General features: G+C 62.9%; 57 protein-coding genes and 1 tRNA gene (2 of these 58 only partly in view). 26 read left to right on the forward strand and 32 right to left on the reverse strand.

Annotated features, from left to right (window positions below; translation table 11 throughout):
- Together glmU and V6D40_RS04740 are read right to left on the reverse strand one after the other, a co-directional pair.
- Positions 1-162, reverse strand: the 5' end (the start) of a protein-coding gene (gene glmU, locus V6D40_RS04735; protein WP_334289217.1) for a bifunctional UDP-N-acetylglucosamine diphosphorylase/glucosamine-1-phosphate N-acetyltransferase GlmU. Its footprint begins 1278 nt before the window's first position; only the first 162 of its 1440 coding nucleotides appear in the window; its start codon is at positions 160-162; its stop codon lies beyond the left edge, outside the window.
- Positions 163-209: 47 nt separating this feature from the next.
- The gene (locus V6D40_RS04740) at positions 210-1421 is read right to left on the reverse strand and encodes an MFS transporter (RefSeq protein WP_334289218.1); all 1212 of its coding nucleotides are present in this window, start codon (positions 1419-1421) and stop codon (positions 210-212) included.
- A 58-nt stretch (positions 1422-1479) separates the two neighbouring features.
- Between V6D40_RS04740 and V6D40_RS04745 the strand changes: the two genes are divergently transcribed.
- Positions 1480-2952 (forward strand): multicopper oxidase family protein, encoded by a 1473-nt coding sequence (locus tag V6D40_RS04745; protein WP_334289219.1) that lies wholly within the window; start codon positions 1480-1482, stop codon positions 2950-2952.
- A 28-nt stretch (positions 2953-2980) separates the two neighbouring features.
- On the opposite strand, the gene rhuM is transcribed toward V6D40_RS04745, so the two are convergent.
- Entirely contained in the window at positions 2981-4054 is a 1074-nt protein-coding gene (rhuM, locus tag V6D40_RS04750) for a RhuM family protein (protein WP_334289220.1), read from the reverse strand.
- A 254-nt stretch (positions 4055-4308) separates the two neighbouring features.
- On the opposite strand from rhuM, the gene V6D40_RS04755 reads away from it, so the two are divergent.
- From V6D40_RS04755 to V6D40_RS04765, 3 genes are all read left to right on the forward strand, one after another.
- A complete protein-coding gene (locus V6D40_RS04755) occupies positions 4309-4932 on the forward strand; it encodes a TetR/AcrR family transcriptional regulator (protein WP_334289221.1) in 624 nt (207 codons plus the stop codon).
- Positions 4932-8531 (forward strand): transcription-repair coupling factor, encoded by a 3600-nt coding sequence (gene mfd / locus V6D40_RS04760; protein WP_334289222.1) that lies wholly within the window; start codon positions 4932-4934, stop codon positions 8529-8531. Before V6D40_RS04755 ends, mfd begins: the two co-directional genes overlap by 1 nt.
- 59 nt (positions 8532-8590) lie before the next feature.
- Positions 8591-8664 (forward strand) — tRNA-Leu (locus tag V6D40_RS04765).
- On the opposite strand, the gene crtI is transcribed toward V6D40_RS04765, so the two are convergent.
- From crtI to V6D40_RS04790, 5 genes are all read right to left on the reverse strand, one after another.
- Complete coding sequence (gene crtI / locus V6D40_RS04770; RefSeq protein WP_334289223.1) at positions 8665-10206, reverse strand: phytoene desaturase family protein; 1542 nt, start codon at positions 10204-10206, stop codon at positions 8665-8667.
- Complete coding sequence (locus V6D40_RS04775) at positions 10203-11027, reverse strand: phytoene/squalene synthase family protein (RefSeq protein ID WP_334289301.1); 825 nt, start codon at positions 11025-11027, stop codon at positions 10203-10205. Before V6D40_RS04775 ends, crtI begins: the two co-directional genes overlap by 4 nt.
- A 49-nt stretch (positions 11028-11076) precedes the next feature.
- The gene (locus V6D40_RS04780) at positions 11077-11931 is read right to left on the reverse strand and encodes a GDSL-type esterase/lipase family protein (protein ID WP_334289224.1); all 855 of its coding nucleotides are present in this window, start codon (positions 11929-11931) and stop codon (positions 11077-11079) included.
- Between the two features lie 10 nt (positions 11932-11941).
- Positions 11942-12970 (reverse strand): cryptochrome/photolyase family protein, encoded by a 1029-nt coding sequence (locus tag V6D40_RS04785; RefSeq protein ID WP_334289225.1) that lies wholly within the window; start codon positions 12968-12970, stop codon positions 11942-11944.
- 92 nt (positions 12971-13062) lie between these two features.
- A complete protein-coding gene (locus V6D40_RS04790) occupies positions 13063-14004 on the reverse strand; it encodes a suppressor of fused domain protein (RefSeq protein ID WP_334289226.1) in 942 nt (313 codons plus the stop codon).
- 76 nt (positions 14005-14080) lie between these two features.
- Between V6D40_RS04790 and V6D40_RS04795 the strand changes: the two genes are divergently transcribed.
- Positions 14081-14881: a Bax inhibitor-1/YccA family protein gene (locus V6D40_RS04795; protein ID WP_334289227.1), complete on the forward strand. Its 801-nt coding sequence runs from the start codon at positions 14081-14083 to the stop codon at positions 14879-14881.
- An 87-nt stretch (positions 14882-14968) separates the two neighbouring features.
- Here the strand turns inward: V6D40_RS04795 and V6D40_RS04800 are convergent, their stop codons facing one another.
- The 3 genes from V6D40_RS04800 to V6D40_RS04810 form a co-directional block, all read right to left on the reverse strand.
- Positions 14969-15508 carry a hypothetical protein gene (locus V6D40_RS04800; protein WP_334289228.1) on the reverse strand — a complete coding sequence of 180 codons (540 nt, stop codon included), beginning with the start codon at positions 15506-15508 and terminating at the stop codon, positions 14969-14971.
- Between the two features lie 44 nt (positions 15509-15552).
- Positions 15553-16074 (reverse strand): transcription elongation factor GreA, encoded by a 522-nt coding sequence (gene greA, locus V6D40_RS04805; RefSeq protein WP_334289229.1) that lies wholly within the window; start codon positions 16072-16074, stop codon positions 15553-15555.
- A 95-nt stretch (positions 16075-16169) separates the two neighbouring features.
- A complete protein-coding gene (locus tag V6D40_RS04810; RefSeq protein ID WP_334289230.1) occupies positions 16170-16631 on the reverse strand; it encodes a DUF4307 domain-containing protein in 462 nt (153 codons plus the stop codon).
- A gap of 112 nt (positions 16632-16743) precedes the next feature.
- Here V6D40_RS04810 and mca point away from each other — a divergent pair, with 112 nt between their 5' ends.
- Genes mca through V6D40_RS04825 form a run of 3 tightly spaced genes read left to right on the forward strand, consistent with a single transcriptional unit; the run spans position 16744 to position 18671 of the window.
- Complete coding sequence (mca, locus tag V6D40_RS04815; RefSeq protein ID WP_334289231.1) at positions 16744-17607, forward strand: mycothiol conjugate amidase Mca; 864 nt, start codon at positions 16744-16746, stop codon at positions 17605-17607.
- Positions 17608-17886, forward strand: a complete 279-nt coding sequence (locus tag V6D40_RS04820) for a hypothetical protein (protein ID WP_334289232.1) — start codon at positions 17608-17610, stop codon at positions 17884-17886.
- Between the two features lie 14 nt (positions 17887-17900).
- Positions 17901-18671: an isoprenyl transferase gene (locus tag V6D40_RS04825; protein WP_334289233.1), complete on the forward strand. Its 771-nt coding sequence runs from the start codon at positions 17901-17903 to the stop codon at positions 18669-18671.
- Between the two features lie 6 nt (positions 18672-18677).
- Here V6D40_RS04825 and coaA read toward each other — a convergent pair whose 3' ends face one another.
- Positions 18678-19613, reverse strand: a complete 936-nt coding sequence (gene coaA / locus V6D40_RS04830; protein WP_334289234.1) for a type I pantothenate kinase — start codon at positions 19611-19613, stop codon at positions 18678-18680.
- Positions 19614-19708: 95 nt separating this feature from the next.
- Here coaA and glyA point away from each other — a divergent pair, with 95 nt between their 5' ends.
- Entirely contained in the window at positions 19709-21001 is a 1293-nt protein-coding gene (gene glyA, locus V6D40_RS04835) for a serine hydroxymethyltransferase (protein ID WP_334289235.1), read from the forward strand.
- On the opposite strand, the gene V6D40_RS04840 is transcribed toward glyA, so the two are convergent.
- On the reverse strand, positions 20998-21336 hold the full coding sequence (locus V6D40_RS04840) for a DUF5997 family protein (protein WP_334289236.1): 339 nt from the start codon (positions 21334-21336) through the stop codon (positions 20998-21000). The genes glyA and V6D40_RS04840 overlap by 4 nt on opposite strands.
- Before the next feature lie 25 nt (positions 21337-21361).
- Here V6D40_RS04840 and V6D40_RS04845 point away from each other — a divergent pair, with 25 nt between their 5' ends.
- The 3 genes from V6D40_RS04845 (at position 21362) to V6D40_RS04855 (ending at position 23315) form a co-directional block, all read left to right on the forward strand.
- Positions 21362-21943 (forward strand): LysR family transcriptional regulator substrate-binding protein, encoded by a 582-nt coding sequence (locus V6D40_RS04845; RefSeq protein WP_334289237.1) that lies wholly within the window; start codon positions 21362-21364, stop codon positions 21941-21943.
- A 70-nt stretch (positions 21944-22013) separates the two neighbouring features.
- Complete coding sequence (locus V6D40_RS04850; protein WP_334289238.1) at positions 22014-22679, forward strand: LGFP repeat-containing protein; 666 nt, start codon at positions 22014-22016, stop codon at positions 22677-22679.
- 96 nt (positions 22680-22775) lie between these two features.
- Positions 22776-23315: a GNAT family N-acetyltransferase gene (locus V6D40_RS04855; protein WP_442891889.1), complete on the forward strand. Its 540-nt coding sequence runs from the start codon at positions 22776-22778 to the stop codon at positions 23313-23315.
- On the opposite strand, the gene V6D40_RS04860 is transcribed toward V6D40_RS04855, so the two are convergent.
- The 4 genes from V6D40_RS04860 to V6D40_RS04875 all read right to left on the reverse strand — a co-directional run bounded on the left by V6D40_RS04860 (position 23312) and on the right by V6D40_RS04875 (position 27344).
- Positions 23312-24847: an MDR family MFS transporter gene (locus V6D40_RS04860; protein WP_334289240.1), complete on the reverse strand. Its 1536-nt coding sequence runs from the start codon at positions 24845-24847 to the stop codon at positions 23312-23314. The two genes, V6D40_RS04855 and V6D40_RS04860, sit on opposite strands and share 4 nt — an antisense overlap.
- Positions 24841-25449, reverse strand: coding sequence for a TetR/AcrR family transcriptional regulator (locus V6D40_RS04865; RefSeq protein ID WP_334289241.1), 609 nt, complete (start codon positions 25447-25449; stop codon positions 24841-24843). The genes V6D40_RS04860 and V6D40_RS04865 overlap by 7 nt, the downstream gene beginning before the upstream one ends.
- A 174-nt stretch (positions 25450-25623) precedes the next feature.
- Positions 25624-25893, reverse strand: coding sequence for a hypothetical protein (locus tag V6D40_RS04870; RefSeq protein ID WP_334289242.1), 270 nt, complete (start codon positions 25891-25893; stop codon positions 25624-25626).
- A 50-nt stretch (positions 25894-25943) separates the two neighbouring features.
- The gene (locus V6D40_RS04875) at positions 25944-27344 is read right to left on the reverse strand and encodes a class II fumarate hydratase (RefSeq protein WP_334289243.1); all 1401 of its coding nucleotides are present in this window, start codon (positions 27342-27344) and stop codon (positions 25944-25946) included.
- 104 nt (positions 27345-27448) lie between these two features.
- Between V6D40_RS04875 and V6D40_RS04880 the strand changes: the two genes are divergently transcribed.
- Positions 27449-28123: a CPBP family intramembrane glutamic endopeptidase gene (locus V6D40_RS04880; protein WP_334289244.1), complete on the forward strand. Its 675-nt coding sequence runs from the start codon at positions 27449-27451 to the stop codon at positions 28121-28123.
- Here the strand turns inward: V6D40_RS04880 and glpX are convergent.
- The gene (gene glpX, locus V6D40_RS04885) at positions 28120-29133 is read right to left on the reverse strand and encodes a class II fructose-bisphosphatase (protein ID WP_334289245.1); all 1014 of its coding nucleotides are present in this window, start codon (positions 29131-29133) and stop codon (positions 28120-28122) included. The two genes, V6D40_RS04880 and glpX, sit on opposite strands and share 4 nt — an antisense overlap.
- A gap of 122 nt (positions 29134-29255) precedes the next feature.
- On the opposite strand from glpX, the gene V6D40_RS04890 reads away from it, so the two are divergent.
- Positions 29256-29837, forward strand: a complete 582-nt coding sequence (locus V6D40_RS04890) for a DUF4245 domain-containing protein (RefSeq protein WP_334289246.1) — start codon at positions 29256-29258, stop codon at positions 29835-29837.
- Here the strand turns inward: V6D40_RS04890 and V6D40_RS04895 are convergent.
- Together V6D40_RS04895 and xseA are read right to left on the reverse strand one after the other, a co-directional pair.
- The gene (locus V6D40_RS04895; protein ID WP_334289247.1) at positions 29834-30091 is read right to left on the reverse strand and encodes an exodeoxyribonuclease VII small subunit; all 258 of its coding nucleotides are present in this window, start codon (positions 30089-30091) and stop codon (positions 29834-29836) included. The two genes, V6D40_RS04890 and V6D40_RS04895, sit on opposite strands and share 4 nt — an antisense overlap.
- Before the next feature lie 40 nt (positions 30092-30131).
- The gene (gene xseA, locus V6D40_RS04900) at positions 30132-31373 is read right to left on the reverse strand and encodes an exodeoxyribonuclease VII large subunit (RefSeq protein ID WP_334289248.1); all 1242 of its coding nucleotides are present in this window, start codon (positions 31371-31373) and stop codon (positions 30132-30134) included.
- An 86-nt stretch (positions 31374-31459) separates the two neighbouring features.
- Between xseA and V6D40_RS04905 the strand changes: the two genes are divergently transcribed.
- A complete protein-coding gene (locus tag V6D40_RS04905; protein ID WP_334289249.1) occupies positions 31460-32419 on the forward strand; it encodes a 4-hydroxy-3-methylbut-2-enyl diphosphate reductase in 960 nt (319 codons plus the stop codon).
- A gap of 12 nt (positions 32420-32431) precedes the next feature.
- Here V6D40_RS04905 and V6D40_RS04910 read toward each other — a convergent pair whose 3' ends face one another.
- Positions 32432-32971, reverse strand: coding sequence for a DUF6542 domain-containing protein (locus tag V6D40_RS04910; RefSeq protein WP_334289250.1), 540 nt, complete (start codon positions 32969-32971; stop codon positions 32432-32434).
- 6 nt (positions 32972-32977) lie between these two features.
- Positions 32978-34393: an AI-2E family transporter gene (locus V6D40_RS04915; RefSeq protein WP_334289251.1), complete on the reverse strand. Its 1416-nt coding sequence runs from the start codon at positions 34391-34393 to the stop codon at positions 32978-32980.
- Positions 34394-34449: 56 nt separating this feature from the next.
- On the opposite strand from V6D40_RS04915, the gene ychF reads away from it, so the two are divergent.
- The 9 genes from ychF (at position 34450) to V6D40_RS04960 (ending at position 42183) form a co-directional block, all read left to right on the forward strand.
- Entirely contained in the window at positions 34450-35538 is a 1089-nt protein-coding gene (gene ychF, locus V6D40_RS04920; RefSeq protein ID WP_334289252.1) for a redox-regulated ATPase YchF, read from the forward strand.
- 18 nt (positions 35539-35556) lie between these two features.
- Positions 35557-36108: a recombinase family protein gene (locus V6D40_RS04925; RefSeq protein ID WP_334289253.1), complete on the forward strand. Its 552-nt coding sequence runs from the start codon at positions 35557-35559 to the stop codon at positions 36106-36108.
- Positions 36105-36530 carry a lactococcin 972 family bacteriocin gene (locus V6D40_RS04930; protein WP_334289254.1) on the forward strand — a complete coding sequence of 142 codons (426 nt, stop codon included), beginning with the start codon at positions 36105-36107 and terminating at the stop codon, positions 36528-36530. The genes V6D40_RS04925 and V6D40_RS04930 overlap by 4 nt, the downstream gene beginning before the upstream one ends.
- Positions 36531-36757: 227 nt before the next feature.
- Positions 36758-38542, forward strand: a complete 1785-nt coding sequence (locus V6D40_RS04935; RefSeq protein ID WP_334289255.1) for a hypothetical protein — start codon at positions 36758-36760, stop codon at positions 38540-38542.
- Positions 38543-38636: 94 nt separating this feature from the next.
- Complete coding sequence (locus V6D40_RS04940; RefSeq protein ID WP_005530794.1) at positions 38637-39263, forward strand: ATP-binding cassette domain-containing protein; 627 nt, start codon at positions 38637-38639, stop codon at positions 39261-39263.
- 281 nt (positions 39264-39544) lie between these two features.
- Entirely contained in the window at positions 39545-40150 is a 606-nt protein-coding gene (locus tag V6D40_RS04945) for an HNH endonuclease (RefSeq protein WP_334289256.1), read from the forward strand.
- Between the two features lie 192 nt (positions 40151-40342).
- Positions 40343-41365, forward strand: a complete 1023-nt coding sequence (locus V6D40_RS04950) for a DUF4192 domain-containing protein (RefSeq protein ID WP_016456432.1) — start codon at positions 40343-40345, stop codon at positions 41363-41365.
- A gap of 159 nt (positions 41366-41524) precedes the next feature.
- Positions 41525-41668 carry a hypothetical protein gene (locus tag V6D40_RS04955; protein WP_016456431.1) on the forward strand — a complete coding sequence of 48 codons (144 nt, stop codon included), beginning with the start codon at positions 41525-41527 and terminating at the stop codon, positions 41666-41668.
- A gap of 89 nt (positions 41669-41757) precedes the next feature.
- Complete coding sequence (locus V6D40_RS04960; RefSeq protein WP_334289257.1) at positions 41758-42183, forward strand: single-stranded DNA-binding protein; 426 nt, start codon at positions 41758-41760, stop codon at positions 42181-42183.
- Positions 42184-42752: 569 nt separating this feature from the next.
- Here V6D40_RS04960 and V6D40_RS04965 read toward each other — a convergent pair.
- The 4 genes from V6D40_RS04965 to V6D40_RS04980 form a co-directional block, all read right to left on the reverse strand.
- A complete protein-coding gene (locus tag V6D40_RS04965) occupies positions 42753-42938 on the reverse strand; it encodes a hypothetical protein (RefSeq protein WP_334289258.1) in 186 nt (61 codons plus the stop codon).
- Positions 42939-42961: 23 nt separating this feature from the next.
- Positions 42962-44083, reverse strand: coding sequence for a hypothetical protein (locus V6D40_RS04970; protein ID WP_334289259.1), 1122 nt, complete (start codon positions 44081-44083; stop codon positions 42962-42964).
- Positions 44084-45628: 1545 nt separating this feature from the next.
- Positions 45629-45928 (reverse strand): hypothetical protein, encoded by a 300-nt coding sequence (locus V6D40_RS04975; protein ID WP_024058949.1) that lies wholly within the window; start codon positions 45926-45928, stop codon positions 45629-45631.
- A 171-nt stretch (positions 45929-46099) separates the two neighbouring features.
- On the reverse strand, positions 46100-46408 hold the full coding sequence (locus V6D40_RS04980) for a helix-turn-helix domain-containing protein (protein WP_024058948.1): 309 nt from the start codon (positions 46406-46408) through the stop codon (positions 46100-46102).
- A 1838-nt stretch (positions 46409-48246) separates the two neighbouring features.
- Between V6D40_RS04980 and erm the strand changes: the two genes are divergently transcribed.
- Positions 48247-49101, forward strand: a complete 855-nt coding sequence (gene erm / locus V6D40_RS04985; protein ID WP_016456425.1) for a 23S ribosomal RNA methyltransferase Erm — start codon at positions 48247-48249, stop codon at positions 49099-49101.
- Positions 49102-49171: 70 nt separating this feature from the next.
- On the opposite strand, the gene V6D40_RS04990 is transcribed toward erm, so the two are convergent.
- The 6 genes from V6D40_RS04990 to V6D40_RS05015 all read right to left on the reverse strand — a co-directional run bounded on the left by V6D40_RS04990 (position 49172) and on the right by V6D40_RS05015 (position 55786).
- Entirely contained in the window at positions 49172-49642 is a 471-nt protein-coding gene (locus V6D40_RS04990) for a type IIL restriction-modification enzyme MmeI (RefSeq protein ID WP_425304311.1), read from the reverse strand.
- A gap of 520 nt (positions 49643-50162) precedes the next feature.
- Positions 50163-52055, reverse strand: coding sequence for a heavy metal translocating P-type ATPase (locus V6D40_RS04995; RefSeq protein ID WP_334289260.1), 1893 nt, complete (start codon positions 52053-52055; stop codon positions 50163-50165).
- The gene (gene cmtR, locus V6D40_RS05000) at positions 52052-52411 is read right to left on the reverse strand and encodes a Cd(II)/Pb(II)-sensing metalloregulatory transcriptional regulator CmtR (protein WP_005291009.1); all 360 of its coding nucleotides are present in this window, start codon (positions 52409-52411) and stop codon (positions 52052-52054) included. Before cmtR ends, V6D40_RS04995 begins: the two co-directional genes overlap by 4 nt.
- A 298-nt stretch (positions 52412-52709) precedes the next feature.
- On the reverse strand, positions 52710-53462 hold the full coding sequence (locus tag V6D40_RS05005) for an ABC transporter ATP-binding protein (protein ID WP_442891890.1): 753 nt from the start codon (positions 53460-53462) through the stop codon (positions 52710-52712).
- A 2-nt stretch (positions 53463-53464) separates the two neighbouring features.
- Positions 53465-54547 carry a FecCD family ABC transporter permease gene (locus V6D40_RS05010; RefSeq protein ID WP_334289261.1) on the reverse strand — a complete coding sequence of 361 codons (1083 nt, stop codon included), beginning with the start codon at positions 54545-54547 and terminating at the stop codon, positions 53465-53467.
- Positions 54548-54550: 3 nt separating this feature from the next.
- Entirely contained in the window at positions 54551-55786 is a 1236-nt protein-coding gene (locus V6D40_RS05015; protein WP_334289262.1) for an ABC transporter substrate-binding protein, read from the reverse strand.
- A gap of 350 nt (positions 55787-56136) precedes the next feature.
- Between V6D40_RS05015 and V6D40_RS05020 the strand changes: the two genes are divergently transcribed.
- Positions 56137-56401: the 5' portion of a chromate transporter gene (locus tag V6D40_RS05020; protein WP_334289263.1), read on the forward strand. It continues 104 nt past the right edge of the window; the window shows 265 of its 369 coding nt (coding positions 1-265); it begins with the start codon at positions 56137-56139; its stop codon lies beyond the right edge, outside the window.

The following is a 56401-nucleotide window of genomic DNA, read 5'->3' on the forward strand; positions in this document are numbered from 1 at the left end:
AACCGCCACAAGGTGGCTCGGGTGGACGCCAGCGGCGGCGTGCAGGGAGTGGGACAACAGGCTTCGCCCGCCGATTTCGTGAAGGGTCTTCTGGCGGTCCGACTTCATGCGGGTTCCGGCGCCGGCGGCCAGAACGACGACGGCGCGTTGCTGATCAGGCACGTGCGGTCTCCTTGTGGGGGTTGAGGGTTTGTTTTTAGGGTTCCAGCTTAACGCTTCGACACGTCTTTCAAGCGCGTCGCACCGAGCACGCCGGCGTATCCCACGACCGCGAGGAAGACCAGGGCGGCCTGCGGCCCGAGTACCGAAACTGCCGACGACACCGCGCCGACAACCAGCAACACAACGCCCATCACGGTGTTGGACGCGCCGGTGATCATGGTGCGCTTGTCGCCGTCCGCCATGTCCACCAGATACGTCTTGCGGCTCACCCTCACCGCCGTGTGGGCGAGGTTGACCAGGAAGAACCCGAGCGGCATCACCCAGGCGTTCACTCCGCCGGGTGCGAGGCGGGCGCTCGCAACCAGCGCAACGATGACGGTTGACGCGATGCCTGCGGCCCAAGCCATGGTGCTTTTCGACGACCTGTCGGAGAACTTCCCCGAAATCCTCCCTCCAATCAGCGACGCGCCGCCCGATGCGATCACAAACGCCCCGAGCCCGGTCAGGTCTGCGCCCTGCTCGCCCGCCATGACCACGATGAACGGTGTGGACAGCGCGGTGACCAGCATCAGCGAGCGCACGACGAGGAAACGCTGCAGGTCTTTGTCGCTGCGGACCAAGGCCCACATTTGCCTCAAGCTCTGGCCGTCCTTGTCAGCGGGCTCGGCCTCCGGCTCATCAATGCCGCGGAAGACCAGGGACGCGAACGCCCAGGTAGTTGCGCCGATGCCGAGCAGCGCGGCGAGCGCCCACTGAGGCAGATCGTTCGGCAGCAATGCGAGGACAACGCCGATCACCAGGGTAAAAGCGCCGGCGAGCGCGGTCGCGCGGCCGGTGATCTCGCCGCGGCGGCCCTTCGAAATGGTGCGTCCTTGGACGTCTTTGCCAGCCAACGAGCACAGCGAACGGAAGATCGCGTGGGTGGCCAGCAGGATGAGGATGGTGGCGCCGAGTAGGGGGCCGTCGATAAGCAATGCGCTCACAGCAATCAGTGCGGCGGCGAGCGCCTGCCCCCACGAGCCGATCAGCCACACGCGCTTGCGCGAGCGTTGCGAGGTCACCCACGGGCTCAAGATCGCCTGGGGGAGCATCGATCCCGACTCGCGGATGGGCACCAGGAAAGAGGTGAGCACCGCCGGCACGCCCGCGGAGCTGAACAACCACGGCAGGACGGTTTTCGGTGCGACGATCTGGTCGCCGATGTTTTGCAGGCCGTTCGACCAGACAAAGCGGCGGGCGTTCGCTTCCTCGTTACGCATAGTTGCAGATAGTAGTATCATTTTGCCCAAACCTGCGAGCTTGGAGGAGAGCATGAGGATGACACGACGGACGTTTTTCAAAGGCGCTGTGTTGGCGACCGCTGCGGCGGCCGCAGGGGCGGCCGCATCCTGCTCCACGCAGCCGAAACCGCGCGGCGCCGAGTTCGACGCCCGCCCGCTGCGCATCCCACCGCTCTACGAAGGCGAGCTCGACGGCAACGTCCGCCGCTTCGAGCTCACCGCGCAGGAGGGCGAGTTCGAGATCATCCCCGGCACGATGACGAAAACCTGGGGGTTCAACGGCCCGTACCAAGGCCCGACGCTCTACATGCGCCACGGAGAGAAGATCGAGATGACGGTGCGCAACGAGCTGCCGGAGGCCACGGTGGTGCACTGGCACGGCATGCACCTGCCGGCGTCGGCAGACGGGGGGCCGGCGCTGATGTTCGATCCGGGGGAGACGTGGTCGCCGTCGTGGACGGTCGACCAGCCGGCGGCGACCTGCTGGTACCACCCGCACCCGCACGAAAAATCCGCGACCCACGCCTACCGCGGCCTCGCCGGCGGCCTTGTGGTGGACGACGACGAGTCGATCTTCCCGGGCCTTCCCAACAACTACGGCGTGGACGACATCCCGGTGATTATCTCGGACGCGAACTTCACCGAAGGCGGCCAACTGGATGAGGACAGCGGCTGGGTCGGCGACACGGTGATGGTCAACGGCATGACGCGGCCGCTCTTCGAGCCGACCACGAGGCGCCTGCGCCTGCGTGTGCTCAACGGCTGCGTGCTGCGCTTCCACCACCTAACCCTGGGCGTGCCGTTCACGGTTGTCGCCACCGACCAGGGGTTCATCGAGTCCCCGGTCGAAGTCGACGGCGTGCTGCTGAGCCCCGGTGAACGCGTGGAGATTGTCGTGGACCTTGAGCCAGGAAAGGAGCTGACGCTTACAAGCGACGGCATCCCCAACCTCGGCGGCCTGTCCGACAAGGACACCGCGAAGACGTTCGGCTTCCCGGATCAGTTCGATCTACTCGAAATCGCCGCGCCGCCGGCGGACGCGCCCGCGTCCCCGTCGCTGCCGGAGAAGCTCGTAGCGTTCGACGTGCCCGGTTCGGCCGTCGTGGAGCGCGAGTTCCGCCTCAACGGCATCCAGATCAACGAGCAGACCATGGACATGGATCGGGTCGACTTCGTGGTCGACCACGACGGGCCGGAGATCTGGCACGTGACCAACGAGAACGACGACATGCCGCACAACTTCCACATCCACGACGCGCGCTTCGCGGTGATTGGGGTGGAGAACGGGGAGCTTGCGTTCTCAACAGGCTGGCACGACACGATCAGCGTGCCGCCGCTTTCCACAGTGAGCTTGCTGGTTGAGATTGGCTACTACCCGGATCCGAGCTTGGCATACATGTACCACTGCCACATGCTCAACCACGAGGACCAGGGCATGATGGGCCAGTTCGTCGTGACGAAGCCGGGGGAGACGCCGAAATTGGAGCGCCCCGGCAGTCACTGGCAGTAGGAGCGGAGTCACCATGCAGTCAGAGACGCTAACTGTCCCGATTACGCGGCTGGAGGCGTTGTCGATCTTGGAGAAGCCGTCTATCCAACTCGGCTAGAGCGGCGAGAAGTTCGTCCTCTAACTCGGCATTGTCCTCTTGCTGTCGGCGAGCGCTGAACAGCTCATAACGCTCCCCAGCAAGCCTGTCTGCCGCAGATCGTGTAATTCTTCCTCGGTCTTTGAGAGGCTCCCGCTCATTGAACTCGATGAAGCGATCAGTCTTTTCTAGCCAGTCACTCATATGGATGACCTTGCGGCTCTCTGCTTGGAACTGGGCATAGTCCAGAAACTGACTCACCAGCAGGTTGAGGTGTCGTAGCTCATCGGCGGTCAGATAGTTCTTGGCCACCGTGACATCGCGTTTGCTGACCCGCTTCCCCTTCCAGCTAGTCAGGCCAAGGTTATCAGCGGCGGCATCACTGCGGGTGGCAATGATTTCGCTAGCGGTGAGGCAAGTAATCGCGTAATGAAGCTTGTCTTGAATAGTTGCGTAGATTTGGTGGGTTCGCGGTGCGTCCTTGTCATAGTCGTCCGCCAGGGAAACAATGTTTCGAAGCTCTAGATACAAGCGTGCCTCGTTTGAACGAATGTCCCGGATGCGTTCGAGCAACTCGTCGAAGTAATCCACCCCGCGGGGATCCTTCAACTTCTCATCGTTTAGAACGAAACCCTTAATCAAGTAGTCCTGCAATATCGAGCTCGCCCACGACCGGAATTGATTGCCTCGTGGTCCTCGCACGCGAAAGCCGACGGCCATGATCGCGTCGAGATTGTAGTGGTCGAGCGAACGGTTTTGAATACCCTGACCTTGCACCTTTCGGAACTTCCGAACAACCCTTTCGCGCCTCAACTCCCCTGAATTGAAGATGGACTTAAGGTGCTCGCTTACGCTCGATCGCGCGACGTCAAAAAGCTCGGCCATTTCAGCTTGGGTCATCCACACGGTGCCGTCAATAAGGCGAAGCTGGACTTGAGTTCGGCCGTCATCTGTGTTGTAGATGACGAATTCTCCCAGTTCGTCCCGCTGGATTTCGGGTTCACTCGCAGCCAACTTTCGCTTCACCCTTTCGCAGTCAAAACTAGTGTGACTTGCCCCCGCCACCCCAGATAGAAGCGATGCTAAGCACTGCTGGGCAGTGCGAAACCAGTGCAACTCAAAAGTTGCGAAGCTTCCCCACCAGGACTCGAACCTAGAATGACGGTACCAAAAACCGTAGTGTTGCCAATTACACTATGGGGAAATGCAATTGGAGAGTCTAGCTCATGGCCACCCGATCCCAAATCCCGGGCTGCTCCAAGGCCAGTAAGCTGGTCGGCATGGCTCGACAGCGAATGACCGGCGCGCAACGCCGGGATCAACTCATCTCCGTTGGTCGCGCCGCCTTCGCCGAACGCGGCTACGAGGGCACCTCGGTGGAGGAGATCGCGAGTCGGGCGGACGTGTCCAAACCGGTCATCTACGAGCACTTCGGCGGTAAAGAAGGCCTCTACCGCGCCGTGGTCGAGCAGGAGATGGAGAAGCTGAAAGGCTCCATCACGAACGCGATTCAGGAGGGGCGCTGGCGCGAGCGCATTGAGCGCGGCGTGTTGGCGCTTCTCACGTACGTCGAGGAGGACACCGACGGGTTCATCATTTTGGCCCACGGCCAGCTCCCGGGTGGAACACGAACCTACTCCACGGTGTTGAACGAAGTCACGGCCCAGGTGTCGTACCTGTTGGCAATCGCGTTTCAGCACCGCGGCCTCGACGAGGACGCGGCCACGCTCTACGGGCAAGCGCTCGTCGGCACGGTGTCCAACACCGCGCTGTGGTGGCTGGATGAGCGCAGCCCGGATAAGCACTCCACCGCGCGCCACCTGGTCAACCTGGTGTGGAACGGCTTAAGCGGCTTGGAAGCGCTGCCGCATGTAACTCATATAGCTGAGGAAGAGAAGGATTGATGACGGATCAGACCCTGCCCGCGCTCGCGGGAGTGCTCACCGCCGCCCAAGCGGACCCGAAGCTGAAAGGCCTTTCAAGCCGCATCGGCGACGAGTCGCTGCACATCACCGCCCCCGATCAGGCCCGCTCCTGGGTCGCCGGAACGCTGGCGCGCGAGGTGCCGCTGCTTGTGGTCACGGCCACCGGGCACGAGGCGGAAGACCTTGCGGCGGAGCTGAAAGCACTGCTTGGCGACGCCGCCGTGGCCGAATTCCCCGCCTTCGAAACACTGCCGCACGAGCGCCTTTCGCCGGCCCCGGACGTGGTGGGCCGCCGCGCCAAGGTGCTCCACGAGATGCCGAAGGTGGTGGTCGCCGCCGCCCGCGCCGTGTGCCAGCCCAGCCTGCCCGCAGTTGCCCCGATCACCCTCGAGTTGGACGCCGAGCGCGACTTCACCGAGCTCGTCCGCGAAATCGAGCGCTTCGGTTACCGCCACGTGGACATGGTCGCCGCCCGCGGCGAATACGCTACGCGCGGCGGCATCGTCGACGTGTTCCCCACGACGAGTGCGAACCCCGTGCGCGTGGAGTTCTGGGGCGACGAGGTCACCGACATCCGCACCTTCGCAGTCGCCGACCAGCGCACCATCGACGAGGTCGCGCGCGTCTCGCTTTACCCTGCGAGGCAGTTGCTTATCGACGACGCCGTGAAGTCCAAAGCCGACACCCTCGCCCGCGCCTACCCGTCGAACCCGACGTTGGTCTCCCTTCTGACGCGCGCGTCCGAAGGCGTGCACGCCGACGGCGAGGAGTCGCTCCTGCCCGCGCTCACCGACGCGCCGTGGTCGGTCCTCCCAGAACTGTTCGAGCAGGGCATCGTCCTTGTGACCAACCCGGAGAAGGTGCGCGCCCGCATCGCCGATCTGGAGGCGACGGACGTGGAGTTCCTCGAAGCGGGCTGGGAGGCCGCCGCGATGGGCGCGGAGGGACCAGTCGCCGTGGAGGGGCTCGATGTCTCCGCGTCGTCCTACCGCTCGTACGAGTCGCTGGCTGTCTCCGCGCGCAAGGCCGGCAACGCTTGGTGGACGTATGCTCCGCCCGGCATGTTCACCGCCGACGAGGCCGAGACGCTGCCGCTCGAGTTCGACACCGCCCCCGCGCCGAAGGGCGACCAGAAGGCGATTGAGCAGCTCTACGCAACGCTCAAGCTGCACGTGCAGGACAACCACGGCAAGGCAGCGTTCGTGGCGCCGGCGAAGGGCACGGTGGAGCGCACCGCGGAGCGCCTGCGCGAGCACGGCATTTCCGCCCGCATCGCCACCCCTGGCCTTGAACCGGTCGACGGCGCGGTGACCCTCTACCAGGCCCTGTCCCACGGCGGCGTCGTCTTCGGCGGGCCGAACCTTGTCGTGGTCACGGAAACGGATGTCACCGGCAACCGTGTCGGGGACATCGGCGGAGCGAAGCGCCGCGCGCCGAAGCGGCGCAACCGCGTCGACCCGCTGGCGCTGAAACCAGGCGATTACGTCGTGCACGAGACCCACGGCATCGGCCGCTTTCTGAAAATGGCGGAGCGGACCGTTTCCGATTCCAGGCGCGAGTACATCGTGCTGGAGTACCAGCCTGCTAAGCGTGGCCAACCGGCGGATCAGTTGTGGGTGCCGATGGAATCGCTGGATCTTCTCTCGCGCTACTCGGGCGGGGAGCAGCCGCACCTGTCCAAGATGGGCGGATCCGATTGGAAGAGCACGAAGCGCAAAGCGCGGGCCGCGGTCCGCGAGATCGCAGGCGAGTTGGTGGAGCTCTACGCCAAGCGCCAGGCCGCACCCGGTCACGCTTTCGCCCCGGACACCCCGTGGCAGCACGAGATGGAAGACGCCTTCCCGTTCGTGGAAACGGAGGACCAGCTCAACGCAATCGAAGCCGTTAAGCACGATATGGAGCAGCCGGTGCCGATGGACCGCGTCATCGTGGGCGACGTCGGCTTCGGCAAGACCGAAGTCGCCGTGCGCGCGGCGTTCAAGGCGGTGCAGGACGGCAAGCAGGTCGCGGTGCTGGTGCCGACCACGCTTTTGGCCCAGCAGCACTACTCGACCTTCTCGTCGCGTATGGACGGCTTCGGCGTCACCGTGCGCGAGCTGTCGCGCTTCACCTCGGCCGCGGACGCGAAAAAGATTATGGCGGGGCTCGCGGACGGGTCGGTCGATGTCGTGATCGGCACGCACCGGCTTTTGGCGACAGGCGTGCAGTGGAAGAACTTGGGCCTCATCGTTGTCGATGAGGAGCAGCGCTTTGGCGTGGAGCACAAGGAGCACATCAAGGCGCTGAAGTCTCACGTGGATGTGCTGACCATGACCGCGACCCCGATTCCGCGAACACTGGAGATGTCGCTGACAGGGATCCGCGAGATGACCTCGATCACCACCCCGCCGGAGGACCGCCACCCGGTGCTGACCTATGTCGGCCCGCAGGAGGACAAGCAGGTCGCGGCTGCAATCCGGCGCGAGCTGCTTCGCGACGGCCAAGTGTTCTACATCCACAACAAGGTCGCGGACATCGAGAAGGTCGCGCGCCGCATCCGCGAGCTCGTTCCCGAGGCGCGTGTGGTCATCGCGCACGGCCAGATGTCGGAGCAGGTGCTCGAGCAGACCGTGCAGGGATTCTGGAACCGCGAATACGACGTGCTTGTGTGCACCACGATCGTGGAGACCGGCCTCGACATCGCCAACGCCAACACGCTGATTGTGGAGAACGCCCAGAACATGGGCCTTTCCCAGCTGCACCAGCTGCGCGGTCGTGTTGGGCGTTCGCGCGAACGCGCCTACGCCTACTTCCTCTATCCGAAGGACATCACGCTCACCGAGACCTCTTACGACCGGCTGGCCACCATCGCCCAGAACAATGACTTGGGCGCGGGTATCGCCGTGGCGCAGAAGGACTTGGAGATGCGCGGAGCGGGCAACGTGCTGGGCTCGGAGCAGTCGGGCCACATCGCCGGCGTCGGCTTCGACATGTACGTCCGACTCGTTGGCGAGGCTGTGGAAACCTACAAGGCGCTGATGAGCGGCGAGGTCATCGACGCCACCGATCAGGGCCCGAAGGAGATCCGCATCGACCTGCCGGTGGACGCCCACATCCCGGAGACCTACATCAACTCCGAACGGCTGCGCCTCGAGGCGTACCGCAAGCTTGCTGAGGCCCGCACGGAGGAGGACTTGCGCACCGTCGCCGATGAGATGGTCGACCGCTTCGGCGCGCTGCCGCAGGAGGTCGAGCACTTGATGGCGGTGGGGCGGCTGCGTCAGCAGGCGCGCGCCGCCGGAGTCTCCGACATCTTGACCCAGGGCACCCGGATCAAGATCCACCCGGTGGAGCTGCCGGATTCGAAGCAGGTGCGTCTCAAGCGCCTGTATCCCGGCGCGAACTTCCGGGCGGCGGCAAAAACGCTGCAGGTGCCGATGCCGCGCGAATCGAAGGCGATCAACAGCCCGAACCTGCGCGACACCGAAATGCTGCAGTGGGTGGCCGACTTCATGACGTCCATGCTGGACGCGCCGCAAGTCTCAGTCACCGGGTCAACCGCGGTGGAGCCAAGCGGCGTCTTCTCGTTCGAGGGCTAGTTAGGCGGGCGTGTTTCGCCTGCCGCGCCGGCTGCCGTATGATTTTCAAGGCAGCAATCGCCCCTATAGCCCAATTGGCAGAGGCAGCGGACTTAAAATCCGCCAAGTGTCGGTTCGAGTCCGACTGGGGGCACTACATTTCTTCGAGCGGGCCGGGGGAGCGGTCGCCGCGCAGGCGCTTCACCACGTTCTCGGCGGAGATCAAACACATGGGCACGCCCACACCGGGAAGCGTCGTCGCGCCCGCGTACAGCAGGTTGTTAAGCTTCCGGGAGCGGTTGCGCCCGCGCAGAAACGCCGATTGTCGCAACGTGTGGGCAGGGCCGATCGAGCCGCCGGACCACGCGTTGTAGCGCTCGGCGAAGTCAGCGGGGCCGAGCGTCGCGCGCACCACGATGCGATCTTCAAGATCAACAACGCCGCACCACTCGGCGATCTGCGCCACGGCCGCGTCCGCGATCGCGCGCACCGCAACGGATTCCTCGCCGCGGTACAGATCGCCGTGGCCTACGGATTCGGCCGCTGGCACCGGCACGAGGACAAAGAGGTTCGTGTCGCCAGCCGGCGCGGTGGTCGGGTCCGTGGCAGACGGCTTGGACACATAGATCGAACGCGACGCGTCCAGAGGGCGTGACGGCTCTGGCGCGTTGAACACGGCGTCAAAGTCCGCGTCCCACTCGCGACTGAAGAGCAGGTTGTGGTGGGCAAGCTGGGGAATCTCGCCCGCGACGCCCAGCATGACCAACACGGTGCCCAGTCCCGGGTCGCGCGGCGCGAAATACGCCTCGTCGTAGGTGCGCTTCTCCTTCGGCAAAAGGCGCGTCTCTGTGTGGTGGAGGTCCGCGCAGGAGACCACCACGTCCGCCGGGATCTCCTCGCCCCCGACCAAGCGCACGCCGGTCGCGCGACGGCCCTCGTAGGTGATCGCCGCGACGTCCGCGCCTAAGCGCACGGCCGCCCCGTTCTCCCTCGCCAGCGCCTGCAGCGCATCGACCACCGCAGCGAACCCGCCTTGCGGGTACTGCACGCCCTGCACCAAATCCGTGTGGCTCATCAAGTGGTACATCGACGGCGTGCGCGACGGGTGCGAGGACAAAAACACTGCCGGGTACGTCAGCATTTGCCGCAGGCGCGTGTCGGTAAACCGCTTCGCCACGTAGGCGTCGAGTGGTTGCGCAAGCAGCTTGGGCAGCAGAAGCAGTTGCTTATCGACGCCCCCCACACCCCCAGCAAACGTCGTATACAAGAACCGCTCCAGCGCGATCGTGTACGTGAACTTCGCTGAATCCAGGTACTCGCCGAGTGCCGCCCCCGCGCCGGGCTCGATCGATTCGAAGAGCGCCTGCGCCTGCGCGCGCCCGGATTGCACGTCCACGGGCTCGCTCCCCTCCGGAAAGAGGCGGTAGGCCGGGGTCAAGTCAACCAGGTCGAGCAGGTCTTCGGTGCGTTTGCCGAAGAGCGCGAAGAAGTGGTCGAACGCGTCCGGCATGAGGTACCACGACGGGCCGGTGTCGAACCGGAAACCATCAATGGCCTCGTCGCCGGCGCGGCCGCCGACGGTGTCAAGGCGCTCGAGGACGGTCACCGCGTACCCTTCGCGCCCGAGCAGGGCGGCGGTGGCGAGTCCTGCGACACCTGCCCCGATAACGACAGCGTGTTGCGCGTTGGTGCTCATGGCAGCGCTCCTTTGGTAACCGCCGCGCGGGCAGTGATCATAATTTTGCGGCTGGCGGGAACACTCACCCGCGCAGCGGCCAAGTCGGCGGCGTCTGTTTGCTCCAGCATGGTGGTCAGCTCCCTGAACAGCGCCTCAGCGGCCGCGACGGCGCCGCGCACTGGTGCGGGCAAGAGCGGTATTGCTGCGCGGGCCTCGGCGAGCTCCTCCCGGATGCCGGCGGTGACAGCGGCTTTCGTCGCATCATCAGGTGCCATGCCCTCCGGAAGGTACCTGCGTCCGAGGGTGTCGCGGTCCTCGCCGAAGTCGCGCAGGAAGTTGATCTTCTGGAACGCGGAGCCGAGCGCGCGGGCCCCGGCCTCCATCCGGGCGCGGTTCGCCGGAGCCGGGTCCTCGCCGACGAGAAACGCGCTCAGGCACAGCAAACCGATCACCTCAGCGGAACCGTATACGTACTCGTCGAAGTCTTCCCGGGTGTAGCGCACTTGGCGTATGTCGCGGCGCATGGAGGCGAAGAAGGCGCGGACGTGCTCTTCGGTGAACCCGCAGCGCCGCGCGCTGGCGGCGTAGGCGTGCAGGACGGGGTCGGTGTGGAACCGCGCGGCGGGTGCGGCGAGCACAGCCCGCTCGTAGTCAGCGATCAATGTCGCCGGGTCTGCGCCCGCCTCTAGGGCTGTGCCGTCGACGATCTCGTCGGCGACGCGCGCCATGGCGTACAGGTTGTTAATGTCGCGGCGGGTTGTGGGGGGCAGTATCCGCGAAGCCAGCGAAAAGCTCGTGGAATACGAGGCGATGACCTGCGCGGCTGCGCGGTCGCACATCCGGTCGTAGCGCTTCAAATAACCGGGGACTGTACTCACCCGTTTCAGCCTAGAGGACGCGGGCAACCTCTCCCGCCACGAACGCCGAGCCGGCTCGCGCGGGGTGGTAGGCCATGTTGTAGTCGCGGGTTGTGGTGTCGATAAAGCCCGCGACCCAGCGCTCGTTGTCGCGCGCGCAGGTGTTGTGTCCTGCGGAGAGCGGCTTCAGGTCGAGGTAGACGGCGCCGATCTCGCGGGCCGCGCGGATCTGGTTGTCGCGGGTGAGGGTTTCCACCCGCTGCACAATCGGCACCGGTACGCCGCCGGGCAGGTTGGGCACCACGTTGATCAGGCAGACGCGCTGGGCGCCCCACGGCTCGGAAATAGCGAGCATGCCGGGAATGATGATCCGGGCGTTCGGCGCCACCTCGCGGACGCGGGCCGCGGCTGCGTGCATGTTGGCAACGTAGTTGTTCTGGATTCGCGGCTGGTCGAACCGGGTGTTGGCCGTGAACATGTTGTCCGGCCAGTAGTCGTTGATGCCGACCGCGAGGACCACGGCGCGGGTGCCCGGGTTGAGATCGCCCGCGCGGATCGCGCCGTTGATGCGGCTCATAACCGACCACGAGGTCGCGCCTGAGCAGGACCAGTCACGCACGTCACGCCCGGTGCGGTACGCGAGCTGGCGGGGCCAGTTGTCCGGCCCCTGCAGGCACCCGCCCATCTTGGGGTAGTTGGCGAGGTAGTCGGAGCTGGCCATTCCCGGGATCTTCGCGGCCCAGTGGCGCTGCTGGTCGGGGTTGGCGGCGAACGAGTCGCCGAACACCACCACGTCGCCTACCGGCTGCGCGGCAGCGGAGGGGGCGAGCGACCCTGCAAGCGCTGCGACAGCGACGAGTGCCTTGGCCAGACCTTTCAAACGCATGCCGGAAAGCTTACAGTCCGCTGCGCATATCTTCGTAAGCGGCGAGCGCTGTCTTACGTGATTCTTTGATGTCCACCATCGGTTCTGGGTAGAGCGGGGTGTGTACCTCCGGCACCCAGCGCGTGACGTAGGAAGCGTCAGGGTCGAACTTCTCCTGTTGGAGCACCGGGTTGAAGATGCGGAAATATGGGGCGGCGTCGTCACCGGAGCCGGCCACCCACTGCCAGTTGAAGGGGTTTGAGGCCACGTCGGCGTCGACAAGCGTGTCCCAAAACCACTCTTCTCCGTGGCGCCAATGTATGCCGAGGTTCTTGGTCAGCCAAGAACCGACCACCATGCGCGCGCGGTTGTGCATGGTGCCGGTGGCCCACAGCTCGCGCATCCCGGCATCCACAAGCAGCACCCCAGTTTCGCCGCGCTGCCAGGCAGTGAGGTGCTCGAGGTGGACGGCGTCCGGCTCCATATCCGGGTTCGCGAAGGCGTGCTTAGTGCTGCCCGGCGCAGCGCGCGGCGTCCACGCCCACTCGAACTGGTCGAATTGTTCGCGCACGTTGCGGGTCTCGAGGTCCTCCACGTGGAAGTACCGGTGCCACGCGAAGTCCCGCCAGATCAGCTGGCGCAAAAACCCCGCGGTGTGCGGGTGCTCTACAGCCGCCGCCCACACGGTGGCGGGGGAGACCTCCCCAAAACGGAGGTGGGGGCTCAGCCCAGAGGTCGAGCCTGCGCCCAAGGTGTCGTTGTCGTACGCGCCCTTGGAGAGGAACGCCTCGAGGCGGCGCAGTGCTGCGTCTTCGCCCGGTTCACAATGCCTGGCCAGGGTGTCCGCCGCCCAGAACGGTTCTGTCTCCGTAGCCCAGTTGCTGAACGCCTCCACATCAACGTCTGCGGGGGTGATTCGCGGCGCCGCCGCGGGCGCAGGCGGGCTGTCGAGCAGGTTCGCCTGCACCGCCTTCGCAAACGGGGTGAAGACCTTGAACGGGGTGCCGGAGCTGGTGGTGATCTCGAACGGCTCTGTGAGCAGGAAACCCGGGTGCGACACTGCACCCGTGGCCTCTAAGCGGAAGCTTCTCGCTCAGGCGCTGCAGGCTTTCGTTGCGCCACCAGCGCGCGGCAGCGCCCAAACTAAAGTTGTCACGGCGTCTCCACTACTTCGATTTCGATCGGAACGCTACGCAGACGATACGTGGCCGGTTCAACATCCAGTACCGCGATAAGCTCCGCGGCGAAAGCAGGTGTTGCGGGGATCTCGGCGTGGGCAGGGGAGAGGTTGAAGGGGGCGTCGATAAGCAACAGCGCAGCGTCCCTGTTGACCAGCGCAAACGTGCGCCCGAACCGCAACCTGAAACGGGCGGCGCGGAGCAGCGCCTGGGCGGAGCGCTGGTCGATCTCGATGTGGCCGCAAGGATCGATAACCAGGTGCGTTGCTTGCATTGCGCTTATCGACGACCCCTCGTCCGCCATCCCCGCCTCCACCCGCGCCCGCGCCTCGTCGATATCCATGATGTCGCCGCGGGCCGGGTCTGTGAGCCCGAGCGGGACGTAGTCGCCGAGCACCCCGGTGAATTTCGCCGGGTCCCAGGACAGGGCTGCGTCCAGCTCGCGCGCGGTCACGCCCACCGCGTAGGTGAAGCGGATGATGCCTGTCGGTGCGTCGGCAAGCGTGAGCACCGGGTCAACCACGAACGTGAACCCTCCGTCGGCGGTGACCATGTGGTGCCCCGGGGCAATCTCGCTCCCGGTGCGGCGCACCTGGGCGACCATCCCGGCGAGCCGCTCAGCCGGCCACGCGTAGGGCACCGGGGAGTCGGCGGCAACACGCATGGTCAGCTCGGTTTGCGTCCCCGCGACCGGCACCGACGAGCGTACCCGGGACAACCCGAAGGTGACGTAGAGGTAATGCGGGAATGGCTCGTCCACCCTGAACGCGAGCACGTCGAGTCCGTCCAGATCATCGAAGGTGAACACGAACGGGTCTACCGCCGCTGCCGCTTCCGCCACACGCTTCAACACCGCGTCGCCGCCCAGCGGCGGGCCTTGGCGGACACGCGCGGCGAACGCCGAGAGCCATCCCATGGGAACTAAACTAGCTGAGGCCGCGTTAAGGAAGATGAACTTCCAATTTTTGAAAACGGAAAGGAGCTACGGGGACGTGAGCAGCACCAACCCTGTGCTTAAGAACCTGCCCGGGGCCCAAGACGGCCAAGCGCACGGGCAAACCTACAGCCCAGCCGGGTTTGACTACCCACAGCAGACCGAACGGCCGATGACCGTCAACGACGTCACGGCCAAGACCGGCATCACTTTGGCGGTGATCGTGCTCGGTGCACTGGTCACCTTCAGCATGTACGGCGCCGGCATGTACGGCCCCGCCACCATCGCGACGTTTGTGGGCATGATCGGCGCCTTCATTACCGTGATGGTCCACTCCTTCGGGTCCAAGTACGGCTCGCCTGTCATCACCCTGATCTACGCCGCGTTTGAGGGCCTGTTCCTCGGCGGCTTCTCGTTCATGATCTCCGGCGCGTTTAGCGTCGGCGGCGCGGACGCGGGCGCGCTGATCGGCCAGGCCATCCTTGGCACCATCGGCGTCTTCATCGGCATGCTGGTTGTGTACCGCACCGGCGCGATTCGCGTCACCCCGCGCCTGAATCGTTTCATCACGGGCGCGATCTTCGGCGTGTTCATTATGGCGCTGGGTAACTTCCTGCTCTTCCTGTTCACCGGCATGTCCCCGCTGCGCGACGGCGGCACCGTGTCGATCATCTTCGGCGTGATCTGCGTCGTTCTCGGGTCGCTGGCCTTCTTGCAGGACTTTGACCAGGTGGACAAGCTGGTCCGTGTCGGCGCGCCGGAGAAGGCGGCCTGGGGTGCAGCGCTCGGCCTCGCGGTGACGCTGGTGTGGCTCTACACCGAGATTCTGCGCCTGCTGTCGATCATGTCGGACCGCTAGCAGCGCCTCCAAGAACGAACATATCCCCCGTCAGTTCACATTGTGAACCGGCGGGGGATTGCTTTGTGCGCTGACGGATCTCGCAGGTTAGTACTGCGACTCCGGGTTGTACTGCACGCCGTCGACGGTGATGGTGGAGAAAACCACCTTGCCGTCGACCTCCTGCGGAGCGCCCAGGGTCACCTGCGCACCTTCGACAACGCGGTCCGGATCGATGGTGACCTCGGTGGCGGTGCCGGTAGCGCCCTCAGCTGACCACTGGTCCCACACGATGTCCTCGAGGCGGTGCTTGTTGTCCTTGCAATCGAGGTTCAAGCTCGTCGGGCGCTGCAGGTCGGCCGTGCCGCAGTTGTCCAGGAACGGGGTGTTGTCCTGCGCTGCCACTGCCGTGGAGGTTGCGGCGGAGGAGCTAGCGCGAACCGAGGAAGCCTCAGCTACGTTGGTTGCGGACGCGGCGCTGGACTGGGCGGTTGCGCCGGAGGAAGCCAGCGAATCCGGGTTCTGGCTCGACGCCGTGTCGATCTTCTGATCAGACGGGTTCTCGTTCGGCGGGGTGCAGGCGGTGATTGCCAGGGTTGCGAGCGCGGCGATTCCGGCGGCGGCGATACGGGTGGAGGAGGAAGTCACGAGATACATCCTTCGGTAGTTGAGCTTTGGGTTGTGCCTAAAGATTACTTCTGCCGCGGGGTAGAAGCCTTATCCGAATCATAAGGCTCGGCGGAGATGATCGTCACCGAAATCTCGCGGCCGTTCGGCGCGGTGTAGGAGCGGGTCTCGCCCTCGGCGGCGCCGATCACAGCCGCACCGAGCGGGGAGTTCTCGGAGTACGTCTCGAGGTCCTTGTTGTCCGTCGAAGCAGCGCGGGTACCAATCAGGAAAGTCTCGCGGTCATCCTTGTCGCCGTTGTAGTAGACGTGCACCACGGTGCCGACGTGCGCAACGCCCTCGGCCACACCGGAGCGCTCCGTGGTGGAGTTCGCCAGGATCTCTGAGATCTGCTTGATGCGGGCCTCTTCCTGGTCCTGCTGCTCACGAGCCGCGTCGTAGCCGGCGTTCTCCTTCAGATCGCCTTCTTCGCGACGCTCGTTGATTTCGGCGGCGATGACTGGGCGGTTGTCGATGAGCTGCTGGAGCTCGGACTCCAGCTTTGCCTTCATCTCGGGGGTGATGTATTGCTGCTGAGTCTCAGCCATGGGGTCTTTTAGCTACCTTCCCTCATACGTAAAACGAGCCCGGGCCCCGAGTGGGCTGGGCATCGCTGGTGGTCTGGGCGCAGTTTATCACGGGCTTACGCCCGCGCACCGACGTAGGTTGAGGATGTGTCCATGTAGAACGGAATATCCTGCGAGCACCCGTAAATGCGTCCGGAGACCACCGGTTCGCGGGTGGGCACCTCCACCGCCAGCTGCTGGCGCTTCTCCCCGCCGGCGGGCAGGATCACCTCGCGCCGGCCGATTTCAGCGTGGTTGTAGTCCACGGCGAAAACGATGCAATACGAGTCCTTGGTGGTGTCTTTGCGGTTGACGTCGATGAACAGCCGCGCGGTCGAATCGTCGACGCGTTCTTGGGTGATGAATTCAGCAGTCACCGGACGCGACTGGGACCGCACAATTGCTTGGCCTGCCATCACGAGAACCAGCACCAGCATTGCGACTGCGAAGATCGCGACGACCTTGCCGCTTGCCCCCTTCGCCTCGCTGCCAGAAGCGCCGTAGCGCGACCGTTGGGTAGGCCTAGATGGAGTAGACACTGAGGTGGCCTCGCTCTTTCCGTAGTTGTCGTCGGGAAAATGAGTTTGCCAGTGATCGTACTAAGATGTTGCGGAGCTACTGCACCACCCCCTACGAAAGTTGGAACGTTAAGTGACTGGTCTTCGCCTCATGGCGGTTCACGCGCACCCCGACGACGAATCGTCGAAGGGTGCCGCAACGATGGCGAAGTACGCCGCAGAGGGCCACCGGGTGAAAGTAGTGACCTGCACTGACGGTCGCCGCGGCGATATTTTGAACCCCGCGATGGACCGTCCGGGCGTGCTAGAGAACATTCACAACGTCCGCCGCCAAGAAATGGCGGCAGCCGCCGAGGCCCTCGGCGTGGAGCACGAGTGGATGGGCTATGAGGATTCGGGCTTGCCGCAAGGAGACCCGCTGCCGCCGCTGCCCGAGGGCTCGTTCGCGGTGCAGCCGGTAGAAGAGGTGGCGAAGAAGCTCGTCGCCTCGATCAGGGATTTTCGCCCGCACGTGATCATCACCTACGACGAGAACGGTGGCTACCCGCACCCCGACCACTTGATGGTGCACGCTATTTCCATGGTGGCGTGGGAACGCGCCGGTGACCCGGATTTCGCTCCGGAGGCGGGCGAGCCCTGGGAGCCGCTCAAACTGTATTACTCCCACGGTTTCATCCTGCAGCGCATGGAGCTGCTGCACGACCTGCTGCTGGAGCAGGGCAAGACCAGCCCGTACGAGCTTATGATCAAGCGTTGGCGCGAAAACGAGGCTGACGTGATGCAGCGGGTGACCACCAGGGTGGACTGCGGCGACTACTTCGACTGCCGTGCGCGTGCTCTTGCCGCGCACGCCACCCAGATCGACCCGGCTGGCGCATTCTTGGCCAGCCCGATCGAAGACCAGCAGCGGGTGTGGCCGACGGAGGAGTTCGAGCTGGCCAAAACCCGCGTCGAGGTCACCTTGCCGGAGACCGACCTATTTGAAGGGATCGAGTAAATGGCTACTGAGACCATCGTGTTGCTTGCCCAGGCAGCGGCGGAGACGCCGTCGGGGCCAGACTTTGGCAAAGCCCAGCCGACGGGCCTTTTGCTGATTGTCTTTCTGGCAGTCATCGTTTTGTCGCTAGGCTACGCGTTCCACCGTCGCTTCTCGCGGTTTAACCGCCGCCGGGCGTTCGCCGAGATGCACGGCATCGACCCGTTTGACGAGCAAGCGGTTGACGCAGCCATGAAAGAAGCCGGGGTGCTGGACCGGCAGAAGCGCCGCCTGATTTAGTAAGCTGCATAAGTGTGACGGCGCTCGAAACTCTCCTGTACCCGATGTACGAGGCGCGTTTGCGTCGCCAGCTGCGCGGCAAGAAGCGCCCCAAGCACATCGCCGTGATGGCTGACGGCAACCGCCGTTGGGCGCGGGAATCGGGGCTGCCCGATATCTCCCACGGGCACCGGGCCGGCGGGGCCAAAATTGGTGAGTTGGTGAAATGGTCCGCTGAGATGGGCGTCGACGTGGTCACCATCTACCTGCTGTCAACGGAGAACTTGAAGCGCACCTCCGAAGAGGTGGAGGTGTTGTTCTCCATCATTTCGGACGTGATCGACGACCTCGCCACCGAGCACTACACCTGCCGGGTGAAGTTAGTGGGCCACTTGGATCTCCTCCCTCCGGACGTGGCGGAGCGCATGCAGCGCTCCGCCGACACCACAACAGAAAAAGGCGGGCTGACGGTCAACATCGCGGTGGGTTACGGCGGGAGGCAGGAGATTGTCGACGCTGTGCGGTCCCTCATCAACGCCGAAGCCGAGGCGGGCACCCCAGCACAAGATCTGGCTGAGCATGTCACCGTCGCGTCGATCGCGGAGCACCTGTACACCTCGGGCCAACCGGATCCGGATTTGGTCATCCGCACGTCAGGCGAACAGCGCCTGTCCGGGTTCTTGTTGTGGCAGGCAGCGTACTCGGAAATCTGGTTCACCGACACCTACTGGCCGGCATTCCGCAAAATCGACTTCCTGCGAGCACTGCGCGATTACTCGCAGCGCTCCCGGCGCTTCGGCAAGTAGCGCGCCTTACATTTTCCGCATCCGCACCCGCTGCACGGTGTGGTCGTGGCCTTTTCTCAAGACCAGCGACGCGCGCACTCTGGTCGGGAGGATGTTCTCCACCAGATTCGGCAGGTTGATTGTCTGCCACAACTCGCGCGCTTTGTACGCCGCTTGGGCATCGTCGAGGTCGGCGTACTCGGCGAAGTGCGCACCCGGCTCCCGGAATGCAGTGTGGCGAAGTTTGAGAAAGCGGTGGATGTACCAGCGTTCAATGTCCTCGGTTTTCGCGTCTACGTAGATAGAGAAGTCGAACAAGTCCGACACCATCAGCGTGGGGCCCGTTTGCAGCACGTTCAGCCCCTCCAGGATAAGAATGTCGGGCTTTCGCACCTCGATGTACTCGCCCGGCAAAATGTCGTAGGCCTTGTGTGAGTAGATCGGTGCGTGGACGAGGGGCTGGCCGGATTTGACCTCGGTGACGAAGCGCATGAGGTTTCTGCGGTCGTATGACTCTGGGAACCCCTTGCGGTGCATCAGGTTGCGCTCTTGTAGCACTTCGGTGGGGTAGAGGAAGCCGTCGGTAGTGATCAGGTCCACCCGGGGGTGCGAATCCCACCGTTGCAGAAGCACTTGGAGGACGCGGGCGGTGGTGGATTTCCCCACGGCGACCGAGCCGGCGACGCCGATGACAAACGGCACGTGGCCTGGGTCGCCCCCGATGAAGGTCTCAGTGGAGTTGATCAGCTTCTGCCGCGCTCGGACCTGAAGGTGGATAAGCCTGGAGATGGGCAAATAGATGTCCTCCACCTCCTGAAGGTCGAGGTTTTCACCGATGCCGCTCAGCGTGGTCAGCTCGGCTTCGGTGAGGACCTGCGGCATGGTGGCGCGCCGCTTTCTCCAATCGTCGCGGGAGAAATCGAGGTACGGGCTGGAATCACCGCCGCTTGATGCTCGGGACATGGAATCTATTGTCCCACTGGGGTGAGCTTGAGCGTGTGTGAGGGGAATATACTGCGTTAGACCGTCTGGAAATACACGAAGAAAGGACCGGGGCTGTGACTGAAGATCTCCGCTACCAGGATCTTGCAACCTACGACCCAGAAGTGCACGCCGCTATCGTCGGCGAGCTCGACCGCCAGCGCCACACGCTCGAGATGATCGCTTCCGAGAACTTTGTGCCGCGCAGCGTGCTGCAGGCGCAGGGCTCCGTCTTCACCAACAAGTACGCCGAGGGCTACCCGGGGCGCCGCTACTACGGCGGTTGCGAGAACGCCGACATCGTGGAGGATCTGGCGCGCGACCGCGCTAAGGAAGTGTTCGGCGCCAAGTACGCCAACGTCCAGCCGCACTCCGGTGCGCAGGCGAACGCTGCTGTGCTCATGGCGCTCGCTGAGCCGGGCGACACCATCCTCGGCCTGTCACTGGCCCACGGCGGCCACCTCACCCACGGCATGAAGATCAACTTCTCCGGCCGCCTCTACAACGTCGCCGCCTACGAGGTGGAAGAGGATACCCACCTCATCGACATGGACAAGCTGCGCGAGCAGGCCCGCGAGGTGAAGCCGAAGGTCATCATCGCCGGCTGGTCTGCCTACCCGCGCCAGGAAGATTTCGCCGAGTTCCGCTCGATCGCGGATGAGGTCGGCGCGTACCTATGGGTCGACATGGCGCACTTTGCCGGCCTTGTCGCGGCTGGTCTGCACCCGTCTCCGGTGCCGCACGCGCACGTGGTGTCTTCCACGGTGCACAAGACGCTCGGCGGGCCGCGCTCGGGCTTCATCCTCACCAACGATCTTGAGCTGCACAAGAAGCTCAACTCCGCTGTCTTCCCTGGCCAGCAGGGTGGCCCGCTGATGCACGTGGTGGCCGCCAAGGCGACCGCGTTTAAGATCGCCGGTTCCGAAGAGTTCAAGGAGCGCCAGCAGCGCACCCTCGACGGCGCCGCGATTCTCGCGGAGCGCCTGCTGCGCGACGACGCGCGCGAGGCCGGCGTCAGCGTCGTCTCCGGCGGCACTGATGTCCACTTGGTCCTCGTCGACCTGCGCAACTCGAAGATGGATGGTCAGCAGGCGGAGGACCTGCTGCACAAGGCCGGCATTACAGTCAACCGCAACGCCGTGCCGTTCGACCCGCGCCCGCCGGCCGTGACCTCCGGTCTGCGCATCGGCACCTCCGCGCTCGCGACCCGCGGCTTCGGCGACGAAGATTTCCGCGAGGTGGCCGATATTATCGCTGAAACCTTGATCAAGGGCGAGGAGGCCGATCTCGATGCGCTGGCGGCACGATCTGCTGCTCTCGGCGAGAAGTACCCGCTCTACCCGGGTATCGAAGATTGGAAGATGCTCTAGTCTTCAGCGTTCTTGGCGCGGGCTTCGCGCAGCCAGTCCGGCTGGTCGTCGAGCAGCGCCTTGATCTGCGCGGTAGTCAGCGGCTCATCCGCGCCGCTGGCCTTCAGCGCAGTAATTGAGATGCCCAGCTTGCGCGCAACCTCCGGCCTCGGGTGGGGGCCGTTGCGGCGCAGCGTCTGCAGCCACTGCGGCGGGTTGTCCTGCAACTCCCGCAGTTCGGCGTGGGTGACGGCGCCATCTTGGAAATCCTGCGGGGTGGCCGGCAGATAGATGCCGAGCTTCTTCGCCGCGGTGGCGGGCTTCATAGCGGTGCCGGATGGCTCACGATCGATCATGGTTCAAGACGGTAGCATCTTGGCCATGCTCACCATTGCGTTCGCTACCGGCACAGCGCCGGGGAAGTGGTTCCGGCGCTACGAGGAGCTGACGGGCATCCGCTTGACGACGATCCCGTCAGACGACCCTTTCTCCGAAACCTGTGACCTCGCGCTCGTCCGCCTGCCCGACGCGCGGGTAGGGGAGGACCACCACGTCGTGCGGCTCTACGAGGAAGCACTTGGGGTCGCCGTGCCGAAGGACTCCGAGATCGACCCGGCGGATGCTGGCAGCGAGATTGTGAACTACCGCTTCGACCCTGCCGAGAACCCCTCGGCGTCTGCCGACGCGCTACACAGCGCTCTTCAGGTCGTCGCGGCCAACGTTGGCGTTGCGTTCGCGCCGCTGCCTTTGCTCAAGGCGCTGAGTAAAAAGCAGGTTCAGGCGTTGGAGTACCCGGGGCCGAGCCCCGCTACCGAAATCGCGCTGGTGTGGTTGAAAGTGCGCGATGACGACGACATTCAGGACTTTGTTGGGGTGGCAAAAGGCAGGACGGTCAGGTCGTCGAGAAGCAACGCCCAACCCAAGCAATCCCGCAACCGGAAGCGCATCCGCCACCCCCGTTAGGGTGGGTGATGTGACAGTCGATCGCTGGGAATAGGCATAATGGACTGCAACCAACACTTAAAGAAAGGTAATGATTTTCGTGAATCGCAAGATTGCTGCATCTGCTGCTGCCCTGGCCTTGGCCGGCGGCCTGGTGGCTTGCTCCAATGACGACGCTGCAACCACCGCCACCGATGCCGTGACTTCGACCAACGTGGCAACCGAGACCGAGGCTTCCGCCACCGAGACGCTCTCTTCGACCGCGACCGAAACCGCGACGGAGACCTCTTCTTCCTCGTCTGAGACCGCGACCGAAACCGCGACCTCCACCAACACCGAGACCGAGACCGTCGCCGAGAGCGCTGCCGCTGGCGCCACCGAGGAGATCACCCTGGCTGACGGCTCCGCAGCCCTGGTTCCGGCCGGCGTCGTCGAGACCATGAACGAGTACGTCGCTTCTAACTGGGGCGAGCCGACCGCAGTCGAGGAGATCGACGGCGGCTGGGTTGTCACCTACGACAACGAGCACTACATCACCTGGAAGGAGTCCACCGGCGGCTCCCCGATCTGGGGCGAGATCGCCAACACCTGGCTCAACGACGTCCGCGGCGCTCGCACCGTCGGCTTCCCGCTGATGCCGGAGACCCCGAACACCGACGGTTCCGGCTGGAACCAGGAGTTCGAGAACGGCACCATCGACTGGTCCCGCGACGGCGGTGCAGACGCACCGTTTACCGCGACAATCGACGCGAAGTAAGCTCGACTCCTTACCAAACAAAAAGCTCCACCCAGCGTTTGCTGGGGTGGAGCTTTTTGTTTGCTTGCGGTCGGGTTTACCGCAACAATGGTGCGCGTGACACGCACGGAGAAGCAAGGCTTTCGTATTCGTCCGATCAAGCCCGAGGACTACCCGCAGGTCCGCCATATCTACGAGCTTGGCCTGAGCACCGGCAACGCCTCGTACGAAACGCAAGGCCAAACGTGGGAGGAATTTTCCCGCAAAAAGATCATTGAAACGGTCTTCGTCGCTGTCGACGAAGCGGATGATGCACGTGTGCTCGGTTGGGTGGCCGCCGCAAAGGCATCCACCCGCAGCGTCTTTCACGGGGTGGTGGAGGATTCGATCTACACCCACCCGGACGCTCGCGGTATGGGCGTCTCGGGCGCGCTGCTGGATACGCTGATCGATACCTGCATCGCCTTGCACAAGTGGTCGATCCACTCGTGGATCTTCCCCGAAAACAAAGGATCCGCGGGGCTGCACACGTCCCGCGGATTTGTGAAGGCCGGCACTTTCCACAACATGGCCAAGATGACGTACGGCGACCATGAGGGAACGTGGCGCGACTGCGATGTTTACGAGCTCATTCTGCCCATGTCCAAGGAGGACTAGCTCAAGTCTTCCTTCAGCGGCTCTTCTTTCACGGGAAGCAGCAGCAGAAGCGACAGCACAGCGAGCGGCACCATCAAGAGGAAAACCGGCGTGAGGCCGTCGTTGTAGCTGCTCAAGACCACGTCGCGCAGCGGTGCGGGCAGCTGGGTGACCAGCTCGGGGGTCAGGCTGTTGGCGCCGCCGTTGGCAAACTTCTCGCCGTAGGCCGCGCCCTCCGGGCCGAGCTGCGCCAGCGCTCCGGGCAGGCGCTCTTCGAGGTTGTCGCGCATGCCGTGGATAAACAGCGAACCCGACAGCGACGCACCGATCGCGGAGCCGATTTGGCGGAAGAAGTTGTTAGTGGAGGTCGCTGTGCCGACGATCTTCAGCGGGAACGAGTTCTGCACGATAAGAACCAGGACCTGCATGGTCAGGCCCAAGCCGAAGCCGAAGATGAACATGTAGACGCCGAGTCGCGTGAGCGTGGTTGTCACTTCGAGCTGCGAGAACATGTTGAGCGCCACCGCGGTGATCGCCATACCGATGATCGGGTAGAGCTTGTAGCGACCCGTTTTCGAGATGATGAAGCCCACACCCATGCCAGTGGCCAGCATGCCGATCACCATCGGCAGCATCATCAGGCCAGCCTCAGTCGGCGACAGCTCGTGCACCATCTGCAGGTAGGTGGGCAGGTACGCCAGCGAGGAGGTCATGGCGAAGCCGAGGACCGTGCCAGCCGCCGTGGTCAGCACCATGTTGCGGTTGGTGAACAGGCCAAGCGGGATGAGCGGGTCGTCGGCGCGCAGCTCGACAACGACGAACAAGACGGCGCCAACCAGCGCGATTGCAGACGTGGTGATGATGGTCGGCGACGACCACTCGTACTGGGTGCCGCCCCACGTGGTGGTGAGGATGAGCGAGGTGGTGGTCACCACCATGAGCAGGGTGCCCAGCCAATCCACGTCGAGGTTCTCGGTCGAGCCGCGGCGGATGCGCAGGACGGCTGAGGACACCGCCATTGCCAGGATGCCCAGCGGGATGTTCATCCACAGCGCCCAACGCCAACCGGGGCCGTCGGTGAACCAGCCGCCGAGCACCGGGCCCAAGACAGAGGAGACACCGAAGACTGCGCCCATCACGCCCATGTACTTGCCGCGCTCGCGGGCCGGGACGACTTCAGCGATGATCGACTGGGAGTTCACCATCATGCCGCCCGCGCCGAAGCCCTGGACAGCGCGGCCGACGATGAGCATCGTCATCGAGTTGGCGAACCCGCCGATGGTGGAGCCGATCACGAACAGCGCAATGCTGCCCACGTAGAGCCACTTGCGGCCGATAACGTCGCCGAGTTTGCCGTTGACAGGCATCGCGATCGTCATGGTGACCAAGAACGAGGAGATGACCCAGCTCATATGCTCCACGCCGCCGAGCTCGCCCACGATGGTGGGCAGCGCGGTGGAGAAGATCATCTGGCCCAGCGAGCTCATCAGCATGGTGAGCAGCAGGGCGGAGAAAATGAGCCCCACGTTGGGGGCTTCTTTGGTTTCTACCACGGTAATTCCTTTGCAAACTGGGTCAAGTTGTTGGCGTTGTGACGGATTTGGGTCACCGGGTCGCCCTCAGGTCGCGGGTTCCAAAAGTATTCGCCGGCGGCGCTGCGGAACAGCGCAATGATGGCGTGCACCTCTGACGCGTCGGTGTCGGAGGCGTCAAGGAGTCTGCGGTCGCCTGGAAAGCGTTCGTAGTGCTCAGTTAAGGCAGCCTCGAGGGCGGCAAGCGTTTCGTGCTGGCGCGCGATAGCGAGGTGCAGCAGCGCGGGGTTCGCTCCGATTAAGCGCCGGCGCTGTTCGCTTATCGACGGTTCCGTCCCCTCCGGCACCACCTCCACCGAAGAGATCACCAAGTCGAGAACGTTGACGCTCTGCGTCGAGCGGATGCGCTCCAGTGAGTCTGCGGTGAGTTGGAACGGCACGGGCCCTAGGACGGCCTCGTCCTTGGAGTCCATGTAGTTGAAGAACGTGCGCCGGGAGATGTCCGCTGCAGCGCAGACGTCTTCGACGGTGACGTTGTCGTATCCGTGTGCGTCAACGAGCGAACCCGCCTCGGCGATGATGCGCCGGCGGGTTTCCTCGCGTTTTCGTTGTCGATTTTGCACGGGGTGCAACATTACACCCGGTGCAAGTTTATCTGCCAGCCGAGAGCACGCCGGAGGCGACCGCCGCGCCGTTTTCGCTGTAAGTGACCTCAACAAGCCCCGGTTCTGGGATGCCGAAAGTCCACGTGCCGTCGCCGACAGCGCCGCCGGCGTCGATGAGCGCGGTGCAGCCGGTCAGGGGTAGGTGATCGAGGCGGTGCCGCCGCCGAAGTGCGCTACCGCCGGCCACGCCTTTACGCGCGCGGCAGGGTCGGCTGCGTTGATGGTGCCGGTGTAGGGGCCTTGAAAGGGAGCGTCGGCAAGCAACTGCTCCTTTGGCCGCGCAGTGACGGTGACCGTTTCGGGAACCGCTGTGACCGGATCTGGTGCGGGGTTGGCCGAGCGCCACGCGCCGGCAAGGGCGATCAGGATGCTGCGAGCGCCGAAACGCCGGCGGCAATCCACGGTTTGTTGGAGCCGCCGGCGTGACGCAGGTCGGAGAAGGAATCCGCCATTTAGTTGCGGTCGGTGTTCGCCATCGAGAGCACGTCGAGGCGCTTGTCCAGCTCTTCCTCGGTGAGCTTCTCGCCGTCCACGAAGCCCAAGTCGATGGTGGCTTGGCGGATGGTGATGCCCTCCTTGACGGCGTGCTTGGCAATCTTCGCCGCGTTCTCGTAGCCAATCGCGGAGTTCAGCGGAGTCACGATCGACGGGGAGGACTCGGCCAGGGTGCGCATGCGCTCGACGTTCGGCTCGATGCCGTCCACCAGGCGGGTCGCGAACTGGCGGGCGGTGTTGGCCAGCAGGCGGGAGGACTCCAGCACGTTGCGGGCCATGACCGGGATGAACACGTTGAGCTCGAACTGGCCCTGGGTGCCGGCGAACGCCACGGCTGCGTCGTTGCCGATCACCTGCGCGGAGACCTGGGTCGCGGTTTCGCACAGCACCGGGTTGACCTTGCCCGGCATGATGGACGAGCCCGGCTGCAGGTCCGGCAGGTGGATCTCGCCGATGCCGGCCAGCGGGCCGGAGCCCATCAGGCGGATGTCGTTGGCGATCTTGTACAGGCTCACCGCCACGGAGCGCATCGCGCCGGAGAACTCGACCAGGCCGTCGCGGTTGGCCTGCGCCTCAAAGTGGTTCTTCGCCTCTGAGAGCTGCTCGACACCGGTGAGCTTCACAAGCTCCTCGGTCACCTTCGCGCCGAACTCGGCGGGGGTGTTGATGCCGGTGCCCACAGCGGTGCCGCCGATCGCCAGCTCGCCGAGGTGGGGCAGGGTGTTCTCTACGCGCTCGATGCCCAGCTCGATCTGGCGGGCGTAACCGGAGAACTCCTGGCCCAGGGTGACCGGGGTGGCGTCCATCAGATGGGTGCGGCCGGACTTCACCACGTCGTGCCACTCGGCGGCCTTGCGCGAGAGCGACTCGTGGAGCACCTTCAGCGCCGGGATCAGGTCGTTTGCGGCGGCCTCGGTTGCCGCGACGTGGGTGGCGGTGGGGAAGGTGTCGTTGGAGGACTGGCCCATGTTGACGTGGTCGTTCGGGTGCACCTCAACGCCGTTTGCCTTCGCGATCGACGCGATGACCTCGTTGGTGTTCATGTTCGACGAGGTGCCGGAACCGGTCTGGAACACGTCGATGGGGAACTGGTCGTCGTGCTGGCCGTCGGCGATCTCCTTCGCCGCGGCGATAATCGCGTCAGCCTTCTCAGCGTCGAGGTTGCCCAGGTCCTTGTTCACCTGCGCGCAGGCTGCCTTCAGTAGGCCGAGCGCGCGAATCTGCTGCGCCTCGAGGCCACGGCCGGAGATTGGGAAATTTTCCACGGCGCGCTGAGTCTGGGCGCGCCAGAGCGCGTCCACGGGCACCTTGACCTCGCCCATGGTGTCATGCTCGATGCGGTATTCCTGATCAGCCATTATGTATCCTTTGCAACTATCTCGTGCACGCCCCACACTGCAAGGTGCGCGCGTGCCTGTCCATTGGACGATTATGCACGAACCAGACACGACGAGGAGGCGAAATGACCGAACACAGCGCCCGTAAAGCCCCCACTTTGAGGGACGCTCTGGTCGGGTGCGCGTCGCTGGTGGTTGCCGACGCGTTGCTCATCGCGCAAGCGTTCGCGCTGATGCGCCTTGAAGTCCCGCGCGCGGTGCTGCTCACGCTCTTCCCGTTGTTGATTCTGGTGGCGTTGGCGGTGCCCACCATTTTCCTGCTGCGCTACCTCAAGCGGCGCGGGATCCCCCTTGGGTTTGACCGGCTGGGTGCGAGAGGGTGGCACTTGCTGTGGGAGTTCCCAGTCGCAGTACTGTTCGCGGGTGCCGGGGCCGCGCTCATCGGCCCGCTGCTCGGCCTAGAGTCAACGGGGGAGACGACGTCCAACGACGGCTCCAACCTCGGCGTCGTCCTCACTCTTGTTGCGTACCTCGCGGTGGGGCCGTTCCTTGAGGAGATCGTTTTCCGACGCCTCGTGATGGGCTACCTGGACACGGTCGCCCCCGCTGCCGTGAGCGTCGTCGGCAGCGCGATTCTATTCGGCCTCGCGCACATCGCCCCGCCGGCGATGCTGTATACGGGGCTGATGGGCATAGCCCTGGCACTCTCAACTCGTTGGCATAAGTCGCTGTGGGCCGGGCTCATTTTGCACTTCTGCAACAACCTGCTCGTGCAGGCTGTCGTTGTGGGCGGGCTTTAGTTCGTCGGGTCGGAGTAGTCGATGACCGAGTACTCCTGCAGCTTGGCCAGCTTGTGCATGGACTCGACGTAACGAACTGTGCCGGACTTCGAGCGCATCACCAGTGAGCGCGTGGTCGCACCGTACTTGCGGTAGGACACGCCGCGCAGCATGTCGCCGTTGGTGACACCGGTGGCGGCGAAGTAGCAGTTGTCCGAGGTGACGAGGTCGTTGATCCCGAGCACCCGGTCCAGATCGTGGCCAGCGGCGAGTACCGCCTCGCGCTCTTCGTCGCTCTGCGGTGCGAGCATGCCCTGGATCTCGCCGCCGAGGCACTTCAGCGCGCACGCGGTCACGACACCCTCCGGGGTGCCGCCCACACCCATCGCGATATCAATAGAGCTGGTGTCCTGCGCTGCTGCGATCGCACCGGCAACGTCGCCGTCCATGATGAAGCGGACCTTCGCGCCGGCGTCGCGGATGTCGCGCACCAGCTGTTCGTGGCGCGGACGGTCCAGCACGACGACGGTGACTTCGTCGGGGCGGATGCCCTTTGCCTTGGCTACAGCATGGATGTTGGCGGCAACCGGGGCGGTGATGTCGATGCTGCCCGCAGCCTCGGGGCCGACGGCGATCTTGTTCATGTAGAACGCGTCTTTCGGGTTGAACATCGAGCCGCGGTCGGCGGCGGCGATAACGGAGATCGCGTTCGGGCGGCCCTCGGCCATCAGACGAGTGCCGTCCACCGGGTCGACCGCGAGGTCCACCTGGGCGCCTTGGCCGTTGCCGACCTGCTCGCCGTTGTAAAGCATCGGCGCTTCGTCCTTTTCACCCTCGCCGATCACGATGACGCCGTCCATGCTCACGGAGTTGATCATCTTGCGCATCGCGTCCACGGCGGCACCGTCGCCTTCGTTCTTCTTGCCGCGGCCGACCCAGCGCCCGGAGGCGAGCGCCGCCGCCTCGGTCACACGGACCAGCTCCATGGCGAGATTGCGGTCCGGGAAATATTCGGTCGTCGGTTCAGACATGCGGGGACATCCTCCTCAAGGCGGTGCGGTAAAAGACACCTTCATTCTGGCACTTTCTTCCACCAAGAACCGCAAATTTGGGGGATTCGGGGCCGGCGCGCCCCCGTGTCATACTGGTCTGCGTGGCAGACAAAGGGAAACCCCGCGTTTTTCAAGACGGCCGGGACATGTTCATCAACGTTGTCATCATCGTGGTGATGATGCTGATCGGTGTCGGTGCCACCGGGCTGTGTACCTACAACCCGGGACGGCCGGAAAACGGTCCCGTGCAGGAAGTCGACGCGCGCACGTTCCTCGGTCTCGAATCCAGAGCGACAAATTTCCCGATCCGCTACCCGGACACGCCTGAGGGCTGGGTAGCCAACTCAGCGCGCCGCACCATGATCGACCAGCAGCCCGCACCCGTGGTGGGGTGGGTCACCGCCGACGGCGGCTTTTTGCAGATGACTCAGACGGGGGCAGACATTGAGACCGCCATCGCGGCGCAGGATTCGGCGCTGCGCCCGAACGAGCAAACAACGACTATCGACGGTCGCGAGGTGCGTGTCTTAAGCGCCGACGACCCGGCAGTGCGCCCCTTATGGGCCGTCGATGCCGGGGACGCCCGCTTGGTGGTGACCGGCGCCGGCACGGAAGACGAGTTTGTAACGCTCATCAGCGCGGCGCTTCAGGCCGCCCCGATCGATCCGAACGGCGACGCTTAATCTTCGCGGCTCTCCCGTTCAGCGATCGCGGCCTCCACGCGCTCGGAGGCGTTGTGAAGTAGGACCTCGCAGCGCTTCGCCAGGCTCTCGCCGCGCTCCCAGTATTTCAGCGATTCGTCCAGGCTCATCTGCCCGAGCTCGAGAATCTTCACCGTTTCAATCAGTTCCGCGCGCGCATCTTCGTAGTTCAGCATCTCCGGATCCGGGAACGCGTTCTCGCCAGCTTGACCTGCCCCGAAGGTGGTATCTGCCATGGGTATCTCCTGTTTCGTCTGTAAAAAGGTCGGGTTGTAGTTAGTCGGCTTGGGTGACGCCCATTGACGCGGCCGAAATCGAGCCGTCGCCGACGCGGATGCGCAGTTGCGACCCCGGCGGCGACTGCTCGATGGAGGTGACGACCTCCGGCCCAGAGCCGTCGCGGGGGAGGACCTGGACTACCGCGTAGCCGCGGGCAAGGGTTGCCGACGGGCCCAGGGTGGCCACTTGCGAGCGAAGCGCGCTCACCGTCGACGTCTGCTGGGCGAGGTAGTGGGTGAGTTCGCGCCGGATCCGGGAGACTTCGCGATCTATCTCCTCGCGACGCTGGGCGATGGCACCGAGTGGGTTCGCAAGCGAGGGTCGTGAGCGCACGTCGGCAAGCGCCTGCTGCTCACGCTGCACCCAGCTGCGAAGTGCTGCGGCGCTGCGGCGGCGCGCCTCTGCGACGAGCGCGATTTCCTCGGCCATGTCGGGCACGACGCGCTTAGCGGCATCGGTAGGGGTGGCGGCGCGGACGTCCGCCACGTTGTCTAGGACGGGGTTGTCCGGCTCGTGACCGATAGCGGAGACGACCGGTGTGGCAGCAGCCGCGACTGCCCGTTGGAGTGCCTCCTCGGAGAAGGGGAGGAGGTCCTCCACTGAGCCGCCGCCGCGGGCAATGATGATGACATCCACGCCTGGATCGGCGTCGAGCTTCTGCAGCGCCGCAATGACCTCGGGCACCGTGCGCGGGCCTTGCACCGCGGTGTTGACCACCTCGAACCGGACTGCGGGCCAGCGTGCCTGCGCCACCGAGAGCACGTCGCGCTCCGCGGCGGATCCGCGCCCGGTGATCAGCCCCACCTTGTTTGGTAGGTACGGCAGTGGACGCTTGCGGGCCGGATCGAACAGACCCTCGCCAGCAAGGCGGTGGCGCAATTCCTCGATGCGCGCCAGAAGCTCGCCAGCGCCGACGTGTCTGATCTCCGTGACCCGCAGCGAAAAAGACCCGCGCTGTGTGAAGAAGTTGGGTTTGCCGTGGATGACAACGTGATCGCCGTCGCGTGGCGGGCTTGCCATCGAGGTCAGAAGCTTCGTATCTGCGATCAGCTCTACGCTGGCCTCAGCCTGAGTGTCGCGCAGCGTGAGGTAGGAGTAGCTCCAGTTCGGCTTGGTCTTGACTTGGGTAAGTTGCCCCTCGACCCAGATGAAGCCGAGCCGTTCAACCCAACCCTTCACGCTGGTGTTGAGTTTGGCCACGCTCCACGGCGCCTCCGCGGTGCTTTTGGGATCAGCCACCTTGCTCCTCCTTCGTTTCGCCCCAAGGATAGGCCAGCGGTTTTTCTTGCTAGGGATTTAGACGCCACTTCGGTAGGGTCGGTTCCATGACGGATCAAGGTCAGGGCAAAACCCTGCTTCTCGCCTCCCCCCGCGGTTACTGCGCGGGCGTTGACCGCGCGGTGGAGACTGTCGAGCGTGCGCTGGAGAAATACGGCGAACCGATCTACGTGCGTAAGGAAATCGTCCACAACAAGTACGTGGTGAAGACGCTCCAGCAGCGCGGCGCGATCTTCGTCGAGGAAACCGACGAGGTGCCGGAAGGCGCGCACGTGGTGTTCTCTGCTCACGGCGTGTCACCCGCAGTGCGCGAGTCTGCGGCGCAGCGCAACCTGCTGGCGCTGGACGCGTCCTGCCCATTGGTGACCAAGGTGCACAACGAGGCTAAGCGGTTCGCCCGCGACGGTTACCAGATTCTGCTGGTTGGTCACGAGGGCCACGAAGAGGTCGAGGGTACCGCTGGCGAGGCGCCCGAGGTCACCCACCTCGTCGACGGTGTGGAGGGTGTCGCTGCGTTGCCCGACTTCCCGGAAGACCAGCCGCTGGTGTGGTTGTCGCAGACGACGTTGTCGGTGGATGAGACGATGGAGATCGTCGAAAAGCTGAAAGAGCGGTTCCCGCACCTGCAGGATCCGCCGAGCGACGACATTTGTTACGCCACGCAGAACCGCCAGGCCGCGGTGAAGAACATTGCGCCGCGCTGTGATCTTGTCATCGTTGTAGGTTCGCAGAACTCCTCGAACTCCAAGCGGTTGGTGGAAGTCGCGCTCGAGGCGGGCGCGAAGGCGTCCCATCTGGTGGACTATCCCCACCAGATCGACGACGCCTGGCTGGAAGGTGTGGAAACGGTCGGGCTGACCTCGGGCGCATCCGTGCCGGAGATCTTGGTGCAGGAAGTGGTCGCCTACCTCGGCGAGCGCGGATTCACCAACGTAGATGAGGTGACCACCACGGTCGAGACCATCACGTTCGCTCTTCCGCGCGACCTTCGCGCCCGCAAGGCCTAGCCCGCAAGGGGCTTAGCGCCGAGTTGAGCGCGCCCGCTCGCGGCGCACAAGTTCTTGCACGGATACGCTGCGAGAAGACGCTGCCTGGTCTGCTGCGCGCCGGTTTGAAGACGACACGCGCCGGCGTTCCCGCGCCTCGCGCGCCGCGATCACGCGGTTTTGCCGCTTGATCAGCTGGATTCGGGCGATTCCTATCAACGCTGAAATGAGTGTGACGAAGAACAGCCACGGGAATAGCTCCACCAGCGGGTAGACCACGAGGAGTTGCGCGGCGCGCGAGGATGCGCCTTCGCCTGCGAGCTGGTCTTTGCCAATTAACAGGCCGGAGGCCACCACCGCGACAAGGAAAAGCAGCGGAGCGGTGACCACGGTGAGGAAGACGCCGCGCGGGTTGACAAAGAGCGTGGTGATGATGACTGCTGCGGCGAAGAGCGCCAGAAGCGGCCACGTGATGGCCCCGGCGCTGACTGCGAGCAATGCGCCGGTGAACAGCGCCGCGGCGTTAATCGCGATCGCGGAGCCGGTTGGAAGGCCCATAAATGCAGCAGACACGGTTGATTAGTCTAGCTTGTTGTTTTTCACCGTTTTTTCAAACGTGTCCGCGATCCTCTTCCCGCCCGCTTTGCGCAGCTCGTTGCTACGGTCGCGCAGCTTTTGCCAACTCGTCGAGCCGTGGCCGGGCTGGGGTGCGTCCACAACCTCGTCCATAACCGGGGCGGTGGACCATTCGCGCTCCTCGCGCCACTGGCGGCGGGTGTGCACCGACTCCTCCTGCTCGATCTGCGCGATGGCGAGGCCCTCCGGCGTAAAGAAGTCCAGCTCGTCGGCGGTGCGCTCGCCGGAGTGGATGCGCAGCATGTCCAGCATGTAGCGGTACGTGACCGCAACCATCGCTGCTACCGGCACGGCCAGGAAAGCGCCGACGAGTCCGAACAGGCCGCCGCCGACGGTGACAGAGATCAAGACAATGACCGGGTGGAGGTCCATGGCGCGGGACTGCAGCATGGGGGAGAGGATGTTGCCCTCGAGCTGCTGCACGGCAATCACGATGGCGAGCACGATGAGCGCCTTGGTGAAGCCGAGGGAGACCAGGGCGATCAGCACGGCCAAGGCTCCGGCGACGACCGCGCCCACGATCGGGATGAACCCGGCCAGGAACGTAATCACAGACAGGGTGAACGCCATCGGTACTCCGACGATCCAGATGCCGATGCCGATAAACAGGGCGTCGATAAGCGACACTATCGCTTGGGCACGAATGAAACCTGAAAGGGTGTTCCAGGCGCGGGTGAGCAGCTCCGTGGCGTGCAGACCGCTGCGGCCGCCGGTGGCCGAGCGCAGCCAGGGCAGGAAGCGGTGGCCGTCTTTCAGAAAAAAGAACGTCAGAACGATGATGACCATGAGGGTCACGCTCAGGCCAGCCGCGGAGCTGATGCCTGAGAACACGCCGCCCGCGATCGCCCCAGCCTGGTTCTGGATCCAGCCGGAGATGTCGTTGACCACCTCGTTAATGCTGTCGGGGTCCACATTGAGCGGCGGGCCCTGCAGCCAAAGCTGGAGGCGTTGCACACCCTCGAACGCCTGGAGGTAAAGGACCTGGGAGTGGTTGACCACGTCCGGCGCGATAAGCATGAAGATAGCCGCGAGTAGCGCGATGAACCCCAGCATTGTGAACATGGCGGCGAATCCGGACGGCACCTTGTGGTTTCTCAGCCAGGTGGACACCGGTGCGAGCACCGTGCAAATGATTAGCGCGAGGATCATCGGCAAAATACCGGCCCAAAAAGCGCCGATGATGCGAGCGAGGGCGTAGAGGAACACCGCGATGATGAGAATGCGCAGCGTGAACATCGCGGTGGACTTCACCCACTGGTTCATCACAATGCCGCGGTCAATGCGGTCGTTGCTTGCTGGCCGCTGGGTGGGGATTTGCTCCGCCGCTGCATTCTCGTTGCTCGCACTCACTCGCACCATTGTGCACGATGAACCGGTCGAATGCCACGGTCTTCGGTGGACTAGGATGAGCCAGCGTGAGCCTTACTCTTGGAATCGTCGGTCTGCCGAATGTTGGAAAGTCCACCCTGTTCAACGCGCTGACGCGCAACGACGTGCTGGCGGCGAACTACCCGTTCGCAACCATCGAGCCGAACGTCGGCCTGGTGGAGCTGCCGGACCCGCGCCTGACGCGGTTGGCGGAGATTTTCGCGTCGGAGCGCATCCTGCCCGCAACCGTGTCGTTCGTCGACATCGCCGGCATTGTCAAGGGTGCCTCCGAGGGCGAGGGTATGGGCAACGCGTTTCTGGCGAACATCCGCGAGGCCGACGCGATCTGCCAGGTGGTCCGCGCGTTTAGCGACGACAACGTGATCCACGTCGACGGCAAAGTGGATCCCGCCAACGACATCTCCGTGATCAACACCGAGCTCATACTGGCTGACTTGCAGACAATTGAGAAGGCGCTGCCGCGGCTGGAAAAGGAAGGCCGCAAGGACAAAGACGTTGCAGCGCAGGCGGAGGAAGCCAAGAAGGCGCAGGCAATTCTTGAGGACGACCGCACGCTCTTCGCCGCGTCCAAGTCCGGGGATATCGACCTCGGTCTCCTTCACCACCTGCACCTGATGACCGCGAAGCCGTTCCTCTACGTGTTCAACTCCGATGAGGCAGTGCTTACCGACGAGGCGAAGAAGCAACAGCTGCGCGACCTCGTTGCTCCTGCCGAGGCCGTCTTCCTCGACGCCCAGACCGAGACCGAGCTTCTGGAACTGGACGAAGAGGATGCCGCCGAGCTGCTCGCTGCCGTCGGCCAAGACGAGCCCGGCTTGCAGACGCTGGCCAAGGCCGGTTTCGACACCCTCGGCCTGCAGACGTACCTCACCGCCGGCCCGAAGGAAGCCCGCGCGTGGACGATCCGCAAGGGCGACACTGCGCCGAAGGCTGCCGGCGTGATCCACACCGACTTTGAGAAAGGCTTTATCAAGGCTGAGATCGTCGCGTTCGACGACTTGGACTCCCTCGGTTCGATGGCCGAGGCCCGCGCGCACGGCAAAGTCCGCCAAGAAGGCAAGGACTACGTTATGGCTGATGGGGACGTCGTCGAGTTTCGTTTCAATGTAACCTAAATACGCTATGAATAGCGTATGACTACACGCGCTGCTATTTACCTCCGTATCTCGTTAGATGCTGCCATGGACGGCCTCGCCATCGACCGGCAGCGTCAGGACTGCGAAGCCCTCGCCGAGCAACGCGGCTGGGACGTCGTGCATACCTACGTCGATCAATCGATCTCTGCATCAAAGAAGGACGTGGACCGTCCCGACTACGACGCGATGGTGGCGTCTTTTGATCGCGGCGAGATCGACGCGATCATTTGCTGGGACCTCGACCGCCTCACACGGCAGCCCTGGCAGCTCGAAGAGTGGACCGACAGGGCGGAAGAGCAGAGGCTGAAACTCGTCACCGCGAACGGTGATGCTGACCTTGCCACCGACGGCGGCAGAATGTACGCGCGTATCAAAGCAGCCGTGGCGCGCGGCGAGATCGAGCGAAAAAGCATGCGCCAATCCCGTGCGCAACAGCAGCGCGCCGAGCAGGGCCGCTGGTACTCCGGCGGTGTGCGCCCGATCGGCTACACCTCCACCGGCGAGATCATCCCATCCGAAGCCGCCGCCGTGCTCGGGAGACTGTTATGACCCCCAAAAAGCGCACTCGGCAGTTTGCAGCGCTGCTGATTGCCTCTGCTCTGAGCGTTTCCGTATCTAACTCAGCCGTTGCTTCCGCAGAAGAATTCCAAGACCACGGCGCCAAGGGAGGCTTTGCTTCCGGTGTGATGGCCGAGCTACTCGGCGAGGCAGCACCAGCCTTCACAACCTACTGGGCATCTGCCGGCCGGAAAGTTTGCTACCCTGCAGGTGGCGGTACCTGGGAGTACGGATTCTGGAACGCTAAGGCGCGTTCTTATTTCACCGTGAATCGGTGCCATACTTCGACTGTGACCGTCAACGGCAGAACGCAACGAAGCATCAACACCCGCGGCGGCCAGAAGTCGATCGCCGAGCTTTGGGCAACGAATTTGCCGGGCACTAAGGACAGCTACTACTACAACTTCTGCTAGAACTCATGCGCATTCGACCCCTAGTACTTGGGCTTTTGAGCCTACTTCTTGCTGCAGTCATCGCGACTACTGGGTGGCTGCTGACAGCCCTGGTTGACTCCACCAAGCCCTTGTCCTTAGGGGTCGAATCAACCTTTAGTCTTGACTACGTCGAGCCTAAGACTTCACTCGCGGAGGAACTTGAGTCAGACTACGCACCGACGGTAATCCGTAACTCACTGGTTTCATTGGCCGAGCAGAACGGCTACTACATCTACCGGCTGACTGGCACCGATGACGCAAGCGGGACTTCTCACGAGGTTTTCATCCCGCTGGAGCAAAATTATCCAGCACCGGAACGCATTCCCCGGCTCAACCGGCCGGATGCCTTGAGCCAAGCGGCCAGTGAGCTTGGGTCGCTGGATTACCACGGTGACTACGTCTTGGTTCCCAAAGCAACGGGTGGCAATGCGAACCACTTCTACGAATCGGCCAGGAATGACGGGCTCAGGCTAAGCGAAAAGACGCAGTTCCTTCACCTCATCCAATCGGTCGTATTCCGCCTGCCCGCGTTGGTGGCGATCCTGTTTCTATTTGTCGTTTCCCTTTTTGCCCTGGTATTTGTTCTTCGGGTTTCCGGTCTTAGATTGGCAGCGCTGCGCACAATAAATGGCGGGCACCGCAGTCAAAAAGGCAATTGGCGGCAATGGACCTTTGTCATCCTCCCGCACCTAGTTCTCATTGGCCTTGCGAGTACATTCCTCGCCCGCCAAGGGAGCTATTCTTTTGCCCTCCTGTTCCTCAGGTTCTACGCCGCCGGGATAGGCTTGGCCCTGGCTACCACCGGTTTGGCCGTAGCCGTCACCGCCCCATTGTTGCGCCGCGCAGTAGCGCTGCTGGCGCAGCGTGCCCCCGCAGAGAAGGCGGCGGGAAAAGCGCTGAAAGTAATTTCGGTCTTTACCTGCGTGACCTTTGTAGCAGCGGGTCTTAGCTCAGCGGCTGCGCTCCGCTCCTACCAGCAGGAATCCGAGGCCCAGCAGACCTGGAAATCTCTCGCGGAGTTTGGAGCCTTGCATTTTTCAGCCAACTTCGACGGCCCTGCTGGCCGCGTGGAAGGAGGCGAGCTCTTGCCGCCCAGTCTGCAGCAGAACTTCCGCGACTTCGCGCTCAGCTGGGAACGGGAGCACGGGGCTGTCCTCAGCCATACTTTGCCGAAAGAAGGTACCGGTGTGCCGGACTCCTGCCCCGTGGCACTTGCCAACCGCCAATGGCACGATCTGCAGGATTATCAGTTCCGTCCCGGAGACGACAACCACTCGGTCGACTATTCCGCAGCCCAAGAGCATTTCGCAGCTTCCGTGGATCTGTGGGCTCAGGAATCCGGCGACCTGCTCCTTAAATCTGCGCAAATTGGTCCGGTCAGTGCCGATCATGCGGTCGGATTCATTAGTGGAACAATGTCGGGGGAACTGGTTCCCGGCGATTGTTTTTACGTGCTTGAAACGGACGATCTATCCGGCTTCGACGCAGACTTCCTAAGCTCCACAGCTTCGAGTGAAAATTTGCTCTTCGCGGATTTCTCGGAACTGGGTCCAGAACTTACCGCTGCCGGCCTCGAAGGCTACGTCTACCCGGTACGCGCCGCCGATCGCGGTCTGGCCGAACTAGTAGCCAGCACGGCGCTGTTCTGGCTGAGTATCCTGAGCGCCCTCGGAGCTTTGCTCGCCACGCTTGCGGCCTTGATAGTCCAGGCGCGCATCCAGCTCCGAGTTCACCGTCGCCTCCTGGTACTCCTCCACAGCGCTGGGCAATCACCGGACAAAACAATGTGGCGACTATTCAAAAGCCAACTGGTCAGCCTGACAGTTGTCGTCATATTGTCCGTCCTGGCTCCGCTACTGCTTCCCAACCCGTTCCTCTACACCTTCACCGCGCTAAGCTGCCTTGTCTTAATCGTCTACCTCGGTTTTGTCCGTCTCAGTATTTCTCAGCACATGTCCGCCTCCCCTAGGAGTCACAATGTCATTGGCTAGCCCCAATCAGTCCCCCACTCTGCCGCCGGAGATTTCCACCTCTCATCTCTGTCTCGCCGCGGAGTCGACTTTTTCTGTGGGGCGCAGCACGCGGATGGTGAAGAAGTCCCTCGTGGAAAATGCAACGTTTTCCCTACCCGGGCCAGGCTTTGTCGCCATCTGTGGAGCCAGCGGTTCCGGAAAGACTTTGCTGCTCAACACCTTGGCCGGGCTCCTGCCGCCGGCGGACGGCCTCCTCCGGATAGACGGTGAGAATGCCTCCGCGTGGAGGATGAAGCGGAGGCGGAGGTTCTGGCGAGAACGCGCAGCGATAATCCACCAAGACCACGGAATCATTCCCGAACTAAGCTGCGAAGATAACCTCACCCTCGGGCTATCCAGGAAGCAATACTCCAAAGAAGAATTGCTGCACTCCCTCGGCGAAGTCGGTCTTGATGTCCCCTTCGACGGGCCGGCAGCTATTCTCAGCGGAGGCGAGCAGCAGCGGCTGGCGATCGCCCGAGCCCTGCTCCGCGGCGCGGCTTATGTGTTCGCTGACGAGCCGACCGCCTCCCTCGACCCCACTAACCGCGACCAAGTTATCGCGCTCCTGCGGCGAGCTGCGGACGGGGGCGCACTCGTTCTGGCCGCCACGCACGATGCCGCAGTTATTGCTGCCGCTGACAGCACCTTGCGCATCAATGATCGCCAGGTCACAGTCTCCGGCTCTGCGCGGGATTAAATCGCGATGCCCGCGGCCTTGGCCACCTTCCGGTACCCGGCCGCATGGTCCGCGACGCTGGCGTGGGCGTTGAGTCCGCTGGGGTTGTCGAGCACGGGCCTGACCCCCGGAAAGTAGACACGTCGGGGGTTAGCTATGCTGCTTGGGTCGGCGTAGCTGATGTGAGTGCTTCGAAGTCATTGGGGGCTAGAAAGTTGCACCAGGAGTGCCGTCTGCGGGTGTTGTAGCGCATGCACCACCGGAAGACTTCTTGGCGACTGATGTCGAAGTGGTCGAATTTCGTGCGCGGTGAACCCGCCCGCCAGGAGGTGCTTGAAGTCGCTCTCGACTGGATCGCTCAGCGTGACGGCGTGAGCATCGATAACTACATGGCCAAGCACCGCGATGACGAGGACTGCAAGGAGCTGCAGACGTACTTCACCACCGTCATCGACTGGGCCGCAAGCGTGTTCAAGATGACGGACAGTTCCATGCGTGGAATCGCGTGGAACAAGCTCTATGAGCAGTACGGCGACAAGGGCTACGACGCAGCAAAGATGACCGCCGAAGCACGCGAGCTGCTTTCCGACTCGCAGGTCCAGTCGAAGAAGGGTATCTACGAGTACCTGCTCGGCGGCAAGAAAGAGACGCGGCTGCTTAACGTGCGTGTCTTCACTGAGGCTGTCAAAAAGCGCGTGTACAAGCGCCAGACAGACGCCGCCGAGAAGAACGGTGTGTCCAACTGCTCCTACTGCGCTATCGGCCTCGACGAGAAGAAGGAGAAGATCTGGCCGCTCAAGGATATGGACGCTGATCACGTCACCGCATGGTCGAAGGGCGGCAAGACCGAGGAAAGCAACTGCGAGCTGCTCTGCAAGTCCCACAATCGCGCCAAAGGTAACGCTTAACCAGCGGCGACGCGGGGATCTAACAATGCTGCGTCGCTAGCGCTCGCACCCGGTAAGCCGAGCATCAGGCTGCGCTAGCGACGCCCGGCGCACATGAGTGCTGCGCTGCTGGGATACGCCTGCGACCGGCAGAGCCGGACCGAATACGGGATTGACCGTGTACACCCCGTATTCGTGCAAAGGAGCACTGCCATGTCCACTCATTCCCACACGCTTGCATCCCACGGCGAGATCCTCGCGAACCTCCCCGGCATCCTCGGATTCTACCCGAACAACTCGCTGATCCTCGCGTTCTTCGTCGACGACGAGGGCGTCGACACCATCCGCCTCGGCCCGGTCGCGCGGTTCGACCTGGACGAAGCTGTTGCAAAGCTCACCGAGAGCCGCGAGCGGTTCGCAGCGTGGGTCCACCACCTCGAACTCGACGCTGTTATCGCGTACATGATCAGCGACGACATTGCGCAGCCGGTCTTTGACGAGACGGCAACGTATCTCACTAGTGGGGCAGTGCACCTACCGCCGCTGCTCGGGGTGGTGCAGGTGCCCGAGATCGTCACCGGGGCTGCGTGGTGGTCTGTGTATCAGCATCCGCTCATCGATGAGCCGCGCCACGGTGTTGTCGGCGAGGTCGCCGCATCGGCGGCGCTGCGCCAGATGCTAGAGCACACCGGCGAGCTGCCGGAACCGAGCAAAGACGACATCGAAGCACGGTTGAACAGCACCGATCACGGCATCGACGCTGCCGAGCACGCCGACATCATCGAAGACGCGCTGGCGTATATCCCGCCCATGTTCGCGGACGTGCTGCAGCGTGAATACGAGCAGGCGGCGGCAGGGATCACCCAGCCGAGCACTCGTGCTGTTCGGTCTGCGCTGAAATGCTTCACCACGCCGCGCTTGCGAGACACGCTGCTCGCAGCGCTGCTCGATGAGCCGCAGGCTGGCCTTGCGTTCATAGAGCAGGTTATGCGCGCTGTCCCGACCAGCTGGCCGGGGATGCGGGCGCAGCTCACCGCCACTGTTGCCGTGCTCGCTCACGCCACAGGCCAGCCGGGACTAGCTGGCGTGGCTGCGCAGCGAGCCACCGAGATCGGACCAGACGAGAATTTCCCGTCTCTGGTGGCCAAGCTGACCGACATTGGCCAGGGCGAGCGGATGGTCGAACTCGTCCGCGAGGGCGCTGAGAAGACCCGCACGATCTTGTTCACCGAGTAACACCACACACCCCGTTGCAGCGATGCAACGGGGTTTCTTTTTCTCGCGGGGCCGTGGCCAGCAGAGATGCACACCTAGCGGGGCGGGGGAGAACCCCCTAGACAGCAGAGCTGTCTCCAACAGACGGATTGACCATCCATCCGAACAAGGAGGCACCTGATGCGCGACATCACCCACACCGACCTGGAACTGCTCTACCAGCTCGCCGACGGCATCGACGGCGAGGACGCCGATCCGGGCGCAGCACAAGAACTGCGCGACCTAGAGGCGGCAGGCACACCGCTGCCCTGGGCAGTGCTGTAACGACAGCTCAACCCCCGCAGCGGCAAAGCCGCTGCTTAAGTACCCAAATTGCACGGCAAATCACACCCACTCACGTAAGGAGAACCATCATGTCCAACCCCTTCAACAACGGCACCATCGTCGGCAACGCAGCTCGCGCACCCAAGCTGTTCGAGCACACAAACGGCGGCGCGACGGTGAAGCTCAGCGTCTATGCGCGCAACACCTTCAAGAACAAGTCCACCGGCAAGGTGGAAAGCGAGATCGTGGAGCTGACCGGCTACGTCCAGGACGCCGCGAACCCCGGTGTGTTCGGCTGCATCGGCTCCGGCGATCGCGTTGCGGTGAGCTACTCGCTCAAGACCGACGTCTACACCGACAAGGACGGTGTGAAGCAGTACCCGCTGGTGGCGCGCATCGACACGGTGCAGCTGATCGATTCCAAGAAGGAGTCCGCTGCTCGCGCTGCCCGTCGCGGAGGCGAGGCGGCGACCGCCGCCCTGGCTGGCGCTGAGGGCGAAGAAGTACCGTTCTAACTACGAAACCCCGCAGGGAAACCTGCGGGGTTATTTTTTCAACCATTTCACACGCCAATTTGCTGCGAATCACTTGTGCAGTTTTACGGTGCAGTGGTGCGGTGCTTTTACTGGCGTTTCTGCTGCGCAACTCACTGCACTATGTAGTGTCTGTGACATTTCATTAACACGTAGGTTGCACTGTGTATTGGGCACCCATTTCATCGACACGTTTACTGCGCAATCAAATGCCCTGTCACTTTAATGACATGTGAATTGGGCAGTGAAGTGGTTTGTCATCCTATTGACACCTTTACTACGCAACAGAATGACAACGACATTCTGTCGGCCCTTCTACGGACATCTCTTCTGCGCAGCACATGCCCCGTCGTACACACCGACGTGCTGCGCACTATCTCCGCCACTCAACAGGCCAATTCACTGCGCAACGTAGTGACACCGGCCCCGCCTAGCCGAGATTTCTTCGATTTTCGCTGAATATCAGCCGTTTACCCGCCGCCAATGACCTACGACGCCGACGGCCCCCTGTTAGGCCCGCAGAAGGCCGTACAGGGCAGGGGAGAGCAGTGCTACAACTCCATACCGCCATCACGATCACGCTGCTGTTGCTGCTGGCGGCGCTTCTCGATGCGCTCGCGTGCACGCTGCTGCGCCCCGCCCTTCTTGCCTGAGGTCTGCGACTGCCTGAACAGCGTGTAACGCTCAAGCAACTCTGGGCTGCGATGCAGTTCTTGCACCAGGAACTTCTTATCCAAGTGCTCCAACTGTTGTCCTGACTTCACCGCTTCTTCGATGATGATGCGGCTTCATCTTCGGCGTCCGTGTGCGCGTTGCGGCGGATCTGATCAGCCTCATCGCGGGCATCCTTGCGCGTTACTGCAGCGTCGCGTGTGGCCTCGTCGCGGATGCTCGTGGCCTCATCTCGTGCTTTGCTGCGGATCGTCTCGGCGTCGCGCTCAGCCTGCTTACGGGCCTCGTCGGTCTTGCGAGTGATCGTCTCTGCTTCGCTGCGAGCTGCGGCTGTAATATCGCCCGCCTTGGCCCGCGCAGTCTCTTCGGCTCGTTCGAGCAGCTCGTCTGCTTGCGCTTCGGCCAGGCCCAACTCCTGCTCAGCATCCTTGCGTGCTTCGCTGCGGATCTCTTCGGCTTCTTGCTCGGCCTTCTCGCGTGCTTCCTTGAGCACACGCTCGGCAACCTCGCGAGCCTGTGCTTCAGCATTCTCCTGTACGCGCTGGGCTGCTTCGCGGGCTTCTTGCGCCTGTTCAAGTTCCTTAGCAGCCTGCTCGCGGTCACGATCAATTGCGTCCATGTCGCGCTGCACGGATCGCTTCTTGACTTCCACATCATCCTCGCGCTTGGCGAGATCGCGCTCCCGGTCTTGTTGCTCGGTGTAGCGGTCGAGGTTGAGTGACTCGTCATGACGTTCGGAGACTTCTAGTTCCACCGGATAGCCGAGCGAGTGCATGTGTTCGCGCAGGCCCCGTTGCGCGTCGATGAACTTCTGGTTACCCGAGATCTGCTTGCCCTTCTTCGGGCCGGATGTGTACCGCACTGAGGTGTCAGTGTTGTACGCGATGCCGGGGCGGCAACGGAGCTTGTCGGGATCTTCGGGCTTCGGTGAGAACGTATCCGCCTGGAACTGGATGTGTGGCGTTGATTCGTCAAAGTTCATATCACCGCCAGCGACTGCGTCGATACCGCCGGGGATGAAGTTTTCTGCAAGCCAGCGCATTGACTCTTCGAGGTACTGCTTTGCTTCCTCGTAGTCGCGGGCGACATAGCGCGGACGTTTCACTTCGCGCCCGTCCACCTCACTGGTGTAGTAGTCGGGGATCTCCTTGCACATCGACTTCGGCAGATACACGACGAACAGCGACGTCTTGAAACTGTTCTTCTGCACGCGCACTCCGTCCATCCGAGGCGTCTACGGCCGCCACAGGGCCGTACAGCCGCTGCCACAAAGATGAACCAATCGAGTCGCGGCGCTACACATTTGCATCAACAGCTGCCGCTGGATCTGCTGCAGCGCGACGCGCTGCGAAACACACGTCGCTGGCGGTGCTCATCACATGCGCTTGCGCGCATATGGCCGCCGCGAGCGTGATACGTCTGCACCGATAGTGTGCTTGTGGCACGGGCCGATATGAAGTGTATTAATCAGGCCCGTGTCGTTGACCCCCGCAGCAGCATCAACACTGCCTGGTGGCGGATGGCTCGCTGCAGGATTTTCACCACCCTGCAATGACCGCCTGACGGCGGTGCCAGAGTGCAGGGTGTGGCTGTGCGCACCACGTAAACAATGTCGGTCTTGCCGTTCGGTTCGACGCCGTGGCACGTTCGCAAGCTCACGTTGCACACGGCGTGCGCGATGACGCGGGAACACGCCGCAAGCGGCGTTTCCACCCGTCATCGGCCCTTACTTTAAGACCGACATACAACGGCTGACGCCGCATGTGGTGCGCACAGCGTGGCGACCTGCAGATTTTGCGTAGGCACCATGTGCGCTTCGCGCATCAACGGGCCGTTTCGGGTAAGGGTCGAAGACCGTGTCACAACCCGAAACACGCAGGTCGCAGCCCCCTTCTGTGTCAAAACCCCTATATGTTTGTCGTTATAGGGGTAGAAGGGGGAAAAGGGCATAAGGGGGTGCGACGCCTCCGCTGCGCTCCGGCGCTCGGCATAGCCGAGGCACTGCACCGGGTATTACTACTCGCTGGCGCTCGCATAACCCGGTGCCCGGCGCTGGCGCGCCGCCCCTTATAGCCCCAGTCTCAGACCTCGCTCGCTCGGTCTGGCTGGGTCTACCTTTCCCTCCGCTGCGCTCCGGTCAAGGTGCCCAATAGTGCAGCTGGCGCTGCACCTTGTGTGATGACCCATGCTTTACGTCACGACACTGCTGGCAATCCGATATATCCCGTCGATATGTATTCGGATATGCCAGCATCGATGTGTCGTGTTTGGGTCATCACGAAACGCTCCATAACGGCAAGCCTGCCGAGATGGATATTGGCGTATCTCACGGCGCGTCCATGATGCGGCATGCGCCGCATGTCATCTGCCGTCGCGGTTGCATCTTCAGCAGCACAGCTGCTGAAATCTGCTCTGTCCGCGCTGCTGCACGCCCTCAACCCACGGCCACAGCTATCGGCATATCTCGTCGCGCACGACACCATGCCTGCTGCGGCCGCGCATCACAGCAGCGCGACACACCGCCAGCCATGTGGCGGATGATCCAGGCGACGGGGCAGGTGTGTATATGCCCCGTCGCCAACACCGTCGCAAGCATCGTGACAGTGTCACGTGTAGCGGTGCCGCAGCCACCCGCACACACGCGAAAACCCCGCCCTTGCGAGCGGGGTGTGTGGCGACATCAAACGTGACGGCTGTACGTCGTCACGCCGCGTGGCCGTACACACATGAGGTGATTGCGTGTACGGCTAAAGGGTTAGTCGGGTACAACTTCTAGATGCCGCTTCGGCTTACTGCCCTCGGTGCTCTCAGGCGTGTCGCCGTCACCGTTCTCAGGTGTATCGCTGTCCCCTTCGGTGCTGGCGGACTTGTCACCGTCCCCTTCGGTGCTGGCGGACTTGTCACCGTCGAGATTCACCTCGAACTCTTCGGCATACTTGCGCAACTGCGCAAGGCGCTCCTTTGTCGCTTTGTGTGCACGGCGCGCCTCGTTCACGGTATCTTTTGCTTGCTGCTCATCGCGCAGCGCTGCTGCGTAATCGTCTCTGAAAGACATGGTTTGTTCTCCTTGGTTGAATGAACTGTTTATTTGGACTCGGGGCACGACGGTGGAGCGCGCGTGTGTAGTAGCACGGCCATCACCCATCAGCCCTCGCACTCAGTTCAAGACCCAGCCTGACTAGCTGAGCTAAGCGGCGGGATCTCGTCGTAGGCGGGTTTGTCCGCATTAGTGCTTCACACCGCCCAGCACCGTGACGAGCTGCTGGCGCTGCTCATCTGTCAGTTGGGGCGCTGCATTCACGACGGCATCGACGAAGCCGTCGAATAGCTGCGGGGCAGGGCGGCGTGCGGCCGCGAGGTAGGCGTCGAGATCGTCTTGGCGAATCCGATAGGCGGTGCCGAAACGGTGGAATGAAAGACGGCCCTCTTTAATAGCTTTTCGCAACGTGGACTCGGAGCCGACGCCGAGATCGGCGAGTTCCTGCAGCGTGTAAAAGCGTGGCGCGACGGCGGTAGTCGTGTCCTTTTCGGACATAGAAAAACGCTCCTGGGCAGATTGATCTGTCCCGGAGCGGGGTGCTTTACCGGCTTGCTATTCAGGCGGCTTGGAGTGCCGTGCTCAACTCGCTAGAACGGTGGTCTGCCGTCCCATCGCTTTACGGGAGCGCTTACTCCCTACCTGACCGCTTTTGTGGTTGGCAATGCCGTTGCCGACCGGTCTATCTCGTCGGAGGAACCGCTCCTATCACGGTCGAGAGGCTGTCTCTTTATGAATTATCCTCGGGGTTATCCCCCGTATGCGGCTGGCTAAACCAAAAACGAATTAAAACGCCACATACGGTCTGGGGGCCATCGTACGGAACTTATGCGTCGCGCACAATAGCCTGCGACCTAATCTTTACGAATCGAACCGAGCACGTTTCTACACGCCACGTGGCACGGCTGGGGTGTTGTGGTGGGGCAGCTGTTGTGTGGCGGCATGGTGACACGCAAGGGGCGCGCCTTTTTGTGACCTGTGACACGTCTATAGTGTGCTCGTTTCGTAGTTTTGACCTCGTTTCGTAATTTGCCGATCAAAATACGAAAAAATTACGAAACGCTCTACCTGCGGTTTCGTAGAACTACGAAAATCGGAAAACCAAATTACGAAACACGCGATAACGCTGTGACCTGCACAGACACGTCACATTTCGGGGATGTTTCGTAATTTTGCGGCATTTCGACCCAAACCTTTTAAGGGAGAGACACAGACACACATTACGGGCACATGTCTACGACATAGACCGTCCTCATTGAGGGCACGCTGCAGGGGTTGTAGCTATGTGACACGGCCGGGATGCTGCGTCACGGTGACACGCAAGGGGCGCGCCTTTTATGACCTGTGACACGTCTGTAGCGCGCTCGTTTCGTAGTTTTGACCTCGTTTCGTAATTTGCCGATCAAAATACGAAAAAATTACGAAACGCTCTACCTGCGGTTTCGTGATTTCCGCAAACGAAAAGAACAAAACTACGAAACACGCGATAACGCTGTGACCTGCATAGACACGTCACATTTCGGCGGTGTTTCGTAATTTTGCGGTATTTCGACCCAAACCTTTTAAGAGAGAGACACAGACACGCATTGCAGGCACATGTCTACGACACAGAGCGTCCTCGTTGAGGGCACGCTGCAGGGGTTGCAGCTATGTGACACGGGACACAATCGCAATCAAGGTGTCTCTTCTTATTTAGATTTTCTTCAAAAAGTGGAAAAATTACGAAACGAAAACCATTTACGCTGCTCAACGTATGTTTTTGTGTTTCGTAGTTTTGTTCGTTTCGTTTACGAGATTACGAAATGACCCGCAAATACCTACCGTGACCTGCGGTGATGTGTTTCGTATTTTTCTGCGTAATTTCACGTCGCCCGAAGCAGACACCCTGCCGTGTGCTTGCTGCAGGGCTGCGGCCGTCCCTCCATGTGGAGCGTCAGTGTCGATGCTGTAACTTAAACGTACATACATTTGTGGCGCTCTCGTTACGTGTCTGTGCATTGCCGAGCTCTTTACTGTTGTGTGTGGGCGCGCAGCCGTAGTGTCCGTGCCACTCCGAGTAGGGCGCGTCGTACCCCAAACCCATGTTCAATTAAATTCCAATCCAGAGAGGTCTTGCACTGTTGCGGTGCGGTTGTCTTCTTTCTCACCGTATTGGACCCTGCGAAATTAATTGGATACGATAGGCCCATGTTGATTTCAGGTTCCGTTTTCATGCGGCCGCTCACCAGCCGCTAAGGCGGTTTTCTCCCTCCCGCAGGTTAGAAACCGCTCCGGTCCTTTAGCCGGGCGGCCATTTGCCATGCCCGGCTCCGTTTCAACTCCACGGAGCACACCTGATGTCTACATACGGATACGGCCGTCACGAACATGGCCAAAATTTTCTCACAGACCACAAGATCATCAACTCCATCGTCGATCTTGTAAAACAAACCTCCGGCCCCATCATTGAGATCGGGCCAGGAAGCGGTGCCCTCACTCACCCGATATCCCACTTGGGGAGGGCAATAACGGCAGTTGAGGTAGACGCAAAACTAGCTGCCAAACTCACAAAAAAGACCGCCTCGGCGTCGGTCGAAGTGGTCCATGATGATTTCCTCAACTTCCCGTTACCCGCCACTCCCTGCGTCATTGTGGGAAACATTCCCTTTCACCTCACCACTGCCATTCTTCGAAAGTTGTTGCATGCGCCGGCATGGACTGCCGCTGTACTCCTCATGCAGTGGGAAGTCGCTCGCCGCCGGGCCGGGGTAGGTGCAAGCACGATGATGACAGCTCAGTGGTCCCCATGGTTCACGTTTCACCTTGGTTCCCGAGTACCAAGGTCTGCTTTCCGGCCACAGCCAAACGTTGACGGGGGGATCTTAGTGATCCGCCGGGTGGGTGACCCGAAGATCCCGATAGAGCAACGCAAAGCCTTTCAGGCGATGGTGCACACCGTTTTCACCGCCCGGGGACGCGGGATAGGGGAAATTCTCCGAAGGGCAGGGTTGTTTTCATCACGTTCAGAGACACAATCATGGTTGCGCTCGCGAGGAATCGACCCCGCAACCCTACCTCCCAGATTGCACACCAGCGACTGGATCGATCTCTTCCAGGTGACTGGTTCCTCTTCACCGCGCCATCGGCCCATTTCACAATCGGGAAGTAGTCAACGCCCTCCTCAACGGAAAAATCGAGGCCGGCGGCGGTAATCCCCCCACCACCAAAACCGAAATCCACCAGTAGTAGTGAACGACCCATGTTCGTCTACCGTGAGCCGCGTTATGGCAGTGACGTGTTCTCGTCGGGCACAGTCATAGTTCCCGGCGTTGCCAGCGACAGGGTTCTACACCCAGCAGCGGGACCGATCAAAATCACCCGCACGGGGAACGACCCTGCTGGTGGTTTCGATTTTGATGAAAGCGAGGAGACATAGCCCCTCGCCAACTCCCCGTAGCTGGCGAACAGTAGCTCCTGGCGCTGGCGCTCGTTGGTGAGTTTGCGTGCCACATCGAAAGCCTTATCGACTTCCCGGTCCAAGTTGTTGTGAGCCTTGAGCAGAATTGGGTCCATCGATAACGGGTTGTAGTGCTCCGCGAGTGACCGCTGGGGGTGCCGCTCGCGTGCCCGCAGCACCAACTGTCCAGCGTCGATGATTCGCTGCTGCGCCTTCTCATCTAGTTCACACAGAGCTGGTCCGCAGTTGTAGCTCCCGATGTACTCCGAAAAACGGAAAAAATAAATAGTGGGGATACATCAACCTTCCACTTTCCATTCTTCCGGCTCAGAGTATTGAGGGGTCTGGGACCGGGTCCGTAAACCCTTTATGTTTTTCGCGCACAGCGGTTTTTAGCGACGCACCCTATAGGTTTTCCGCAGAACCTATATGTGTTTCTGTGCACCCCCATATGTTGTCTGTTTCTAGCGGTATTTCGTTGTACTTTGCGCATCGAATAGTTATTTATCGACGACACTCCGTGGAGTTCAAATTTAACGTGTAACGCGGAGCGTTAATGACGTTTCGCGTTATTGGGGGGGTAGGTTGAAGAGCGCTGTCTCTAACTCCGGTTTTCGTGCGGCCTCGGTCCATTCCGCTACCTCGTGTGTAGAATCTGCAAGCGGTATCGGGCCGTTGAACTATTAGGTTCACCCACAGTTCCCGTGCCTGCACGCATCGAGAAGGACCAGGTGGTGAACTCGAATGACTCGCCTGGTCCAACGTGTGTGCGCTCGGCGCGTGGTTTAACTCTTATAAGACTTGCCGGTCACAGCCTCAGCGTTTCGCTCGTGCAGCCCGCAGGCCGTTCAAGATCACGATGACTTCGGCGACTTCGTGAACCAACACGACGGCGGCCAGGCCCAGCACACCGCTGATCGCCAGTGGCATCAACACGATAATGATGGCCAGAGACAGCACGATGTTTTGGTTGATGATCCTGCTGCCTCGGCGGGCGTGCTGCAGCGCCTGCGGGATCAGCCGGAGGTCGTGGCCAGTGAAGGCGACGTCAGCGGACTCGATCGCGGCGTCAGAGCCGGTTGCTCCCATCGCAATGCCCACCGTTGCGCCCGCCAGTGCCGGCGCGTCGTTGATGCCGTCGCCGATCATCGCCGTCGGCGTCTTGGAGGAGAGTTCGGCGACGATGCTTGCCTTGTCCTCCGGGCGCAGCTCGGCGCGCACGTCGTCGATTCCGGCGATTTCAGCCAGCGCCCGGGCGGTACGAGTGTTGTCGCCGGTGAGCATGCTCACTTCCACATCGTTGGCGCGCAGGGTCTGCACGGCTTCGGGCACCTCGGGCCGCAGCTCGTCGCGGACGCCGATCGCTCCGGCGAGGGTGTCATCGACGGCGACCAGGACGCAGGTCTGGCCTTCGGACTCCATGCGCTCAACGTCTGCCTTCAGTGGCCCGGCGTCGATCCACCGGGGGCTGCCCACCAGCACCCGTCGGCCTTCGACGGTGCCGCTGATGCCGTGCCCGGCTTCCTCGCTGATGTCCTGGGCGGCGGGCGCTTCGGGCCCCGCTGCCGCGATCGCCGCGGCGAGGGGGTGCGTCGATTGCTGCTCAACTGCCGCCGCGAAAGTAAGCACCTGCGCCCGATCAAACCTGTCTGCCGGGACCACGCCGGTAACCTCGGGCTGGTTGCGGGTGAGGGTTCCGGTCTTGTCCACCGCCAGGTGACGGATGCCGCCGAGCCGCTCGAACGCCGCGCCAGACTTGATGACCACGCCGAACTGGCTGGCCGCGCCGATCGCGGCCACGACCGTCAGCGGCACGGAGATTGCCAGCGCGCACGGCGACGCTGCGACCAGAACCACCAACGCACGGGTGATCCACGTCTCGGGGTCGCCCAGCAGCGAGCCGATCACGCCGACTAGCACCGCCAGGATCATCACCCCGGGCACTAGGGGTTGGGCAATCCGGTCGGCGATCCGGGCGCGGTCGCCCTTTTCCGCCTGCGCCTGCTCGACCAGGTCCACGAGTGTGGTCAGCGAGTTGTCCGTTCCAGCTGCGGTCGTCTGGACTTCCAGCACACCGGCGGAGTTGATCGCTCCCGCGGGCACCTCGTCGCCGGGCGCAACCTCCTCCGGAATGGATTCTCCGGTGATCGCTGAGGTGTCAAGGCTGGAGCGCCCAGACCGAATGATGCCGTCCGTGGCGATCCGCTCTCCGGGGCGCACGAGCATAAGCTCGCCAGCCGCGAGGTCCTTCGCTGCGACCTCGACCGACGTGCCGTCGCGCAGCACCGTCGCGGTCTGCGGTACCAACTTCAACAGTGCCCGCAGTCCGCCCTGCGCCCGGTCCATCGCCTTGTCTTCCAGCGCCTCGGCGATCGAGTACAGGAACGCTAGCGCCGCGGCCTCTCCGACGTAACCGAGGATTACCGCGCCGACCGCGCTGATGGTCATCAGCAAACCAATGCCGAGCTTGCGCTTCGTGACAAGGTTTCGGATCGCGTCGGGCGCGAACGTATACGCCCCTAGCAGCAGGCCGACCCAGAACAGTACTGTCGCGGGTGTCGCTAGCCCGGACCAGCCCAGCGCCAGGCCTACGCAGAGGGCTACGCCGGAGAAGATCGGCAGTAGCAACTCGGGGTCCTTCCACCATGGCCGATCGAGTTCTTCGATCTCCGTGGCGGGTTCGTGTTCGCATCCACACGCCGAGCTCATGCGTCCTCTCCCTTCTCGCCGCAGCCGGGCACCGAGCACTCAGGGTCGATGCACGGGGCGTTTTCGTCGACAGCCAACGTCGCGTTCACCAGCGCGTTGAGCGCTGCCGCGAGGTGCGGATCGGCGATTTCGTAGCGTGTCTTGCGGCCCTCCGGCTCGGCAACGACGATGCCGCAGTCACGCAGGCAGGTCAGGTGGTTCGAGACGTTTGAGCGGGTCAGGCCCAGGTCGCGCGAAAGTACGGCCGGGTAGCTCGGGCCGTCGAGTAGTGTCATCAGGATTCTGGAACGCGTCGGATCCGCCATGGCCCGGCCGAGCCGGTTCATGACGTCGAGGCGTGAAGCAATAGTCAGCATGTGCTGAACAATACATCGTGTGCTGAACTATTCAAAGTGTGCTGAACTGACAGTTACGCGAAGGTCCTGCGACCTGCAAGAATTAGTCGATGGGATAGCAGATGACTGATCCTTTGTGGTTCGGCTGCCACCCAACGCGGGAGCGACGTGGGTGGCGAGGTTCTCGAGAAAGTTACTTTGCAACTACATACCGTCGAGTTCAAGTTCAACGTGTAGTCAACGTGTATTCAGGGTGCACCGCGTCGCGCTCATAGGGACGAGGCTATTGCGACGCCTACGCTCACGAGGGCCCGCGCATTCACACCGGGCAAATGACCGGCACGCCGGCGTCGTCGAGGATGCGGGCGCTAATGCCGTAGACCTCGTTGAGGAGCTCAGGGTTGAGCACCGCGGCCGGGGTATCCAGCGCCACGACGCGGCCCGCTTTGACCACGAGCAGCTCGTCGCAGAAACGTGCGGCGAGGTTGAGGTCGTGGATTGCAACCAGGGCAAGCCTGTCGGTTCCCGCCACTTCATCGCGGATGATGTCGAGCAGGTGCACCTGGTGGCGAAGGTCGAGGGCGGACGTGGGTTCGTCGAGAAGCAAGACGCTCGGGGAGCGCACGAGCATCTGTGCGACGCCGACCAACTGGCGCTGGCCGCCGGACATGTCGGAGACCATGCGGTCGGCGAGGTGCGTGATGTTGAGCCGCTCCATGATGTCTGCCGTTGCCGCGACTGGATCGACTTCGGCCGCGCCGCGGCGCTTCGCGGAAACCATGATGGACTCGAACGCGGTGAGTGACGCGGTGGTCAGCATGTCCTGGGGCACGTAGCCGATGGCGGTGGTGCGAGACTTGCCGGTGACTTCGCGCCCGTCGACGACGATGGAGCAGGTGCCGTCCGACGGCTTCTTAATCCCCGCGATGGTTTTCACCAGCGTGGACTTGCCGGCGGCGTTCGGGCCGATGAGCCCTACGACTTTGCCTTCTTCGAGTGGGCCGAAGGTCATGTCGTCGATGATTGTGGTGCGGCCGTAGCCGACGGTGAGGTGCTCAGCGAAAATTGCCACGGTTAGCCCCTCTTTCGTGCGCGGGTGAAGATAAGGAAGACGAAGAACGGCACGCCGACCAGCGAGGTGATGATGCCGATCGGGATCGCCAGCCCCGGGATGATGGAGAGCGATACAGCATAAGCCACGCTGAGCAGAATCGCGCCCGCGGCTGCCGCGCCGGGAAGGAAGAACTTCTGGTCCTCGCCCACGAGCATGCGGGCGATGTGGGGGCCGACAAGGCCGATGAAGCCGATGATGCCGGTGAAAGCGACTGCCGAGGCGGCCAGAAAGGATGCCACAAGCAGGGTAGTGAGGCGGAGGCGCTTGACGTCGATGCCGAGGGCGGCAGCGCGATCGTCGCCAAGCCGAAGTGCCGTGAGGCGCCAGGAGTTAGCCACGCAGAAGGGGATCGCTGCGGCGACGACCACGGCGAGGATGATGTTCGCAGTCCAGTTCGCGCGCTGCATCGAACCCATGGTCCAGAACACGATCTGCTGGAGGGCCTCGATGTTGGCGCTGTATTGCAGCAGTGAGAGCAGGGCCTGGAAGAAGAAGCTCAGCGCGATGCCGAGGAGGATCATCGATTCGGCAGTGGCGCCGCGCCACACGGACGCGGCTGCCACGATAGCGACCGCGAGAAGTGCTGCGATCGCCGCAGTAAGGGCCAGGTTGAACTGCGGGTTCGGGATGAGCGTCCAGCCCATCACGATGGCGATCGCCGCACCGAACGCGGCCGCCGCCGAGATGCCGAGGGTGAAGGGCTCGGCAAGGGGGTTATCCAAGATGGTCTGCATCTGCCCGCCAGCGAGGCCGAGCGCGGCGCCGCACAGCAGTGCCATCACTGCGGCGGGCAGGCGGAGGGTGCGGATGACCACGCGGGTCTGATCGTCCACCAGCTCGGGGCGGAAAACGGCGTTGTAGACGTCGGCAAGTGCGATGTCGATGGGGCCGACGACAACGGCGACGAGGAAGCTCGCGAAGGCCGCGATGACCAGCCCCACGATGGCGAACGCTTTTTTGCGTCCGCGCTTGTGGTAGCTCGCAATCGCGGCCTGGCGAGCATCCACGGTTGCGGCGGGCTGGGCGGATACTCGAGTTGTCATGGGTTAGCTCTCGTCCGGGTTCGCAGGATCGTAGAAGAACACGCCGCTGTACTCGAACGGCATCCACTCCTTGTGGAACTCGATGAAGTCCTTGGTGGGGTGGTAGTCGGAGAACTCCTCCGGGTGGATCCACTTGGCGAAGGCTTCAAGCGCGAAGACGTTGAACGGGTTGTCGTAGAACTGGTGGTACACGGCGAAGTAGTTGCCGGTCTGCGGCGCTTCGAGCAGCTCGAAGCCGGGCAGTTGCAGCGGGCCGTTGGAGGTTTCCTTCGCCAGCTCGGTGTTAGACTGGTAGCCCATCTCGACGTGGCGGAAGAGGTCGGTCTTGTTCGGGTCGCGCGCCCACTCGCCGCCGGTGACGATAATCTTCTCCGGGTCGAGCTCAATCAGCTTCTCGGGGGTGATGGTCTTGGTTTCCGGGCCGAGGACTTCGGGGCCGAGGTTGTGGCCGCCGGCCGCGGTGACCAGGGTGCCCAGGTGCACGTTGCCTGCGATGGCGCAGCACTCGTTGTAGCCGGCCGCGGTCCACAGCAGCACGTCCGGCTTCTCTGCGATCTTGGCTGCGCGCTCGGAGATTTCCTTGACCTTCGCGTCGTAGAACTCGTTGTACTTCGCGGCGCGCTCGCTCTGGCCGAGCAGGTCACCCAAGAGCTGCATGGACACGGTGGTGTTTTCCAGCGGCTTCTGGCGGAAGTCGATGTAGGCGTAGGTAATGCCGGCGGCATCCATGTCCGCGATCATGCCGGCCTCTTCGGCGGCCTTCTTCTGGTCGAGCGTCATAATGACCACGTCCGGGTCCTGTGCGAGCAGGTTCTCAACGGTGACGTCGCCCTTCTGGATCATGCCGATCGCCGGCAGGTCCTTTGCTTCCGGCTGCAGTTCGAGGAGCTTCTCGCGGAACGAGCCCGCGTTCTTCACCAGGTCCTGGCCGTACGCAACGATGTTGTCCAGCGGGTTCTCCTGCAGTAGGGCAGTGGCGTAGGCTGCGCGGCCCTCAGCCAGCACGATGCGGTCCGGCATCTCCGCGAACTCGATAGTGCGGCCCGCTGCATCCTTCACCGTCAGCGCTGCGTCCGCAGTGCGTGCCGACGTCTGCTTCTCCGCCGCTGCTGCCGAGGTAGCAACCTCAGAGGATGTGGTGCTGGCGGTGGTGTTGCCGGAGTCGGAGCAGGCGGCCAGGCCGAGCGTGGTGGCGAGTGCAACCACGGTTGCACCGATCTTTCGTGAAAGCTTCAACACTTCCCCTTCAGTTAAGTAAGCCTAAGCTTAGTTACAGGAACGCTGAGAACACTAAGGTAAGGCTAGGCTAATGTCAACGGTCTGAGTCGTGCTTCACACGCTGGCGAAGCAGGACAGCGATGAGCTCCCGGTTCCTGTCCAGCTTATTGACAGGCAGCACGGGTTGAAGCCTGTTACCGCGAATGGTGATGCGGACCTCAGTACTGAGGGAGGCCGGATGTTCGCGCGCATCAAGGGGCCGTAGCACGCAGTGAAGTCGAGCGTAAAGGGGCTAGGCAGTCACGCGCCCAACAGCAGCGTGGAGAGCGAGGGCAGACATCTTCCTCTCCGGCTACGGCGCAGCCCAGGCGATGCCAGGCCCGCTGTTCACGTTCGCGTCCTTCCTCGGCGCCAGTGCACAAGGCATGGACTGGGCGCTCGGCGCGACAATCGCGACCATCGCATTCTTCCTGCCCGCTGCGCTTTTGGTACTTGGCGCGATACCGTTCTGGGAGCGCATCCGTCAGATGCCACGCGCAGGTGTCGCCCTGGCTGGAGCGAATGCCGCGGTGGTCGGCATTCTCGGTGCAGCGCTGTACACCCCGGTGTTCACCGCCGGGGTTTCCGGCGTGATCA

It is taken from the genome of Corynebacterium sp. Marseille-Q4381, from assembly GCF_036881695.1.
GTDB lineage: Bacteria > Actinomycetota > Actinomycetes > Mycobacteriales > Mycobacteriaceae > Corynebacterium.

Excerpts from the sequence above, each read along its gene's own strand:
- V6D40_RS04740 (WP_334289218.1), bottom strand. The coding sequence starts at position 1,421 with ATGCGTAACGAGGAAGCGAACGCCCGCCGCTTTGTCTGGTCGAACGGC.
- V6D40_RS04745 (WP_334289219.1), top strand. The coding sequence starts at position 1,480 with ATGACACGACGGACGTTTTTCAAAGGCGCTGTGTTGGCGACCGCTGCG.
- V6D40_RS04755 (WP_334289221.1), top strand. The coding sequence starts at position 4,309 with ATGGCTCGACAGCGAATGACCGGCGCGCAACGCCGGGATCAACTCATC.
- mfd (WP_334289222.1), top strand. The coding sequence starts at position 4,932 with ATGACGGATCAGACCCTGCCCGCGCTCGCGGGAGTGCTCACCGCCGCC.
- crtI (WP_334289223.1), bottom strand. The coding sequence starts at position 10,206 with ATGAGCACCAACGCGCAACACGCTGTCGTTATCGGGGCAGGTGTCGCA.
- V6D40_RS04775 (WP_334289301.1), bottom strand. The coding sequence starts at position 11,027 with ATGTGCGACCGCGCAGCCGCGCAGGTCATCGCCTCGTATTCCACGAGC.
- V6D40_RS04780 (WP_334289224.1), bottom strand. The coding sequence starts at position 11,931 with ATGCGTTTGAAAGGTCTGGCCAAGGCACTCGTCGCTGTCGCAGCGCTT.
- V6D40_RS04790 (WP_334289226.1), bottom strand. The coding sequence starts at position 14,004 with ATGGGATGGCTCTCGGCGTTCGCCGCGCGTGTCCGCCAAGGCCCGCCG.
- greA (WP_334289229.1), bottom strand. The coding sequence starts at position 16,074 with ATGGCTGAGACTCAGCAGCAATACATCACCCCCGAGATGAAGGCAAAG.
- V6D40_RS04820 (WP_334289232.1), top strand. The coding sequence starts at position 17,608 with ATGGCTACTGAGACCATCGTGTTGCTTGCCCAGGCAGCGGCGGAGACG.
- coaA (WP_334289234.1), bottom strand. The coding sequence starts at position 19,613 with ATGTCCCGAGCATCAAGCGGCGGTGATTCCAGCCCGTACCTCGATTTC.
- V6D40_RS04840 (WP_334289236.1), bottom strand. The coding sequence starts at position 21,336 with ATGATCGATCGTGAGCCATCCGGCACCGCTATGAAGCCCGCCACCGCG.
- V6D40_RS04845 (WP_334289237.1), top strand. The coding sequence starts at position 21,362 with ATGCTCACCATTGCGTTCGCTACCGGCACAGCGCCGGGGAAGTGGTTC.
- V6D40_RS04850 (WP_334289238.1), top strand. The coding sequence starts at position 22,014 with ATGATTTTCGTGAATCGCAAGATTGCTGCATCTGCTGCTGCCCTGGCC.
- V6D40_RS04875 (WP_334289243.1), bottom strand. The coding sequence starts at position 27,344 with ATGGCTGATCAGGAATACCGCATCGAGCATGACACCATGGGCGAGGTC.
- V6D40_RS04880 (WP_334289244.1), top strand. The coding sequence starts at position 27,449 with ATGACCGAACACAGCGCCCGTAAAGCCCCCACTTTGAGGGACGCTCTG.
- glpX (WP_334289245.1), bottom strand. The coding sequence starts at position 29,133 with ATGTCTGAACCGACGACCGAATATTTCCCGGACCGCAATCTCGCCATG.
- V6D40_RS04895 (WP_334289247.1), bottom strand. The coding sequence starts at position 30,091 with ATGGCAGATACCACCTTCGGGGCAGGTCAAGCTGGCGAGAACGCGTTC.
- V6D40_RS04905 (WP_334289249.1), top strand. The coding sequence starts at position 31,460 with ATGACGGATCAAGGTCAGGGCAAAACCCTGCTTCTCGCCTCCCCCCGC.
- V6D40_RS04915 (WP_334289251.1), bottom strand. The coding sequence starts at position 34,393 with ATGGTGCGAGTGAGTGCGAGCAACGAGAATGCAGCGGCGGAGCAAATC.
- V6D40_RS04925 (WP_334289253.1), top strand. The coding sequence starts at position 35,557 with ATGACTACACGCGCTGCTATTTACCTCCGTATCTCGTTAGATGCTGCC.
- V6D40_RS04930 (WP_334289254.1), top strand. The coding sequence starts at position 36,105 with ATGACCCCCAAAAAGCGCACTCGGCAGTTTGCAGCGCTGCTGATTGCC.
- V6D40_RS04940 (WP_005530794.1), top strand. The coding sequence starts at position 38,637 with ATGGTGAAGAAGTCCCTCGTGGAAAATGCAACGTTTTCCCTACCCGGG.
- V6D40_RS04950 (WP_016456432.1), top strand. The coding sequence starts at position 40,343 with ATGTCCACTCATTCCCACACGCTTGCATCCCACGGCGAGATCCTCGCG.
- V6D40_RS04955 (WP_016456431.1), top strand. The coding sequence starts at position 41,525 with ATGCGCGACATCACCCACACCGACCTGGAACTGCTCTACCAGCTCGCC.
- V6D40_RS04960 (WP_334289257.1), top strand. The coding sequence starts at position 41,758 with ATGTCCAACCCCTTCAACAACGGCACCATCGTCGGCAACGCAGCTCGC.
- V6D40_RS04975 (WP_024058949.1), bottom strand. The coding sequence starts at position 45,928 with ATGTCTTTCAGAGACGATTACGCAGCAGCGCTGCGCGATGAGCAGCAA.
- V6D40_RS04980 (WP_024058948.1), bottom strand. The coding sequence starts at position 46,408 with ATGTCCGAAAAGGACACGACTACCGCCGTCGCGCCACGCTTTTACACG.
- erm (WP_016456425.1), top strand. The coding sequence starts at position 48,247 with ATGTCTACATACGGATACGGCCGTCACGAACATGGCCAAAATTTTCTC.
- V6D40_RS04995 (WP_334289260.1), bottom strand. The coding sequence starts at position 52,055 with ATGAGCTCGGCGTGTGGATGCGAACACGAACCCGCCACGGAGATCGAA.
- cmtR (WP_005291009.1), bottom strand. The coding sequence starts at position 52,411 with ATGCTGACTATTGCTTCACGCCTCGACGTCATGAACCGGCTCGGCCGG.
- V6D40_RS05010 (WP_334289261.1), bottom strand. The coding sequence starts at position 54,547 with ATGACAACTCGAGTATCCGCCCAGCCCGCCGCAACCGTGGATGCTCGC.